The following is a 40,817-nucleotide window of genomic DNA, read 5'->3' as shown; positions in this document are numbered from 1 at the left end:
ATGTAGTATATATGGCAAAGTGAACACTTTTCTTTGCCCGTATATGGGATGTATAATATATAATAAGGATAACAAAGGAGGAGAAACCCTTGCTAGAGATTAAGACAAACGAATCAGAAGCGGCGGCAAAAATAATTGTTGTTGGAGTCGGCGGAGGCGGTAATAACGCGGTAAACCGAATGATCGACGAGCAGATTGCCGGCGTTGAATTTATTGCTATTAATACAGATAAACAGGCACTTCAGTTATGTAAAGCTCCGACCCTGATGCAGATCGGGGACAAGATCACCAAAGGACTGGGCGCAGGCGCAAGGCCTGAGATCGGAGAAAAAGCAGCAGAAGAGAGCGCGGAAGAGATCTCCGCAGCGCTGAAGGGCGCGGACATGGTATTCGTCACCTGCGGTATGGGCGGCGGAACCGGTACAGGAGCCACTCCGGTAGTGGCGCGGATCGCAAAGGAACAGGGAGCCCTGACCGTTGGCGTTGTGACAAAGCCGTTCAGCTTTGAGTCCAAGATCCGTATGAGCAATGCCCTTGCAGGAATTGAAAAATTAAAAGAAAGCGTTGACACCTTGATTGTTATCCCGAATAATAAGCTTTTGGAAGTTGTAGACAGACGCACCACCATGCCCGAGGCGCTTAAGAAGGCCGACGAGGTTCTTCAGCAGGGTATCCAGGGTATCACAGACCTGATCAATGTACCGTCTCTGATCAACCTGGACTTTGCGGACGTACAGACCGTTATGACCGACAAGGGAATCGCCCACATCGGTATCGGACAGGGACGCGGCGACGACAAGGCGCTGGAGGCAGTCAAGCAGGCTGTGGCAAGTCCGCTGCTTGAGACAACCATCGCAGGCGCTTCTCATGTGATCATCAACGTATCCGGAGACATCACTCTGATGGATGCTTCCGATGCGGCAGAATATGTACAGGAACTGGCAGGAGAGCAGGCAAGCATTATCTTCGGTGCGATGTACGACGATTCCAGAGCAGACGAAGCGACCATTACGGTTATCGCTACAGGACTCCACAATGTGGACGGCAGCGCTTCCAAGCTGAAGTCCAGACTGGAGAATCCGCGTGCGGCAGTTCCGCAGCATACACCGTCTCATACGGCGCAGCATACACAGAGTTTTGAGAGAAGCCACGCAGCTTCCGGCAGCGCCGGAACCGCTTCTGCGCATACAGGTTCCGCAAGACTGGATCTTGGCATGGCTCCGTCTAAGAACGGGGGAACCACAGCCGGTACAAGAAAGCCGGCCGGAGGAACTGTTCCTACGCTGGAAACACCGAAGACGCCGACCAGCAAGGTAAAAGAGCAGTCCATCAAGATCCCGGATTTCTTTAAGAGATAGACGGTAATATCTGAATTTCTGATCAGGCGTACTTTTCTGGTACGCCTGATTTTCTTTTTTCATAATTCTATTTTATTCTATTTATCATTTATTATCCAAGATTCTGAATTTTTATATTTCCCAGATCATTGCTTTTTTCTTGTATTTCTATCTAAAGCATGAAATTCATGTCGAAAAAAAGTGGAATCCTTCTCCACAGTCTGACAAATTCCACGATATCCAATCCGTATAATAGAACTTGCCCCTGGAGGACGGCGCTTTTCATCCGGACCAGGAAAGAAGGTGAACCATGTACTATGAATTATACATAGATGTATTTTTCCTGGAAAATTTTATGATGGACGCCCTTCTTTTGATGCTGACCGGCCGGATGATCCGATGTCAGGCAGGAAAGGGAAGGATCTTTTTCGGGGCTGCCCTGGGGGCGTTTCTGACCTGCGCGGCGGTTCTGATCCCGGTTCCGTATCTCCTGATCAGATTGATCCTGTTCTACGGGGGGATCAATCTTCTGATGCTGAAGGTCTGTTTTCAGACGGGATGGGACCGGACGCTTCTCTTTGCCTGGATCTTCCTCTATGTCAGTGGTTTCCTGCTGGGAGGAGCCCTGGGAATGGTCCGGCCGTATACGGGAAACCTGGGGCTGTTTTTCTTTCTGGCGTTTTTCTTTTATCTGATCTTGTCGAAGATCTGGGATCTTCTGGAAGCCCGTCTGCAGACGGAAGAATACCGGTGCCGGGTGATCCTCCGGGTAAAGGAAAAAAAGCTGGAAACAGAGGCTCTCATAGATAGCGGCAACCGTCTGCGGGAGCCGGGAAGCGGGTGCCCGGTCCACATCATCGGCAGAAAAGCCGCTAGGGTCCTGTGGCAGGATGTGCCGCTTCGGAGTCTGCACTATATTTCTTATCATTCGGTGGGAAAAGAAGGCGGAGTGATGCCGCTTCTTGAGGCGGACCGGATGGAGATCCACAAAAAGAAAGGGAACAAGACACAGGACATCATCATAGAACGTCCGGTGGTAGCCGTCTGTGACGAGGAAAAGGTCACAGAAGAGTATGACATGATTTTAAATTTAAATATCTGAATGGGAGGACTTAGAACATGCTGATGAATGCAACTGTACCACGTCGACTGAACTTAAGAATTGTGCCGGATTTCCGTACTTTTTTCTTTCCGGACCGCAGGGAAGTACACTATATCGGAGGGGCGGATATCCTCCCGGCGCCGCTGGAGCAGGAAGAGGAGGCGGCCGCGGTCTGTGATCTGGGGACCGACCGGCAGGAGCAGGCGAGAAAACTTCTGATCGAACACAATCTCAGGCTGGTGGTGTATATTGCCAAGAAGTTTGACAATACCGGAGTGGGGGTGGAAGACCTGATCTCCATCGGGACGATCGGGCTTATCAAGGCTATTAATACCTTTAATCCGCAGAAAAATATCAAGCTTGCCACCTACGCCTCCAGGTGTATCGAAAACGAGATCCTGATGTATCTGCGGAGAAATAATAAGACCAGACTGGAAGTGTCCATCGATGAGCCGCTGAACGTGGACTGGGACGGGAATGAACTGCTATTGTCCGACATTCTTGGCACAGAGGAGGATACCATATACAAAGATCTGGAGACAGAGGCGGAAAGAGGGCTTCTGCTCCGGGCCATCGGCCGGCTCTCCGGAAGAGAGCGGACGATCATAAAGATGCGTTTTGGACTTGGCACTCCGGACGGGGAGGAGAAGACGCAAAAAGAGGTGGCGGATCTTCTGGGGATCTCCCAGTCCTACATATCCAGACTGGAGAAAAAGATCATGCAGAGACTGAAAAAAGAGATGGTAAAATATTCATAGCCCGGCCCCGTAAATCATGTTACAATGAAATAAAAAAGGGGTGTGCATATGAGACTTACCTGTATCGGCGCAGCCCACGAGGTGACGGGCAGTTGTCATCTTCTGGAAGCCTGCGGAAAAAACATTTTGATCGACTGCGGAATGGAGCAGGGGCCGGATCTGTACGAGAACCAGGAACTGTCGGTTTCTCCGGGCGACATTGATTTTGTCCTGCTGACTCACGCCCATATCGACCATTCCGGCAATCTTCCTCTTCTCTGCAAAAAGGGATTTAAAGGAGAGATTGTTACCACCTTTGCAACGGCAGACCTGTGCGGCATCATGCTTCGTGACAGCGCGCACATCCAGGTATTTGAGGCGCAGTGGCGCAACCGTAAGGCGAGAAGAAGCGGGGACGCCCTCTATGAGCCGATCTACGACATGGAGGACGCGGATGCGGCTATCAAACTTCTGGCGCCCTGTGATTATAACCAGAAGATCACGCTCTGCGAGGGAATCGAGATACGGTTCCAGGATATCGGCCATCTTCTGGGTTCCGCCAGTATTGAGGTGTGGATCACAGAGGACGGCGTCACCAAAAAGATCGTATTTTCCGGCGACGTAGGCAATACAGACCAGCCTATCATCAAAGACCCCACGCCGGTAAAAGAGGCGGATTATGTGGTCATTGAATCCACCTATGGAGACAGGACCCACGGGGACGAACGGCCGGATTATGTCAGTGAATTTACCAGGATCCTGCGGGAGACTTTTGCAAGAGGAGGCAATGTGGTGATCCCCTCCTTTGCCGTAGGACGTACCCAGGAGATCCTGTATTTTATCCGGGAGATCAAGGAGAAGGACCTGCTTCCGGAATATCCGGGATTCGAGGTCTATGTGGACAGTCCGCTGGCCATTGAGGCCACCAATGTGTTTAATAAAAATGTAAAATCCTGCTTTGATGAAGAGGCGCTTGCCCTGATCGAGCAGGGCATCAATCCGCTGGTATTTCCGGGCCTTAAGACCACCATTACCAGCGAAGAGTCCAAGCTGATCAATTTTGACGAGAAGCCCAAGGTGATCCTGTCGGCCTCCGGCATGTGTGAGGCGGGCCGGATCCGCCATCATCTGAAGCACAATCTGTGGCGCCCGGAGTGTACCGTATGCTTTGTGGGCTATCAGGCGGTCGGGACCCTGGGACGCAGACTGATCGAAGGCGCGGAGAGCGTGAAGCTGTTCGGGGATAATATTACGGTAAACGCCAGGATCGAGGTGCTCCAGGGCATTAGCGGACATGCGGATATGAACGGCCTTCTGGCCTGGCTGAAAGGATTCGAGACGCCGCTTGAGAGAGTGATCGTTGTTCATGGAGAAGATACGGTGACCGATTCTTTTGCAAGTCTGGTAGAAGATACGATCGGATGTCCGGCGTTCGCGCCGTACTCCGGAGGATGTGTGGATCTTGCCACGAACCAGATCCTGACCGAAGGCATGAGGATTCCGAAGAAATCTGCGGAAAAACCGGCAAGGAGCAGGGCGCAGGCAGCCTTCAACCGTGTGGTGGCCGCAGCGAAACGGCTGCTTGAGGTGGTTTATAAAAACGAAGGCCTTGCCAATAAGGAACTGGCCAAATTTGAAAGCCAGATCCAGAACCTGGCAGACAAGTGGGACCGGTAGACCGGATGGAATCCTGGAAAGCTGTCAAGGACTAAAAGTTTTTTTATTTCCGCAGGAACAAGAATAACCGCGCGCCATATGGAGAATCATCTTACTAGGTAACATACATTTATCTGGCAGGAGGTTCTGAAAAGATATGGCACAGGGAAAAGTAGAGATCTGCGGGGTGGATACGGCAAAGCTTCCGGTCCTGGGAGAGAAGGAGAAAGAAGAGCTGTTCCGCCGCATTAAGGCGGGCGACAGACAGGCAAAAGAAGAATACATCCGGGGAAATCTAAGGCTGGTCTTAAGCGTGATCAAGCGGTTTGGGAGCAGCAATGAGAATCCGGACGATCTGTTCCAGATCGGCTGCATCGGACTGATCAAAGCAGTCAACAACTTTAATACCGAGCTGGAGGTAAAATTTTCCACGTATGCGGTACCCATGATCATTGGCGAGATCCGCAGGTACATGAGGGATAACAACTCGATCCGGGTCAGCCGGTCCTTAAGAGATACGGCCTACAAGGCCATTTACGCCAGAGAAAATTATGTAAAGCGTCACCTGAAGGAGCCGGGGATCCAGGAGATTGCAGAAGAGATCGGCATTTCCAAAGAGGATATTGTCTTTGCGCTGGACGCGATCCAGGCGCCCATGAGTCTTCAGGAGCCGGTCTACAATGACGGCGGTGACGCTCTCTATGTGATGGATCAGATTAGCGACAGCAGGAACCGGGAAGACAAATGGGTAGAGGATCTGTCTCTGGAGGCTGCCATGGACCATCTGACCGGCCGGGAACGGCATATCATCCGGCTGCGGTTTTTTGAGGGCAGGACCCAGATGGAGGTGGCTAAGGACGTGGGGATCTCCCAGGCGCAGGTCAGCAGGCTGGAAAAGCATGCCTTAAAAGTCATGCGCCAGTATTTGAGTGAAAAATAAACAGGAAGCAAGCAAAGAAAGAAGGAAGACCGGCCGGGAGAGACCGGTCTTTCCCTTCCTTTTCTGGGAAAACAGAATACGCTTGCATTTTCCCGGCGCCCATACTATGATATTGGCAGAGAAGGGAGACAATCATTATGAAGGCTTGTATATTTGATCTGGATGGAACTTTGACGGATACCCTGGAATCACTGGAATATTCGGTAAGGGCAACGCTTCGGGAAATGGGACTGCAGGAGATTACAAAAGAGCAGTGCCGGAGATTTGTAGGAGACGGCGCCAGGGTGCTGATGGAACGGGCGCTTTTGGCCGCGGGTGAAAAAGATTACGGAAGGCTTGAGGAGTCGCTTGGCATTTACAGGCGCATATTTGATGAGAACTGTACATATCATGTAACACCTTACCCGGGGATCGTGGAAATGTTAGAAGAACTGAAGCGGGAAAAGGTGAAGCTTGCAGTGTTGTCGAATAAGCCTCACGCCCAGGCGGTAAAGGTTGTAAAAGAGATCTTCGGGGAAGGAGTCTTTGATTACGTGTCCGGGCAGCAGGAAGGGATCGAAAGAAAACCGGATCCTGCCGGAGTAGAACACATCATGGAGACGCTGCAGGTGGACAAAAACAGCTGTCTCTATGTGGGGGATTCTGAAGTAGATGTGCAGACCGGAAAAAATGCCGGCGTCAAAACGATCATTGTATCCTGGGGATTCCGGACCAGAGAGGAACTTAACAGGGCAGGGGCCGGGACGGTGATCGACGCGCCCGGAGAGCTTTTGGAGTATACCAGACAGTAAATGAGGAGGAATGTGGATATGTATGAATATGACGAGGAATGCCTGAAAACATTTCTGAAAAACCAGGGACAGCTGTTTGATGAACCGGTAGCCGGGACACTGGAGGAGGCCGAAGCATTTCTGGAAGACTGTATGGCTGTGGTGGCGGACAGTCTTGCGGAGGTGAAAAGCTTTCTGGAAGAAGAGGGGATGGATGTGGAAGGCATGTCCCCGGAAGAGATTGAAGAGGCGGCGGAGATCTTCGCGCTGCCGGACGGACGCTATCTCATTGTGGAAGGTTAAAAGAGAAAAGAAAAAAGAAAAGCCCGGCTCTACGAAGTCCGGGCTTTTTCTAATGCGTCCTTTACCGCCTGAAGGATCAGCTGGGAGGTATAGGGACTGTCAGAAGAATATTGGATATTTTCAAGAGACTGGCTGTCATAGATCTGTTCGGCAATGTCCTCGATGGCCGGCTGGACCAGCGGGTACATGGCGGCCACGGATTCGTCCAGGTTGGAAAACCGGATGGAATTGATGTGGGAATCGTCCACTGTTACCTCCACTTCCAGGGCGGTGTTATTTAAGGTGACGTCCGAAGTATAGACTCCGGGGATATATCTGGGCTCTTGTCTGGCTTCCTTATTATCGGGCCGGAACATAAAGATCAGGAGCAGGATCAAAAGGATCGTTAGCGCTGCGAATATGACGGTATAAATGATCTCCTTCATATGCAGTACAATGATTTTCGTTTTGGAACTCATAATGACCTCCTTTATCACGCATATTATGATTGCTTTCTATAATGTATGAGAAAAGAGGAAAAATTATTCCTGTATTTTGCGTGACAAACCAGAACCCTTCCTGTAGAATGGATAAGGATATAAAGAGGAGAGTGATCAAAGATGTTTATCATAGCAGGACTGGGAAACCCGACGCTGCGTTACGAAGGGACCAGACACAATGTGGGATTTGAAGTGATAGATACGCTGGCGGACAAATATAATATAGCGGTGGAGACCAGGAAAAGCAGGGCTCTGATCGGGAAAGGGATCATCGCAGGGCAGAAGGTGATCCTGGTGAAACCCCAGACGTATATGAATCTGAGCGGCGAGAGCATCGGCGCTCTGGCTGATTATTATAAAATCGACGAGGAGAACGAACTTCTGGTCATTTATGACGACGTGAGCCTGGATGTGGGCCAGCTCCGCATCCGCAGAAAAGGAAGCGCGGGCGGACATAACGGGATCAAAAATATTATTGCCCATCTGGGTACGGACGTGTTTCCCAGGATCAAAGTGGGCGTGGGAGAAAAACCGAAGGGATATGACCTGGCAGACTATGTGCTGGGACATTTTTCCGGAGAAGACCGGGAAATCATGAGGGAAAGCTACCGGAAAGCGGCGGACGCCGTGGAAATGATCCTGGAAGGTGATCTCTCAGGAGCAATGAACACGTATAACAAGAAAGCGGCGCCTAAGGAGGCTGAACAGTAGATGCAGGCACTGATCCATCCGCTGACAGAACTTGCGGATTATGAAGAGATTGAAAAAAAGAAACAAAAGGAACCGGGGACGATCCGGATCCTGGGGTGCGTAAATTCCCAGAAGACTCATATGATGTACGGGTTTGCCGGGGAGATCCGCTATAAAGTGATCATCTGCCCCAGTGAATCCAGAGCAAGACAGGTGTATGAAGAATATCGGTTTCTGGATGGCTCCACCTATCTGTATCCGGCAAAGGACCTGCTGTTTTATCAGGCGGATCTTCGGAGCAGAGAGCTGGTGAGCAGACGGATGGAAGTGCTGGAAGCGGTGATCGAAGGGGGACCTCTTACCGTGGTGACCAGCTTTGACGCTCTGATGGATTCCCTGCTTCCCAGAGAGACGATCCAGGCGCAGACCATCAAGATCCGCTATGACAGCTCTCTGAATCTGACGGAAATGGAAAAGAAGCTGACGGATCTGGGGTACGAGCGGGCAGTCCAGATCGACGGCCCCGGACAGTTTGCCGTCCGCGGCGGCATCCTGGATGTATTTCCACTGACAGAGGAGATGCCGGTGCGGATCGAACTGTGGGGAGACGAGGTGGACTCGGTCCGCACGTTCGATGTGGAGAGCCAGAGGTCTGTTGAGAATCTGGAAGAGGTATCCATCTGTCCTGCCGCAGAGTTTCCCGGAGAAGGGGAAAGAGGCGTATCTTTCCTGGATTATTTTGATCCGGGGGAGACGCTTCTGTTTCTGGATGAGCCGGTGCGCCTGCTGGAAAAGGGACAGGGCGTGGAAGAAGAGTTTATGGAAGCCCAGAAGCAGAGGGTGGAGAGCGGTTACGAGGTAAAGGACGGGGAGGTCCGCCTGTTTCCGGCAGAGGAAGTGATCAAAAAGATCAATACTTACAGCAGTCTTGGCTTTTATGCGCTGGATATGCGCTGTAAAGGGCTTCTGACCCGGGGGTCCTATCATATCCAGGCAAAAAATGTGAATCCGTATAACAGCAGCTTTGAACTTCTGACCCGGGATTTAAAAAGGCTGAAGAAGAACGGAAGCCGGGTGGTCCTGTTGTCCGGGTCCAGGACCAGGGCAAAGCGGCTGGCGGAAGATTTAAGAGATTATAATCTGAGCAGTTATTACAGCGACGATCTTTCCAGACTGGTAGAGCCGGGAGAGATCATGACCGCCTACGGCCATGTGGCGGAAGGCTATGAGTATCCGCTGCTGAAATTCACCGTGATCTCGGAGACAGATATTTTCGGAAAGGTCAAAAAGAAAAAGAAGCGTAAGACTTACGAAGGACGTAAGATCCAGAGCTTTTCCGAATTAAAACCCGGGGATTACGTTGTTCATGAAAATCACGGACTTGGCATTTACCAGGGGATTGAAAAGATCGAGGTGGATAAGATCACCAAGGATTATATGAAGATCTCCTATGCCCAGGGCGGAAATCTCTATATTCCTGCTACCCAGCTGGACCTGATCCAGAAGTATGCAAATGCGGATGCGAAAAAGCCCAGGCTCAACCGGCTGGGCGGCCAGGAGTGGACCAGGACGAAAACACGAGTCCGCGGCGCAGTCCGGGAGATCGCAAGAGACCTGGTGGAACTCTATGCGGCAAGGCAGGAGCAGGAAGGCTACGCATACGGGAAGGACACGGTCTGGCAAAAAGAATTTGAGGAAATGTTCCCCTTTGAAGAGACGGAAGACCAGCTTTTGGCCATCGATGCCGTCAAGCATGATATGGAGAGCCGCAAGATCATGGACCGTCTGATCTGCGGGGATGTGGGATATGGAAAGACAGAAATCGCCATCCGGGCGGCATTCAAGGCCGTGCAGGAGGATAAGCAGGTGGTGTATCTGGTGCCGACCACCATCCTGGCCCAGCAGCATTACAATACATTTGTCCAGCGGATGAAGGATTTTCCGGTGCGGATCGATCTGATGTGCCGGTTCCGGACGCCTGCCCAGCAGAAGAAAACGGCGGCCGATACGAAAAAGGGACTGGTGGACATTGTGATCGGCACCCACCGGGTTCTGAGCGAGGACGTAAAGTTTAAAGACCTGGGGCTTCTGATCATTGACGAGGAGCAGAGATTCGGCGTCCAGCACAAGGAAAAGATCAAGAAGCTGAAGGAAAATGTGGACGTTCTGACCCTGACTGCAACGCCCATCCCAAGGACGCTGCATATGAGCCTGATCGGGATCCGGGATATGAGCGTGCTGGAAGAGGCGCCGGAGGAGCGGCTTCCCATCCAGACGTATGTAATGGAATACAATGATGAGATGGTCCGGGAGGCCATTGAACGGGAGTGCTCCCGCCAGGGACAGGTGTATTATGTCTACAACCGGGTGGAGGATATTGCGGAGATCACGGCTCATATCCAGAAACTGGTGCCGGATGTGACCGTTGCCTATGCCCACGGCCAGATGCGGGAGCATCAGCTGGAACGGATCATGTATGATTTTATCAACGGGGAGATTGATGTGCTGGTGTCTACCACCATCATTGAGACGGGCCTTGACATTTCCAATGTGAATACGATGATCATCCACGACGCGGACCGGCTGGGACTGTCCCAGCTCTACCAGCTCAGAGGAAGAGTGGGACGATCCAACCGGATGGCGTATGCGTTTCTTCTCTACCGCAGGGATAAGCTGTTAAAAGAGGTGGCGGAAAAGCGGCTTGCCGCGATCCGGGAATTTACGGATCTGGGAAGCGGATTTAAGATCGCCATGCGGGATCTGGAGATCCGCGGCGCGGGAAATCTTCTGGGAGCGGAGCAGCACGGCCACATGGAAGCGGTGGGGTACGACCTGTACTGCAAGATGCTCAACGAGGCGGTGCGCCTGTTGAAGGGCGAGACAAAAGACGAAGACTTTACTACCACCATGGATCTGAACGTGGATGCCTTTATCCCGGATACCTATATCCCCAATGAATACCAGAAACTGGACGTATACAAGCGGATCGCGGCCATTGAGAGCGAAGAAGAGATGGAGGATATGACAGAAGAACTTCTGGACCGTTTCGGAGATATTCCCAAAAAGGTGGAAAAACTTCTTACTGTGGCTTCCTTAAAAGCCATGGCTCACAGTGCGTACGTAACCAGCGTGGAACAAAAGGGCGCCAGACTGGAATTTACCATGTATGACAAGGCAAGGGTGGAGCCTTCACGGATCCCGGCCCTGATTGAGTCCTTCCATGGAGATTTAAGCTTCCGCACAGACGCGGAGCACCCCTGTTTCCTTTATGAAAAGAAGGGGCGCAGCAAAAAGGAGAAAAACGAAGACGTTCTGGAAACTGTGAAAAATGTATTAATTGGGTTGAAGGGATTGATAGAAGCCTGAAAAAAGGCTATAATGAAACAGTTAATGGTGCAAAGGAGGATATACGGAGAAATGAAAGGTAAAGCAGGAATCTATGTGCTGGCAGGCGTGCTGGCGGCGGGAACGCTGACCGGATGCAGTTCTTCCGTCAGTGAGAGCGATACGGCGATCACAGTGGGAGATACCAGGATCACAGGCGATGTGGCGAATTTTTATGCCAGATACACCCAGGCACAGTATGAGACCTATTATGCAGGATATATGGGAGATGATATGTGGAACTCCGAGGCAGAGGAAGGACAGTCCTACGAGGAGTTTGTAAAAGCGCAGATCCAGGAGCAGTTAGAAGACATGGTTCTTCTGGAACAGCATATGGACGAGTATGAGGTATCCCTTTCTGACGGAGAAAAGCAGGCCATCAAAGAGGCGGCACAGAAATTCGACGAGCTCAACGCGCTGGAAGATAAGGAGAAGATCTCCGGCGGAAAAGAGACCGTGGAGCGTGTCATGACGCTGATGAGCATCCAGGAAAAGATGATGGAGGCCATCCAGGCGGGCGTGGATACGGAAGTGTCCGATGAAGAGGCAGCCCAGAAGAGCATGCAGTATGTATTCTTCTCTTCCCAGACCACAACGGAATCTGCAGACGGATCCCAGGACGGGGATTCGGAAGAAGGCGATATGGAAGAGATCGTAAAAGAGACGGCAAAAGCCCAGGCCCAGTCCTTTGCCGAGGCAGTCAAGGATCAGGCGGATTTTGCGGCTTATGCTTCCGAACAGGGGCTGGAGGCCCAGACCGCTACCTTTGACGCGGATTCTGTAAGTCCGGCGGCAGAGGTGGTAGAGGCTGCGGACAAGCTGCAGGAGGGCGAGACCACCGGTATGATCGAGACGGACGGCGGCTACTATGTGGCAAGAGTCACCAGTCTCTTTGACCAGGCGGCCACAGATGCGGAAAAGCAGAACATTGTGGCAGAGAGAAAGACAGAGCTTTACAATGACACCTGCGATGGCTGGAAAGAAGAGACGGACATCACGGTGCATGACAGTGTGTGGAAGAAGATTGATTTCCAGACCTTGAAAGTGACCTATGTCCAGGATGAGACGGAAGACTACGCAGATCAGGTGCAGACCGATGACGTGGCGGAGCAGCAGGCGGAGGAAGAATCCGAAGAATAGGGAAGGGTATCATGAAAGAATCCTATATCAGTGATCTGTATGTTTTTGAAGAAAAAGGAAAACCTGGCCGGAGAGAGGAACAGGTACAGGTAAAGAAAGGAAGGGGCATCCGGGGGGATCTTCATTTTGAAGATCCGGATGCCCCTGTCAGCATCTGTACCTGTTTTGTAAAGGAATGGATGAAGCGGCAGGAGGTTGAGGGACTCTGCTTTCAGAGATTTAAAGCAAATATCTGGATTGAGACGCAGGGCGAGCCGTCTGGTTTTCAAAAAGGAATGCAGATCAGATGCGGCGAAGCAAGCCTTAAGATCCGGCGGGGGAAGAGCCGGTGCTTTCAGGAGTGTGCAAGAGTGCAGAAAGGACTTCCCTGCCTTCTGAAGAAAGAATGCTGGTATGCAGTCAGCCTTAGTGATGGCAGAATCCGGACCGGTGATTGTGTGAATTATTAGACAAATTTGAATAATTTCAAAAAGATTGAAATAAATATGGAATAATAAGGAGATTTGTAATATAATGATAAAAAGAAACATTTAGACAAACTCCGAGTCCTGTGCTTCCGACGCATGTGTCCGATTTGCATGCGGGAAGACCGGACCAATGGGTGGCACCGGGAACGGGGCCGCCTGCCTGATTGCGAAGGGGCCATTATTGTATCGGAAGATACGATAGTGGATTTTTTTATGTAAAGGAGGTCAGTGTAGAATGGGAAAACAGTTGATGATCAAGCCCGAAAAATGTATCGGATGCAGAACCTGTGAACTGGTCTGTTCGTTCGGACATGATCAGGCGTTCAATCCGAGAAATGCCAATGTGACAGTCATGGCATACGAAGAAGCAGCCATCAATATTCCTGTTATGTGCCTGCAGTGTGAAGACCCCTGCTGTCTGGAGGTCTGTCCGGTAGGAGCGATCAGCAGGAATGAGATCGGCGCGGTTGTTATGGACCATGCGAAATGTATCGGCTGTAAGATGTGTATGAATGCCTGTCCGCTTGGCAATATCAGTTTTAACAAAGAGAAAAAACAGGTACATAAGTGCGATCTGTGCGGCGGGGAACCCAAATGCGCAAAATTCTGCCCGACCGGAGCGATCACATTTGAGGACCCGGATGAAGGAATGGACAGAAAACGTGCTGTGGCCGACCGTTTTAAAGACGTATTCGGAGAGGAGGCAAAGGCATGATGAACGGATATATGGGAACGATCATTCGCGTGGATCTTTCTAAGGGAACGATAAAAAAGGAACCGCTCAATATGGAGGCTGCAAAAGATTTTGTAGGAGCCAGAGGCCTGGGAACCAAGTATTTCTGTGATGAGGTGGATCCGAAGATCGATCCTCTGGGGCCGGATAATAATCTGATCTTTATGACAGGACCTCTGACCGGAACGGCGGCAGCCTGCAGCGGCCGGTTTGAAGTGGTGGCAAAAGCACCGCTTACCGGCACCATCGGAGCGGCAAACTCCGGAGGACATTTCGGACCGGAACTGAAGTATGCGGGATATGACGGGATCATTTTTGAAGGAGTAAGTGATCATCCGGTGTATCTTTATATCAATGATGATGAAGTGGAGTTAAGAGACGCTTCCGGACTTTGGGGCAAGACGGTTTATGAGACCACGGATGAGCTGAACCGGATCTGCGGACAGTCCTTCCGGGTATCCTGTATCGGACCGACCGGAGAAAATCTCTGCCTGTATGCCGGCGTGATGAACGACAAGCACCGTGCGGCAGGCCGGGGCGGCCTGGGCGCTGTCATGGGAAGCAAAAAGCTGAAAGCAGTCGTTGTGAAAGGAACAAAATCCATCTATGTGGCCAGACCGGAGAAGTTTATGGAGGCCATCGAGAACGCAAGGACGACTTTAAAGGCGCACCCGGTAACCGGAACAGGACTGGCAGCCTACGGAACAGAGATCCTGGTCAATATCATCAATGAGAGCGGCGGACTTCCGCTTCGCAACGGCCGTGATGGAGCAGTTTATGAAAAAGCGGACAATATTTCCGGCGAGACGCTGACAGAGAAATACCTGATCCGGAACAAGGGATGCTTCGGATGCTGTATCGGATGCGGACGCGTGGTGGATATTCCAAGTGGCCCCTTCAAGTCCAGAGGCGAGGGACCGGAATACGAGGCAGGATGGTCCTTTGGCGCGGACTGCGGTATCGACGATCTGGAAGCGGTCTGCAAGGCAAACTTTCTCTGTAATGAATATGGATTCGACCCCATTACTCTGGGAGCGACCATTGCCTGTGCCATGGAACTCTTTGAGGAAGGATATCTGACAGAAGAAGATACAGGAGGCATCCCGGTACGCTTCGGCGATGCCGCGACCATGGTGAAGCTGGCAGAGATGACAGGAAAGAACGAGGGATTCGGAAAGCAGCTTGCCATGGGTTCCTACCGGCTGGCGGAAAAATACGGACATCCGGAACTGTCCATGTCTGTAAAGAAGCAGGAGATGCCTGCCTATGACGGCCGTGCCCTGCAGGGGATCGGACTGGAATATGCCACCTCCAACCGGGGCGGATGTCATGTGCGTGGTTACATGACCTCTCCGGAGGTACTTGGACTGCCGGTTAAGATGGATCCTCTGGTAACAGAAGGAAAGGCTTCCATGCTGAAGACCTTCCAGGATCTGACGGCTCTGATCGATTCTACAGGCGTCTGCCTGTTTACCTCTTTTGCTCTTGGACTGCCGGAATTTGCGGCGCAGTACAGGGAAGCGGTGGGCAGCGATGAAAGCGACGCGGAGATCCTGCTGAAAGGCGAGAGAGTCTGGAACCTGGAGAAGAAGTTTAATATTGCAGCCGGCGTGGAAAAAGATACCCTTCCGCCAAGACTTTTAAGAGAGCAGCTGCCGGACGGTCCGGCGCAGGGAAAGGTCAATGAACTGCACACCATGCTTCAGGAATACTATCAGCTGAGAGGATGGGATACAGAAGGCATCCCCACACCGGAAAAAGACAGGGAACTTGGATTATAAAGGATTACAGGATGCAGGCGGCATTTGCCGCCTGCAGGGAGTAAGAAAATGACTGTTAAATTTTTTGCCTATCTCAGGGAATATACAAATTGCAAGATCGTGGACTTTCCGTATCAGGAGGATATCCGGAAACTGACACAGGCTTTGAGTGAGACTTACGGGAACAGACTGCGGGAAAAGCTGCTGACCCCCGACGGAACGGATCTGGGTGAAGAGATCATTATCCTGGTAAACGGAAGGCATGTGGAGCATCTTGGAGGGATCGACACGAAGCTGCTTCCGACGGATACCGTATCTATATTCCCTGTGGTGGCTGGCGGTTAAGGATAAGGTGGTGAATCAGGATGGAAGTATCCGAGAAGCGGATTGAAGAAATCATACATTCTTACCAGCCGGACCGGCGGTATGCACTTGCCATCATGCAGGATATGCAGCGGGAATTCCAGTATGTGCCAAGAGAGGGAATGGAAGCGCTGGCAGAAGAACTTCAGTGCCCGGTGTCTTCCCTTTATGCCATGGCAACCTTTTATAAGGCATTAAGTCTGGTGCCCAAGGGAAAACATATTATTAAATGCTGCGACGGCACGGCCTGCCATATCAGGGGTGCGTCGACTCTGATCGACGGGATCCGAAGAGAACTCAAGATCGGTCCGGGGGAGACCACGCAGGACGGCATGTTTTCCCTGGAGACGGTCAACTGCCTGGGCTCCTGTGCTCTGGCCCCGGTTCTGGTTGTGGACGACGTCTATTATGGAAAGGTTACCCTGGAAAAATTAAAGGAAATTATTCAGGGAGTGAAGGAAGGCGGTGCTGAGTAATATGAAGAAACAGATATTGATCTGCTGCGGCACCGGGTGCCGGGCAAACGGCAGTATGAACGTGGTAGAAGCCTTCCGCAGTGAAATAGAAAAAAACAGCGCAGACGCCGATGTGATCCCGCAGATCAAGACAACGGGATGTAACGGCTTCTGTGAAAATGGTCCGATCGTGAAGATCATGCCGGATAATCTGGTCTACTATAAAGTAAAACCAAAAGATGTGCCGGAAATTCTGGAGAAGAGTGTGCTGGAAGATCAGGAGATCCCAAGGCTCATGTATAAAGATAATGAGGGGAACCGGGTTCGTTCCCAGGAGGAAAATCCTTTCTACGCACATCAGCAGAAACTGGCTCTCCGTCATATTGGAAAGATCGATCCGGAGAATATTGAAGACTACCTGGAACTGGGCGGTTATGAGGCGCTTAAGAAAGCCCTGCAGATGACGCCGGACGAAGTGATCACGGAAGTGGAAGCGTCCGGACTGCGGGGACGGGGCGGGGCCGGATTCCCTGCCGGAAGGAAGTGGCGCACAGCAGCTTCCTATGATAACTTCCCCAAGTATGTGGCCTGCAACGGCGACGAGGGAGACCCGGGCGCATTCATGGACCGGTCGATCCTGGAAGGCGATCCCCATGCGGTGATCGAGGGCCTTGCCATCGCAGCCATTGCCATCGGGGCGGAAGAAGGATTCTTCTATATCCGGGATGAATATGACCTGGCAGTGAAGCATGTGAAAAAGGCGCTGGAAGACGCAGAAGCGCGGGGGATCATCGGGGAATCTGTCATGGGTTCGTCAAAGAGACTGCATCTGTCTGTGGTCCGTGGAGGAGGAGCCTTTGTCTGTGGAGAATCCACGGCTCTTATGGCATCTATCGAGGGAAGGGTAGGAGAACCCCGGGCAAAGTATATCCGTTCTGTCCAGAAAGGACTCTGGGACCAGCCTACCGTTCTGAATAATGTAGAAACACTGGCGAATATTCCGCTGATCATCCGGGACGGAGGAAAGAAATTTGCCGAAATCGGTACAGAGACGAGTACAGGGACCAAGGTATTTGCCCTGGTAGGAAAGGTAAAAAGAACCGGCCTTGTGGAAGTGCCCATGGGAACATCGCTCCGGCATCTGATCTTTGATATCGGCGGCGGGATCATCGGGGACCGGCCTTTTAAGGCGGTCCAGACAGGCGGTCCTTCCGGCGGCTGTATTCCGGAGAGCATGCTGGATCTGAAGGTGGATTTTGATTCTCTGGCAAAGTACGGCGCCATGATGGGATCCGGCGGTATGATCGTTATGGATGACAGAAGCTGTATGGTGGAAGTGGCCAGGTATTATACGAATTTCCTCTGTGAGGAGAGCTGCGGCAAGTGTACGCCCTGCAGGGAAGGCCTGCGGCGGATGCTGGAGATCCTGACAGATATCTGTGAAGGCAGAGGAAGAGAAGGAGACATTGAACTGCTGGAGCGGATCGGCCACGCCGTGCAGGACGCATCGTTATGCAGTCTTGGCAAGAGCGCGCCTAACCCGATCCTTACGACGATCAAGTATTTCCGGGATGAGTATGAAGCCCATATCCGGGAAAAGAGATGTCCGGCAGGCGTCTGCAAGAATCTGACCCGGTTTGAGATCGATGAGGCGAAGTGTATCGGCTGTGATATGTGTGCAAAGGGATGTCCGGCCGGAGCTATCAGTGGAGAAAAGAAGATGCCGCACAGGATCGATCCTTCAAAATGTATTTCCTGCGGAAGCTGCAGAGAGGCCTGCAGGTTTGACGCGGTAAAAGCAGTGGGAAGGGGGCAGGAAGCATGATAGAGATTACCATTAACGGAAAAAAATGCACCTGCGAAAAAGGCGAGTTCCTGCTGGATGTGGCAAGACGGAATGGTTTTTATATCCCGACGCTGTGCCATCATCCTGCAATCTCCGGACAGGCCTGCTGCAGGGTGTGTCTGGTGGAAGTTGTGGAAAAGGGCAGGAGTAAGATCGTAGTATCCTGCGTGTATCCGGTGGAGCGGCCGTGTGAAGTCTATACCGACAGCGAGCGTGTCAAAGAAGACCGGGCCGTGGTGCTTATGCTCCTGAAGGAGAGAGCGCCGGAAAGCGACGTGATCGATGCGCTGTGTAAAGCTTACGGCGCGGCGGACGGAAGCCGGTTTGCGGCAATCGACGGGGAGAAATGCATCATGTGCGGTCTCTGTGCAGGGGCCTGTGCAAAGCTGGGGACGGGAGCTATCTCCACCGTGCTTCGGGGTACGGCAAAGAAGATCTCCACGCCCTATGACGAACCCTCCAAAGACTGTGTGGGCTGCTTAAGCTGCGCCTATATCTGCCCGACAAAAGCCATTACTTTTAAGGATGACGGGCAGACAAGAGAGGTGTGGGGACGGACCTTTGAGATCGTCCACTGCCGCGAGTGCGGCGCGCCCGTAGGCACCAGGGAAGAGATTGCACTTGCCGCCAGAAGGGCGGGAGAAGAGCCGGAGGAACTCTGTCCTACATGCAGAAAGAAAAAAATGACAGATATCATGGCACATACCTATGGAATCGTGTAGAATAGAGGTAGTGTTTCGATCACGTTTTATTTAAGGAAGAAAGGATGCCGACTCATGAAAGACCAATACGGAAGACAGATCAATTACATGAGAGTGTCGGTTACCGACCGCTGTAATCTGCGCTGCATTTACTGTATGCCGGAAGAAGGAGTGGACCAGGTGTCCCACCAGGATATTCTCACATATGCAGAAATCACAAGGATCGTAAATGCAGCTGCTGCAGCGGGGATTACCAGGATCAAACTGACAGGGGGAGAGCCCCTTGTCAGAAAGAATCTGGCAGGGCTTGCAGGAGATATAAAAGCCCTGCCAGGGATAGAGGAAGTAACCGTTACTACAAACGGCGTTCTGTTAAAAGAGCAGCTGGAGGATCTTGTGGCAGCCGGGGTCAGCGCGGTCAATATCAGTCTGGATACGCTGGATCCCGGGATGTATGCGCAGATTGCAAGAAGAGATGCGCTTGCGTCGGCAGTGGAGGGCCTGGAGGCGGCGATCGCCTGTCCGGGTCTGAAGGTGAAGGTTAATTGTGTGTTGCTGCCCGGGATCAATGAGAGCCAGTGGATAAAGATCGCAGAACTTGCAAAGGACCGCCCTGTGGACGTCCGGTTTATTGAGATGATGCCGGTGGGGCTTGGGAAAAATTTCCAGACTGGTTTTGAAGAAGAGGTTCTGGAAAGATTAAGATCCGCTTTTGGCCGGGAGCAGACAGCCAGCGGGCATTTTGGAAACGGGCCTGCGAAATACGTCCAGTTTGAAGGGTTTGCAGGAAAGATCGGGTTTATCAGCGCCCTTTCTCATAAATTCTGTTCAGAGTGCAACCGGATCCGTCTGACAGCGGAGGGGTTCTTAAAACCCTGCCTTCAGTATGCGGCAGGGGAGGATTTAAGGGAACTTGTACGCGCGGAGATTTCGGAAGAAGAACTGATACAGGCGGTAGAAAGAGCGATTTATTACAAGCCGGCCTGCCATCATTTTGAAGAAAAGGATTCTCTGGATTTTGAACAGAAAGATATGTTTGAGATCGGAGGATAACTACAGGAAGGAAGGGGGAAAAAGAAGAAGGCATTTGCAGGCGGCATACAATTTCATACAGATTGCAGGAATTCGAGCCTGTCTGCCTAAAACTGAACACGTCATGGCAGCAGGCCAAAGGGGATCTTTTGAAAAGAAGATGCCTTCCGGTTTTGAAAAGAATATCCGCAAATGGAACAGGTTCATTTTGTGTGGTCTTCTTTTTCAGAGGCCATTTTCTTTTGGGAAAATGGCAAAACAAAAAAACAGCTGACTGAAAAGGAGGAGATTTTTATGAAGAAGTTAACAGCAGCTTTTTTGGTAACAGTGATGTGTCTTGGACTGACAGCCTGTGCTGGACAGTCTGAAGAGTCTGCGGAAAGCGAAGATACCGATGCCAAGACAGAAGAAACGGCGCCGGAAGACAAGGGAACGCTTATGATGGCAACGACTACCAGTACAGAGGATACCGGCCTTCTGGATTATCTTCAGCCTCTTTTCAAAGAGGATACCGGATGGGATCTGGAATGGACGGCAGTCGGTACCGGCGAAGCGCTTGCCATGGGTGAGAGCGGAGACGTAGATGTGGTGCTGGTACATGCCAAATCCAGTGAAGAAGAATTTGTGGCAGAGGGATACGGAGTCGAGAGATTTCCGGTTATGTACAATGACTTTATCGTGGTAGGACCTTCTTCACCGATTGAGAAGACGGATGATATCAATGCAGTCTTTACGCAGATCATAAACGATCAGCTTCCGTTTGTGTCCAGAGGTGATGACTCCGGTACGGATAAGAAGGAAAAAGGAATCTGGGAAGAACTGGGACTTGACCCGGCAACAGATCCGAATTATGTAGAATCCGGACAGGGTATGGGCGCTACCATTACCATGGCGGACGAGCAGCAGGCATACTGCCTGACCGACCGCGGCACATGGCTGAAGCAGAGCCAGGATGCAACCCTTGACTATCAGCTTGACATTGTATGTGAAGGAAATGACAGTCTGCTGAATCAATATGGCGTGATCGCTGTTAATCCGGAAAAATATCCGGAAGTGAACAATGAAGGTGCGAATGACTTTATCGAGTGGATCTGTTCTGATGAAGTGCAGGAACTGATCGGTGAATACGGGGTAGAAGAGTACGGACAGGCTCTGTTTACACCCAATGCAGGAACAGACGCGTAACAGGAGGTAGTGAAGATGGCAGACTGGCTGAAAAACGTACTGTCGGATCCGAATATATTGAGTGCTGTGAGAGTGACGTTTACGATGGCAGTCTGCTCCACTGCGATTGCTTCTGTACTGGGGATCACGTTCGGGATCCTGCTGGAGCGGTTCCGCTTTCCGGGGAAAAAGATCGTGATCCGCATCAACCGGACACTGATGGGCTCTCCGCCTGTAGTGGTCGGATTGATCGTTTATCTTTTGCTGATGCGTAGAGGACCGCTTGGTCCTCTGTCGCTGTTGTTTACGATCCAGGGGATGGTGATCGCCCAGACGCTGATCATCACCCCCATTATCTGCGGCATGATCTATTCTTATCTCCGAAGATCTGCTCCTTCTATCCGGGAATTTGCCGTAACCATGGGAGCGGACAGATGGCAGACCATCCGGCTTATCATAAGAGAACTACGGAAAGAAATTTATTTCTGCATGGTGACAGGGTTTGGACGCTCCATCAGTGAAGTGGGCGCGGTCATGCTTGTAGGAGGAAATATCCGGGGACGTACCCGTACCATGACGACAACGATTTCTCTTTTGAAAAGTCAGGGGATATTTACAGAAGGCGTAGCGCTTGGCATCCTGCTTCTTTTGATGGCGTTTGTCCTTCAGTGGATCTGTGATATGCTGCAGAGGGAGGAACAGGAAGATGAAAATTACTGATCTGGAAAAAAGAATAGGAACATTCAGACTTCAGATCGATCACCTGGATATAGAACCGGGGCGGATCCACGGGATCATCGGCCCCAACGGCTGTGGAAAGACGGTTCTTCTTAAGACGATCGCGGGAATTTATAAGCCGGATCAGGGAAGGATCGATTATGAAGGGGTGACTTCCCGGGAGATCACGATGATGTCCCAGCGCCCTTATCTGATGGACACAACCGTATATAAAAATCTGATCTATCCACTGCAGATTCGAAAGATCCGGCCTGAAGAAGGGCGGGTAGACGAATTGTTAGAAAAAGCAGGGCTTCTGGCACAGAAAAAACAGTATGCCAGATCCTTATCCAGTGGAGAAAGACAGAAGCTTTCTTTCCTGCGGGCTGTGATTTTCCGCCCCAGGATTATTTTGATTGATGAGACATTTTCCAATCTGGATCCGGAGAGCGAGGCTCTCTTTACGGAGATGATCCGGGAGATCCAGAAGAAAGATCCAATCACATGGGTCATTGTAAGTCATCAGATGGAGGCGGTCCACCAGTTGTGTGAGGTCGTCCATCATATGGAAAAAGGAAGAGTGGTGGAAAAATGAAACTGCTTCAGGTAGACACTGTGGCCAGAGCCAGAGAAAAATTAAAGAAGGCTGTGCAGGGTCAGGGAGTAAAGAGGCGGAGAGTTCCGCTTGAAGAGGCCCTCGGCGGGATCCTTGCGGAAGATGTGTACGCAAAAGAGCCGGTACCTGGATTTGACAGATCTACGGTAGATGGATATGCAGTGCGAAGCGCAGATACGGCAGGCGCCTCAGACAGTGTCCCTGTTTTCCTTCGGATCACAGGGGAGATAGAGATGGGACGTGTGCCGGAACACGGGATCTGTCCGGGAGAATGTATGTACATTCCGACCGGCGGCATGATCCCGGAAGGGGCGGACGCGGTTGTTATGATAGAATACTGCGAGTTGTTTTCTGAAACAGAGACTGCGGTCTGTCATTCGGTTCCGGCAGGAGGAAATATTGTGCACGCAGGGGATGATGTACAGGAAGGCGAAAAAGTCCTGACAAAGGGAACCCGTTTAAGACCGCAGGAGATCGGCCTTCTGGCGGCTGTCGGAGAGGAAAGCGTAACGATAGTAAAACCCTGGAGCGTGACCATTATTGCAACCGGTGATGAACTGATCACGCCGGGAGACAGGATGGAACCGGGGAAGGTGCGCAATATCAATAATTACGGTCTGGAGGCGATTGCCAGACAGATGGGGTTTGACGTGAGCGGCTGCTTTCTTTTAAAAGACGAAAGAGGGCTTTTGGAGGAAACGGTACGCAGTGCGATGCGACAAAGTGACATTGTGGCTGTTTCCGGAGGAAGTTCCAAAGGGAAAAAAGACGAGACAGCATCTGTGATCGGGACACTTGCAAGCGAAGGGATCCTGACGCAGGGCCTGGCATTGAAGCCAGGAAAGCCTACGATCCTGGGATATGATGTGCCGACCGGAACGATCCTTTTGGGCCTGCCCGGGCACCCGTCCGCAGCAATGATCGTATTTCAGCTTCTGATCGGCTGGCTGTGGGAAGATATAAGCGGCGGGAAAAAGTCCTGGCCTGTGCCGGCAGAACTTACCGTTAATGTTCCTGCGGCGCCTGGAAGAGCCGTCTGTCAGACGGTACAGCTTCTTCGCGGAGAGGACGGCAGGACAAAAGCAGTACCGGTGTTTGGAAGATCCGGACTGATCAGTATTTTGACGAAAGCAGACGGATATATTGTGATCCCGGAGAATCAGGAAGGCCTGAAAAAGGGAGAAATGGTGGAAGTGTTCCTGATCTGAGGAGGTGAAGAGATGGAGAAGCGAAATCTATATCTGCATACAACGCCTGTAGAGGAGGCAAAAGAACGGTATTACAGGGCAGTGAAAGAATGTATTTCCATTCGAACGGAAGAAATCCCCGTTGACAGGAGCCTTGGAAGAGTTACGGCGGAAGCGGTTTATGCAAGGCTCTGTTCTCCGCTGTTTAATGCGTCTGCGATGGACGGGATCGCGGTAGAAGCAAAGAAGACAAGAGGAGCCAGCGAAGAACATCCGCTGGTCTTAAGGCGGGGAGAAGATTTTCAGGTGGTAGATACCGGGGATCCGATCAGAGAGCCTTATGACGCGGTGATCATGGCGGAGGATCTGCTGGAAATAGATGAAGATACGGTGCAGATCATGGCTGCTGTCGCGCCCTGGAATCACATCCGGCCGATCGGAGAAGATATTGTGGCCGGAGAGATGCTGCTGCCCGGTCATCATAGGATCCGTCCGGTGGATATCGGCGTGCTTCTTGGCGGAGGAATCTTGCAAGTCAGGGTTCATGCCTCTCCTAGTGTCGGGATCATTCCCACAGGCACAGAGATGATCCCGCCGGGACAGGAACCGGAAGACGGTCAGATCATAGATTCTAATTCCGGGATGTTTGCGGCGCTGGTACAGCAGTATGGAGGAGAGCCGGACCGTTTCCCGATCATTCATGATGATTATGAAAAGATCAGGGAAACGGTAAAAGAGGCGGTATCCAGGGATGATCTGGTGATCGTGAACGCCGGATCCAGCGCGGGTACGGAGGATTATACGGTGCATGTACTGCGGGAACTGGGGGAGGTTCTGATCCACGGGGTTGCCATTAAGCCTGGAAAGCCGGTGATTCTGGCGATTGTGGATCACAAACCGGTTATCGGACTTCCCGGGTATCCGGTGTCTGCATATATTGATTTTGAGACTTTTGTAAAGCCGGTCATAGAGCTTTTTACAGGCAGCAGTCTTAAGGCGCGTCCGCTGGAGCAGGCAGTCATATCCAAACGCCTTGTTTCTTCTCTGAAGCATAAAGAATATGTACGGGTAAAGGTAGGAGAGGTGAACGGACGCCTGGTGGCGTCACCCCTTGCCAGAGGAGCGGCCGCGGCCACCAGCCTGGTAAAGGCGGACGGTGTATGTATCATCGATCAGAATCTGGAAGGCTATGAGGCCGGGGAACAGGTGCAGGTGGAACTGTGGCGGCCGAAGGATGAGATCCGCCATACGATCGTATCCGTGGGAAGTCACGATCTGATCATGGATTTTCTGGCAGATCTTTTGCCGGATCTGTTTCCGGGCGTACATCTTTCCAGTACGCATGTTGGCAGCATGGCCGGACTGATGGCGCTGAAGCGGGGAGAAGCCCACATCGCGCCTACGCATCTTCTGGATGAAGAAACCGGCGTTTATAACATTGCCTATCTGAAGCGGATCTTTCCGGACCGGGAGATGGCGTTGATCAAGGGTGTGAGCCGGATCCAGGGGCTGATGGTAAAAAAGGGCAATCCCAAAGGAATCCGTGGTGTGGAAGATCTGCCTGGATGCAGGTATGCCAACCGGCAGCGCGGCGCGGGCACCCGGGTGCTTCTGGATCATCTTCTGAAACAGGCTGGCATCCGTCCGGAGCAGATTGAAGGATATGAACTGGAGGCGGCAACCCATATGGCTGCGGCAGCCCTTGTGAAGGACGGGGGAGTGGACGCTGCGATGGGAATCTATGCGGCGGCAAAAGCCATGGACCTTTCTTTTATAGAAGTGGGAGAAGAGGAATATGATTTTGCCATTGAAAGGAAAAATCTGGAACTTCCCTTCATCCAGGATTTTATCCAGGCACTCCAGTCAGAGCAGTTTAAGTCCCGGGTGAAGGAAGCAGGCGGATATGGCACAGAGAATGCCGGAAAAATCATCCTGATATAAAGACGGGGAGAATGTGTATGAGATATGACAGGCAGATCCTGATGCCGGAGATCGGGATCGAGGGACAGAAAAAACTGGAACGTGCTGTGGTAACTGTGATCGGCTGCGGCGGCCTGGGCTCGCCGGTTCTTACCTATCTTGCACAGGCCGGTGTGGGGACGATACGCCTGGTGGACGGAGATATTGTTTCTGATACAAATCTGAACCGGCAATTTCTTTACCGGGAAGAAGACATCGGGAAGAAAAAGGCGGATCTGGCGGCGGAAAAGTTAAGGAGAATGAACCGGGGGATCCGCGTGGAGGCATTTGCCTGCTCTCTGACAGGAGAAAATGCCGGCCAGATCCTGAAAGGATCGGATGTTGTGGTGGACTGTGTGGACAGCCTTGCAGTCAGATGTATTGTCGGGAGATACTGCCTTGCAGAGGATATTTTCCTTGTGGAAGGAGCTGTGCAGGGATTCTACGGGTATGTGATGGACATTTCCCGGGAAACGGCCTGTCTGGAATGTCTCGGGTATCATCTGGGAAAAAGTCCAGTACCTGTGCCGGCGCTTGGCGCCGCAGCCGGGGTGATCGGATGCCTGCAGGCGGTAGAGGCGGTGAAAAAGATCCTTGGAAGGAAGGAACTTCTTCTGGGGACAATGCTGCAGTACGACGGGTTAAACGGTGAATTTGATAAAATTGAGGTGGAAAAAGATCCAGAGTGCAGGGCGCATCTGTCCTGTCTGGAAGAATAGAGCAGGAGGATAGAGGATACGATGGGAAAGGTACTTGGAATCTGTGTCAGCGAGAAGAGAGGCACACAGAAAAAAGAGGTAAACGAAGCGATTTTAAAAGAGAACTGGGGGATCGAGGGCGACGCCCATGCCGGAGACTGGCACCGCCAGGTGAGCCTTCTGTCCTTTGAAAAGATCGAGGCATTTCGTGAAAAAGGAGCGGATGTGGACTTTGGAGCCTTTGGAGAGAACCTGATCGTGGAGGGATACGATCTTCGCAGGCTTCCGGTGGGAACCCGGTTCCGGATCGGCGAGGCGGTACTGGAACTGACGCAGATCGGCAAAGAATGCCACAGCCACTGTGAGATCTATAAGAAAATGGGAGACTGTATCATGCCAAGAGAAGGCGTGTTTACGGAGGTGGTAAAAGGCGGGCGGATCCGTAAGGGAGACGCGGTAGAGATGGAGGCGCCGTCCCCGGACCGCCCCTACACAGCCGCGGTCATCACCTTAAGTGACAAGGGCGTAAAAGGAGAGCGGGAGGACAAAAGCGGCCCGAAGATCTGTGAACTGGCAGAAGCGGCCGGATATCAGATTCGGGAGACACTGCTTCTTGCAGACGGCATTGAGCCGTTAAAGAGCCAGCTGATCCGTCTGGCGGACCAGCGGCAGATGGATGTGATCTTCACCACCGGCGGCACCGGATTCTCCGAACGGGATCTGACGCCGGAAGCCACGATCCAGGCCTGCGACCGGATGGCAAACGGCATCGCGGACGCCATCCGTAATTATTCTATGACGATCACGCCCCGGGCCATGTTCAGCCGGGCGGTCTCCGGAATCCGGGGAAAGACCCTGATCATCAACCTGCCGGGAAGCCCAAAGGCAGTGGCGGAAGCGCTGGAGTTTCTTCTGCCCCAGCTGGATCACGGGCTGGATATCCTGCGGGGAACCGGCGGCGAATGCGCAAGATAAATGTGAACAAAATGTGAACTGGGACGTAGACCTTTGTAAAAGGTCTACGTCCCAGTTCACATTTTGTTTACAATTTCAGGTTTTTAAAGAGATCGCCCAGGCTGGTGCCGATGTTCTCGGATTTGGGAATTTCTACCTTTTCTACAGGAGCTTCTTCCCGTTCTTCCAGGGCTTTCATGCTCAGGCTGATCTTGCCGTCTTTGATGCCGATGATCTTTACCTTCACCTCGTCGCCTACATTCAGCACGTCTTTGGGGGATTTTACCCGTTTCTGGCTGATCTGGGATACGTGGACCAGACCGGACAGGCCGTCTTCCAGACGGACGAACGCGCCGTAGTTCTGAAGGCTTTCTACTTTACCTGTGAGGACAGTGCCTGTCTTCAGGCCTGCGATCTTTTCCTCCATGGCTTTCTTTTCTTTTTCCTTTAAGATCTCTCTGGCAGATAAGATCAGGCGTTCCTCTGCCTGGTTTACCTCGATGACCCGGACCTCAATGTCTTTTAAAAGGTAGGTCTCCAGATCTTCGATGTAGGATAAGGAAAGCTTGGAAGCGGGGATGAAGCCTCTCAGGCCTTCCACCATGGCGATCGCTCCGCCGTTTACGATCCCTTCTACCTTTACCGGGAGAACGGTTTTGTTCTCCATGTATGACTGCACAACATTCCACGGATTCGCATTGTCAAAATGTTCCTCCAGGTCAGCCATTGTTGTTTCTTCCTGTAATAATTCTTCGCTCATAATCGTGTTCCTTTCTTCATTAACTATCATGTATATGCACGTTTCTCTTAGTATAGCACAATTTGGCGCAGATGTTCAAAGAAAAATCATTTCTTTATCCAAATTTGTGGTTGACGAATAACGAAAAAGATGGCAAGCTTTACTTTAGAGTAAGCCCTTTCCATGCGGAAAGGCGAGTGAGGTGTAGAATCTTATGAGCAAAAAATCAGGAAAAGTATATGTGGTGGGGCACAAGAATCCGGATACGGATTCCATCTGTTCTGCCATTGCCTATGCATATTTGAAAAAACAGGTGACAGGAGAGGAGTATGTGGCCAGAAGAGCCGGTCTGATCAATGAAGAGACCGCCTATGTGCTGAACCGGTTTGGCGTGGATGCGCCGCCGCTTCTGCAGAATGTAAAGCTGCAGGTAAAGGATATCGATATCCATAAGATCGACGGCGTGGATCCTCAGTTTTCCATCAAGGACACCTGGGAAAAAATGAAAGAAAATAACGTAAAAACGATCCCTGTTCTGAAGGACGAGGAACTGGTGGGTGTGATCTCTACCGGAGATATCGCCACATCCTATATGGACGTTTATGACAACCGGGTGTTGTCCGCGGCCAAGACCCAGTACAGAAATATCATCAAGACGCTGGACGGAACGCTGGTAACGGGAAATGAGCACGGAAAATTCACCAAGGGAAAAGTGACCATCGGAGCTTCCAACCCGGATCTGATGGAGCGGTTCATCGAAAAGGACGATCTGGTGATCCTGGGCAACCGCTACGAGTCCCAGGCCTGCGCAGTGGACATTGACGCCAGCTGTCTGGTGATCTGCCAGAATGCAGAGGTGCCGGACGAACTGATCAAAAAAGCGGAGGAGCAGAGCATTGTGATCATCCGCACGCCCCATGATACCTTTACGGCAGCCAGGCTGATCAACCAGAGCATTCCTGTGAAATATTTCATGACGAAAATGCCGCTGACCACCTTCCAGCTTACGGATTACGTGGACGACATCAAGGACGTGATGACCAAGAAAAAGTTCCGTGATTTCCCGATCCTGGACCGGCACGGACGTTTCCGCGGATTTATTTCCAGACGGCGGTTCCTGGATGTGAGCAAGAAAAAGGTGATCCTGGTGGACCACAATGAAAAATCCCAGGCCGTGGACGGCATCGAAGAGGCGGAGATCGTGGAGATCGTGGACCATCACAGACTGGGAAATATCGAGACTGTGGGACCGGTCTTTTTCCGGAATCAGCCGGTGGGCTGTACCGCCACGATCATATATCAGATGTACCAGGAAGCAGGAGTGAAGATCAGTAAGACCATCGCGGGTCTTCTGTGTTCGGCGATCATCTCTGATACCCTTTTGTTCCGGTCGCCGACCTGTACGCCGGTAGACGAGAAGACGGCGAAAAAGCTGGCAAGGATCGCGGAGATCGATCTGGAGCAGCTGGCGGGAGAGATGTTCCGCGCAGGCAGCAACCTGCAGGGAAAGAGCGCGGAAGAGATTTGCTTCCAGGATTTCAAACAGTTTACGGTGAATGACGTAGTGTTTGGCGTGGGCCAGATCAACTCCATGAACAAAGAGGAACTGGCGGAGATCCGGGAGAAGCTTACGCCCCATCTTCCCAAGGTGCTGAAAGCCCACAATCTGCAGATGATCTATTTCATGCTGACGGATATCCTGGACGAATCCACGGAACTTCTGTGCTGCGGAGCCGGCGCAAGAGAGCGGGTGCTGGAGGCCTTTGACTTAAGAGAAGATACCGACCCCATCATATTGAAGGGCGTCGTTTCCAGAAAGAAGCAGCTGATCCCCACACTGGTCAGCTTCATGCAGCAATAAAGAGGGGAGAGGAAGCAAAACTATGGGAAAACAGATATGGAAACCAGGAAATATGCTCTATCCCCTTCCGGCTGTGCTGGTCAGCGCGGCGGATCAGGAGGGAGAATCCGGTATCCTGACGGTGGCCTGGACCGGAACGGTCTGTACCAATCCGGCCATGCTGTACATTTCCGTCCGCCCGGAACGGCACACCTATCCGATGATCCGAAAGACCGGCGAGTTCGTGGTTAATCTGACCACGGAGAAGCTGGCGCGGGCGGCAGACTGGTGCGGAGTCAGATCCGGAAAAGACATTGACAAATGGAAGGCCATGCATCTGACAAAAGGAAAGGCCAGCAAGCTTGCCTATGCGCCTCTCATTGAGGAGAGCCCGGTGAACATCGAGTGTCAGGTGACGGAAGTGAAAGAGCTGGGAAGCCACCACATGTTTCTGGCCCGTGTCCTGGCCGTGCAGGTGGACGAGGCTTATATGAAGAAAAACGGAAAATTCGAACTGAATGAAACCGGACTGATCGCATATTCCCATGGAGAGTATTTCAGTCTGGGAAAGGATCTGGGACGGTTCGGATGGAGTGTGAAGAAAAAATAACAGGTGATGGAAAACTGCGGAACTCCCGCAGTTTTTCCCTTGCATAGACGAGGAGACGAATAGGATGACGCAGGATACGGCATATGAATTTGCCCGGGAAGAACTTCTGATCGGCCCGGAAAGAATAGAAAAACTACGGAAGTCCACGGTGATGGTGCTGGGTGCAGGCGGCGTGGGTTCCCATTGTATAGAGGCTCTGGCAAGAGGCGGCGTGGGACGGCTGATCCTGGTGGATGCAGACCGGGTAGCGCCCAGCAATATCAACCGCCAGTCCATCGCATACCACAGCACAGTGGGAAGGTATAAGACCCAGGTGATGAAGGAGAGGATCCGGGATATCTGCCCGGAAACAGAAGTGCTTACCTATGAGATCTTTGTGCTGCCGGACAATCTGGAAGAGATTTTTACCGTACGCCCGGATTATATCGTGGACGCCATTGACACTGTGACGGCAAAGATCGGCGTCATAGAAAAGGCAAAGGAAATGGGGGTCCCGGTGATCAGCTGCATGGGGACCGGCAATAAGCTGCATCCGGAACTGTTTGAGATCACAGACATCCATAAGACCAGCGTCTGCCCTTTATGCAAGGTGATGCGAAAGGAACTGAAGAACCGGGGGATCCGCGGGGTAAAGGTGCTGTATTCGAAGGAACAGCCCGTCCCGGTGTCCGGGAGAACGCCGGGCAGCATCTCCTTTGTGCCGCCTGTGGCAGGACTTCTGATCGCAGGAGAAGTGATCCGGGATCTGACCGGATGGGAAGAAAGGTAGGAAACGATGGATTTATTTGACTATATGCGGGAACAGAATATGGAGAAAGAATCACCGCTCGCCTCCAGACTCCGGCCGGTTACCCTGGACGAAGTGGTGGGGCAGCAGCATATCATAGGAAAGGATAAGCTTTTATACCGGGCGATCCAGGCGGATAAATTAAGTTCCGTGATCTTTTACGGGCCTCCAGGCACGGGAAAGACGACACTTGCCAAAGTCATTGCCCATACCACCAGTGCGGAATTTACGCAGATCAACGCTACGGTGGCGGGGAAAAAAGATATGGAAGAAGTGGTGAAAAAGGCGCAGGACCTGCAGGGCATGTACCAGAAGAAAACCATTCTGTTTATTGACGAGATCCACCGGTTTAACAAAAGCCAGCAGGATTATCTGCTTCCCTTCGTGGAGGACGGCACCATCATTTTGATCGGCGCCACCACAGAGAATCCGTATTTTGAGGTGAACGGGGCGCTGTTGTCCAGGTCTGTGGTCTTTGAACTAAAGCCCCTGAAGCCGGAGGATATTAAGACCCTGATCCTCCGGGCGGTCCATGACCGGGAAAAGGGGATGGGAAGCTATGACGCAGTCATTGAAGAAGACGCCCTGGACTTTCTTGCGGATATCTCCGGAGGGGACGCAAGAAGCGCCCTGAACGCGGTGGAACTGGGAATCCTGACTACCAGGCGAAGCGATGACGGCAAGATCCATCTGACCCTTCCTGTGGCTTCTGAATGCATCCAGAAGCGGGTGGTCAGGTATGATAAATCCGGAGACAACCACTATGACACGATCTCTGCTTTTATCAAGAGCATGCGGGGGTCGGATCCGGACGCTGCAGTCTATTACCTGGCAAAAATGCTGTATGCAGGAGAAGATATCAAGTTCATTGCCAGACGGATCATGATCTGTGCTTCCGAGGATGTGGGAAATGCTGATCCCATGGCGCTGACGCTGGCGGTATCGGCCGCCCAGGCGGTGGAGAGGATCGGGATGCCGGAGGCTCAGATCATCTTATCCCAGGCAGTGACCTATGTGGCGTCGGCTCCGAAGAGTAATTCAGCCACCAATGCCATCTTTTCTGCCATGGAAAGTGTAAGAAACCAGAAGACCACTGTGCCGGCGCATCTTCAGGACGCGCATTACAAGGGAGCAGGAAAACTCGGGCACGGCACAGGATATCTGTACGCCCATGATTATCCGGATCATTACGTAGAGCAGCAGTACCTGCCGGACGAAATCGCAGGCGCCCGGTTTTATGAGCCCGGGGAAAACGGTCATGAAAAAGAGATCCGGGAGTGGCTGGAATATCTCCGGAGTCGTTCTGCGCAGAGATAAGAGAATGGGAGAAAGAAAATGGCGAAGAAAAAGAGACAAATGGCGGAGTACCGCTATTATAAAATGCCTGGAAACGCTGTGTTTTTTGCCCTTCAGGGAGAAAGATGGCGGCAGAAGTACGAGCGGGAGATCGATTTCCTTCATTTTCATAATTTCCTGGAGATCGGTTTCTGCTACAGCGGCAGCGGCGTGATGACGCTGGGCGAACAGGACTATGAATATCACGGAGGCGATTTTACGGTCATTCCGTCGAATTATCTGCATACCACGAACAGTACGCCCGGTACGCTCAGCAGCTGGGAATACCTCTTTATCGACGTGGACGGGCTTATGAAAAAGTTGACAGACGCGCCGCCGGGATATGTGGAGCAGCTGATAAGAAGGATCAACAGCCGGGCGGTGTTTGCCGGCAGCATGGAATATCCGAGGGCCGCGCAGCTGATCCGCATGGTGCTGGATGTGACGCGGGAAAAGGAGGCCTTTTCCCAGGAAGAGGCAGAAGGCCTCATCCTTGCCCTGCTTGTGGAAATGGCAAGAAGCGGGGAGACAGACTGGAAGGAGGCGGAAGGCATCGGCGCGGAAGGGCGGGTGCATTCTGATAAGCTGATCTTTCAGATCATGGATTATATCAGCGGACATTACAGCGAGAATCTGAAGATGAGCGATATCGCCGAATTTGCCCATATCAGCGAGACGCATCTGCGGCGGATCTTTTCCAGCCACCTCAATATGAGTCCGCTGGAGTACCTGAACAGAGTCCGGATCCATGCAGCCTGCGAGTATCTGAAAAAGACAGATGACTCCATTGCGCTGATCCAGGCCCGGTGCGGTTTTACGGTGAGCTCTACTTTTAACCGGAATTTCCGGCGGGTGACAGGGGTTTCGCCTGCGGAATGGAGAAACCGGCCGGAGAATTACGAACGGCAGATCCTGAAATTCCGGATCCACTCAGAGAAAGGATGGTAACAAGATGTATCAGACAAAGATCACAAAACAGGTGAAAAGAAAGAAAAAAGCAGGCACAGGACTTCTGAAGGGGATGATGATCTTTTTTGGCGTGCTGTTTGTGCTGATGGGGATCGCACTGTCCAGAGGATTTATGCTGTCCGGATTTCTTCTGGTCCTGTTGTATTTTATCTTTGATACCTTCAGTAAAAAAGAATATGAATACGTCCTGGAAGGAACCACCCTTTCCATCAGCGTGATCTGGGGCGGCCATTACCGGCGGGAACACCACGCGCTGGACTTAAGAAATATGGAAGTTACAGCGCCCAACTGGCATGAAAGCGTGGCAAAATACCGCGCCAAAGGCGGGACGGAGAAGGTACATAAGTATGACTATACTTCTTATGATGATAACGTGCCCTATTACACGATGATCATCGTGGAGGGGAGAAGGAAGATCAAACTGTTGCTGGATCTGGATGAAGAGATGCTCGATGCGATCAGAAGAATCTGTCCAGGGAAGGTGATCTTTGCATAATTTACCATATATTTCGCGAAATATACGGAAAAAGGTTGTTAGATTAGGATAAAAAAGTAAAGGACTTACCTCGTTTTCAGTGCACAATGTACAATGATGATCGAAAATGCACAGCATACGTATGAATATGCAAACACATCAAGATTTAGTCTTAGTATAATAATTTCATGAGATGTTTCGGAGAGAAATACCGGACATCAGATAGGAGGTAAGTTTTATGAAAAGAAAGATTCTTTCAGTATTGCTTGCGGGCGCAATGACATTTTCACTGGCAGCCTGTGGCGGAAGCGGAGACAGCGGCAGCGGTGACGACGCTGCGGCAGAAGGCGGAGCAGGGGAAGGCGAAAACACCCTTACCGTTATGGCATGGGACCCGGCTTTCAATATTCCGGCTCTTGAGGCAGCGGCAGCTGACTACAAAGAGAATGTGAATGAAGACTTCGAGCTTGAGATTCTTGAGCAGGCAGCTTCTGAAGATGTGGAAAGAGCAGTGACAACTGCTGCATCCGCAGGCGATTACAGCAACCTTCCGGACATGGTACTGTTCCAGGATCACTACATCCAGAGATATGTATCTGATTATCCGGATGCATGGACCGCTCTTGGCGACATCGACATCAACTGGGATGACTTCGCTGCAGAGAAACTGGATTACTCCACCATCGACGGCGAGCATTATGGTGTGCCGGTAGACAACGGTACTGTTGTATGCGCATACCGTACAGACCTTCTGGAAGAAGCAGGATACACCATCGACGACCTGACAGGCTGCACATGGGACAAGTTCATGGAGATCGGCAAGGCTGTATATGACAAGACAGGCAAAGCTCTTCTGTGTATGAACGCTGACGGTAACGACCTTCCGTACATGATGATGCAGGCAGAGGGCGTTTCCCAGTTCAAAGACGGCAAACCGTACATCACAGAGAACGAGACACTGGTAGAGATCGTTGAAAAACTGGTTCAGATGGCAAAAGACGGCACACTTCTGATGCCGAACAGCTGGTCTGACTACACAGACAAAGCAATCCAGGGCGACCAGGTTGCAGGTGTTATGAATGGTAACTGGATCATCCCGACTATCGAGAAGGTAGAAGCAAACAGCGGTAAATGGGAGATCACATCCATGCCGACACTTGAGGGCGGCGAAGGTTACGCAAGTAACGGCGGTTCCTCTCTGTATATTACATCCAACTGCCACAATGTAGATCTTGCAAAAGATTTCCTTGCTTACACATTTGGCGGAAGCACAGAGACCTATGACAACGCGTTAAGAGATGGTGGCGTGATTTCTACTTATGCTCCTGCCGGCGAGACAGAAGTATATCAGGAAGGCGTTGAGTACTTCAACAACCAGCCGATCTACGCAGACATCGTTGAGATGGGTACAAACGTACAGATCGTAGAGCAGAGCGATTATCACTATTCCGCACGTAACTACGTGGGAACAGCGATCGTAAATATCATCAACGGCGCAGATACCATGGAGGCTCTCCAGGAAGCAGAAGATCAGTTGAACTTTGAGATGGGCAATTAATTCTTGCAGTCTAAAAGAATACTGAGATGATAAAGTATCAGGCAGAGGCGTGGGTTTGACCATGCCTTTGCCCCTTATAAGAGAGAAAAGGAGGGGCCAAAGAAGTGAAAGAGAAAAAGAAAATGTCGCTGCTTGCCAAACAGTCAGCGGCCGGCTGGGTGTTCCTGACCCCGGCTACGATCCTGATCGCTATCATGGCTTTCTGGCCGATGGTGCAGGCGTTTATTATGTCACTGCAGACCGGATCCAGCGCGAATCTTCAGTGGAACGATCCGATCTTCAACAACTACACAAGAATGTTTTCTGACAAAGTGTTCATGACTTCCGTCGGAAACACATTTCTGTATCTGATCATTCAGGTGCCGATCATGCTGGTGCTTGCGATCCTGCTGGCACAGCTTCTGAACAACCAGCATCTGAGATTTAAGGGCTTTTTCCGTACCTGTGTATTCCTTCCCTGCGCAACGGCCCTTGTATCCTACGCATTGATCTTCAAATCCCTGTTTGCGACAGACGGACTGATCAATGCCATTCTGGTAAATTTAGGAATTCTGGAACAGAATTACAATTTCCTTGGTCATCCGACCAGCGCGAAGGCCGTGATCATCCTGGCGCTGATCTGGAGATGGACCGGCTACAACATGGTGTTTTATCTGGCAGGTCTGCAGAATATCGAATATTCTGTATATGAGGCTGCAAAGATTGACGGAGCCAACGGATGGCAGACATTCTGGCGGATCACTGTTCCGCTTCTGCGGCCGACGATCGTTATGACATTTATCATGTCCATCAACGGTACGCTGCAGTTGTTCGATGAGTCTGTCAACCTGACAAACGGAGGACCGTCCAACTCGACGATCACCATGTCTCATTACATTTACAACAATACATTCGGAACCGGCGGAGTTTCCAACTTCGGATATGCGACAGCAATGTGCTTCTTCGTATTTATCCTCGTTGCGATCCTTGCATTTATCAATATGAAAGTAGGTGATACACGTGACTGAGAAAAAAAATATAAGTATGATCCAGCGTCGTTTGATTCCTACGTACATATTTCTGATCATTGTATCATTCTTTTCGGTTTTTCCGTTTTACTGGATGATCTCCGCGGCAACCAACACATCCTTCGATGTTGCCCAGGGTAAGATCACGATCGGAGGCCATCTGATCGAAAACTTTAACAACCTGATCGCAAACTATGATCTGTGGCGGGCGATGGGTAATTCCTTTGTTTATGCGATCGTGCAGGTGGTTCTTGCGATCCTGATCTGTTCACTGGCAGGTTTTGGATTTGAGCTGTACCATGACAAAGGAAAAGACCTGGTATTCTCCATCCTGCTGCTTGCCATGATGATCCCGCAGGTTGCAACGATGATCCCTCTGTTCAGACTGCTGTCTTCCGCACACCTTCTGAACAGTGTATGGGGCTTCATCCTTCCGTCTATCTCCACACCGTTCCTGATCATGATGTTCCGTCAGAACTCCAGGAACTTCCCGGTTGATACGATGGAAGCGGCGCGTATCGACGGCCTGAATGAGATCCAGATCTTCTTCCGCATGTATATGCCGATGATGAAATCCACCTATGCTGCGGCAGCTGTTATTACTTTCATGAACGCATGGAACTCCTACCTGTGGCCGAAGGTAATCATGACGCAGCCGGAAGCGCAGACCATGCCGATGCTGATCGCGAACATGTCTTCCGGATATACGACAGATTATGGTATGCTGATGGTAGGCGTACTGTTCTGTTCCGTACCGACAATGATCGTGTTCTTCGTTCTGCAGAAGCAGTTTGCAGAAGGTATTACCGGCGCGGTAAAATAAAATATCTGTGGAAAATGATAAGAAGATGGCTGATGACAGCCATCTTCTTTTTTGCACTTCCGGTGATTACGGGAAGAGTATGGATACGCGTATCAGTTCAGGCGGCGGAATTCCGCCGGAGTGAGACCTGTACAGCGGCGGAACGTGGCTGCAAAGTGACTGGCATCGGAAAAACCGATGCGATGGGCGATGGCCTGCACCTCTGTCCGGGGCTCTGTGACCAGAAGTTCTTTTGCCTTGCTGATCCGGAATAAGATCAGATATTCAATGGTGGAGCAGTTCAGATATTTGCGGAACAGCCGGGACAGATACTGCGGGGTGACAAATACCTGGCGGCTTAAGGAGGCAGCGGTCAGTGGCTGGGCATAGTTTTTTTCGATTTCTTTTATCACAGGCGCCACATACCGCTGGTAGACCGGCGTATCCGTAAGATTGTAAGTGTGCGCCGCGTCTGCCAGGGAAAGGAGCAGCCGGTAGCAGTTGACGGACAGAGCCTCTTTATTGTCCTGCCCGGCAGAGTAGAGGCTTACGCATCGGGTGATCAGTTCTGCGATCTTCTGGCCCTGTTCCGGTTCCACCTTGACGGCGGGCCGGCTGCCGACGATTGTCTGGATGCTGCTTTCCAGCGTGCCGGTAAAAGAGGCAAAGCAGGTGCGCCAGCGGTCGCTTTCCTTCTGGTAGCTGTGGCGGATAAAGGGGGAAAGAAGGAGACCCTCACCCTCGTGAAGGAGAAAAGTCCCCACAGAGGTCTCCACCCGCCCGCAGCCGGTTTCTGTCTGCAGATAGTGGTAGCAGGGATAGCCTTTGGGGCGGGATACGGGGGGCTGGTCCCAGTGGTTTCCAATGGAATCAAAGGTGAAGGGAATATTTACCGGGGTGCTGCGGAATATAACGGTCATCAGATCGTCCTCCTGTTTCGAAATATTATATTATTAAGTTTAACATATCATACATGAGGCTGTCTATTTTTATTATAATAACTACAACGCCAGAAAACGAAAACACCGAAGGAGGGTATGTTTTTATGAAAATATTTGATTACGGCAAAGTGAAAGATCCTCAGTATTTCCAGGATGGAAACTGGGTCAGCCCCTGTTCCGATCATTTATATTATGCGTCGGAGGGCGAGTGCATGGACGGCTGTTCGTCATTTACAGAGAGCCTGAACGGCCTGTGGAAATTTCATTATGCAAAGAACTATGAATCTGTGATCCCGGGATTTGAAAAAGAGGATTACAGCTGCGAGGGGTGGGACAATATCCGCGTGCCCGCCCATATCCAGATGGAGGGCTTTGATTCTCCGCAGTACACCAATACTCAGTATCCCTGGGAGGGCCGGGAGGATATCAGACCCGGAGAGATTCCGGAGTATTTTAATCCTGTGGCAAGCTATGTAAAATATTTTACCGTTCCGGAGCGCATGAAAGGGAAACGGCTCTTTATCTCTTTCCAGGGAGCAGAGAGCGCGCTTGCGCTGTGGATGAACGGGACTTATGTGGGATACCGGGCGGACAGCTTTACGCCTTCTGATTTTGAACTGACTCCTTATGTAAAGGAAGGAAAAAACAAGCTGGCTGTGCAGGTCTTTAAGTGGACCGGCGGAAGCTGGTGCGAGGATCAGGATTTTTACCGCTTCTCCGGATTATACCGGGATGTGTTCCTTTATACGGTTCCGGAGGTTCATATCCGGGATCTGAAGATCCGGGCTTTGCCGGACGAGACGCTGAAGCAGGCGGTTCTGGAAGCATCCTGCCAGACCTGGGGAGAGGGAAGCGCGGTCTTTACTCTGTCCTACAAGGGAAAACTCTGTCTGGAAGATACAAAAGATCTTACAGGGGAAGACACCTTTACATGGGAAGTTAACAGACCTCATCTCTGGAGCGCAGAAGATCCCGCTCTTTATGATCTTACGATCCGGGTATATGGGAAAGACGGAGAACTTAAGGAGATCATTCCGCAGAAAGTCGGTTTCCGCCGGTTTGAGATGAAAGAGAATCTTATGATGCTGAACGGAAAGAGGATCGTGTTTAAGGGGGTAAACCGGCATGAATTCAGTTCCGTCACAGGAAGAAATGTATCCGAAGAAGAACTGCGCAAAGACTTGACTGTGATGAAGCAGAACAATATCAACGCGGTTCGGACCTGCCATTATCCGAACTCTTCGATCGTGTACCGTCTCTGCGATGAGTACGGCCTGTATGTGATCGATGAGACCAATCTGGAAAGCCACGGATCCTGGGACACAGCAGGGGCTACCGGGGATTATGATTATATTGTGCCTTATGATAAGCCGGAATGGCTGGATATCATTCTGGACCGCGCCAATTCCATGTATCAGAGGGACAAGAACCACCCCTGCGTACTGATCTGGTCCTGCGGAAATGAATCTTACGGCGGAAAGGATATCTACGAGATGTCTGAATTTTTCCGTAAAGTAGATCCGGACAGACTGGTCCACTACGAAGGTGTGTTCTGGGACCGCCGCTACAATGACTCCAGCGACATGGAGAGCCAGATGTATCCTTCTGTAGAGAAGATCAAAGAATTCCTGCAAAAAGACAGAAGCAAGCCGTTCATCTGCTGTGAGTACACCCATGCGATGGGAAATTCCTGCGGAGCGATGCATAAGTATACGGACCTGTCCGATGAAGAGCCCTTATATCAGGGCGGATTTATCTGGGACTATATTGACCAGACCCTGTATAAAAAGGACAGATACGGCAAAGAGTTCCAGGCATACGGCGGAGACTTTGGCGAGCGCCCCACAGACTACAGCTTCAGCGCCAACGGCATCGTGTACGGAGGAGACAGAGAGCCGTCTCCGAAGATGCAGGAGGTGAAATTTAATTATCAGAATATCACTGCGGAAGTTTCCGAAAACAGCGTAAAAGTGATCAATAAGAATCTCTTTGTGAATACCGACCGTTTCCAGTGCGTCGTTACGCTTCAGAAAAACGGTGTAAAGATCAAAGAAGCGGTTCTGGAAACTCATACGGAGCCTCTTAGTGAAGATGTTTATCCGCTGCCTTTTGAAAAGGCGGAGTGTGCCGGGGAATATACGGTTACCGTATCCTTCCGGTTAAAGGAAGGCACCATCTGGGCGCCGGCCGGACATGAGACGGCGTTTGGACAGTACGTGTACCAGGTGGAGGGAGAGAAGAAATGCCACTGCGGTGAACTGAAAGTGATCCGGAGCAAACACAACATCGGCGTCCGGGGAGATCATTTTGAAGTGATGTTCTCTGCATTGAACGGCGGCCTTGTTTCCTACCGGTGGGGCGGACGTGAGATGATCCGGGAGATCCCGAAGCCGAACTTCTGGCGCGCGCCTGTTGACAATGACTACGGCAGCCTGATGCCGCAGCGGTACTGCCAGTGGAAGACTGCCGGCATGTACGCGGATCATCATGAGTATGTAGAAGGCGGATTCCCGCGTCTTCTGGAGCCGGCTGTAGAAGTCGGGAAGAATTCGGTTACGGTTGTT

At 51.4% G+C, this 40,817-nt stretch carries 38 protein-coding genes and 1 riboswitch (1 of these 39 only partly in view); of the genes, 35 read left to right on the top strand and 3 right to left on the bottom strand.

All coding sequences use genetic code 11. The features are described from left to right. The first annotated feature begins 89 nt into the window (after positions 1 to 89). The 7 genes from ftsZ to H6A13_RS02245 all read left to right on the top strand — a co-directional run bounded on the left by ftsZ (position 90) and on the right by H6A13_RS02245 (position 6,845). Positions 90 to 1,358, top strand: a complete 1,269-nt coding sequence (gene ftsZ, locus H6A13_RS02275; protein ID WP_204907999.1) for a cell division protein FtsZ — start codon at positions 90 to 92, stop codon at positions 1,356 to 1,358. A gap of 289 nt (positions 1,359 to 1,647) precedes the next feature. Continuing rightward, on the top strand, positions 1,648 to 2,439 hold the full coding sequence (locus H6A13_RS02270; RefSeq protein ID WP_204907998.1) for a sigma-E processing peptidase SpoIIGA: 792 nt from the start codon (positions 1,648 to 1,650) through the stop codon (positions 2,437 to 2,439). Between the two features lie 17 nt (positions 2,440 to 2,456). Continuing rightward, positions 2,457 to 3,197: an RNA polymerase sporulation sigma factor SigE gene (gene sigE, locus H6A13_RS02265; RefSeq protein ID WP_204907997.1), complete on the top strand. Its 741-nt coding sequence runs from the start codon at positions 2,457 to 2,459 to the stop codon at positions 3,195 to 3,197. Between the two features lie 48 nt (positions 3,198 to 3,245). Continuing rightward, positions 3,246 to 4,853: an MBL fold metallo-hydrolase gene (locus H6A13_RS02260; RefSeq protein WP_204907996.1), complete on the top strand. Its 1,608-nt coding sequence runs from the start codon at positions 3,246 to 3,248 to the stop codon at positions 4,851 to 4,853. A 136-nt stretch (positions 4,854 to 4,989) separates the two neighbouring features. After that, complete coding sequence (gene sigG, locus H6A13_RS02255) at positions 4,990 to 5,772, top strand: RNA polymerase sporulation sigma factor SigG (protein ID WP_204907995.1); 783 nt, start codon at positions 4,990 to 4,992, stop codon at positions 5,770 to 5,772. Between the two features lie 137 nt (positions 5,773 to 5,909). Continuing rightward, positions 5,910 to 6,563, top strand: a complete 654-nt coding sequence (locus tag H6A13_RS02250; protein WP_204907994.1) for an HAD family hydrolase — start codon at positions 5,910 to 5,912, stop codon at positions 6,561 to 6,563. Between the two features lie 18 nt (positions 6,564 to 6,581). Continuing rightward, positions 6,582 to 6,845: a glyoxalase gene (locus H6A13_RS02245; protein ID WP_204907993.1), complete on the top strand. Its 264-nt coding sequence runs from the start codon at positions 6,582 to 6,584 to the stop codon at positions 6,843 to 6,845. 29 nt (positions 6,846 to 6,874) lie between these two features. On the opposite strand, the gene H6A13_RS02240 is transcribed toward H6A13_RS02245, so the two are convergent. After that, positions 6,875 to 7,303, bottom strand: a complete 429-nt coding sequence (locus H6A13_RS02240; protein ID WP_204907992.1) for an FMN-binding protein — start codon at positions 7,301 to 7,303, stop codon at positions 6,875 to 6,877. A 141-nt stretch (positions 7,304 to 7,444) separates the two neighbouring features. Here H6A13_RS02240 and pth point away from each other — a divergent pair, with 141 nt between their 5' ends. The 18 genes from pth to H6A13_RS02150 all read left to right on the top strand — a co-directional run bounded on the left by pth (position 7,445) and on the right by H6A13_RS02150 (position 27,211). Continuing rightward, positions 7,445 to 8,035 carry an aminoacyl-tRNA hydrolase gene (gene pth / locus H6A13_RS02235; RefSeq protein WP_204907991.1) on the top strand — a complete coding sequence of 197 codons (591 nt, stop codon included), beginning with the start codon at positions 7,445 to 7,447 and terminating at the stop codon, positions 8,033 to 8,035. Next, on the top strand, positions 8,036 to 11,380 hold the full coding sequence (gene mfd / locus H6A13_RS02230; protein WP_204907990.1) for a transcription-repair coupling factor: 3,345 nt from the start codon (positions 8,036 to 8,038) through the stop codon (positions 11,378 to 11,380). 51 nt (positions 11,381 to 11,431) lie between these two features. After that, positions 11,432 to 12,538 carry a peptidylprolyl isomerase gene (locus tag H6A13_RS02225; RefSeq protein ID WP_204907989.1) on the top strand — a complete coding sequence of 369 codons (1,107 nt, stop codon included), beginning with the start codon at positions 11,432 to 11,434 and terminating at the stop codon, positions 12,536 to 12,538. An 11-nt stretch (positions 12,539 to 12,549) separates the two neighbouring features. Continuing rightward, the gene (locus H6A13_RS02220) at positions 12,550 to 12,987 is read left to right on the top strand and encodes an MOSC domain-containing protein (RefSeq protein ID WP_204907988.1); all 438 of its coding nucleotides are present in this window, start codon (positions 12,550 to 12,552) and stop codon (positions 12,985 to 12,987) included. A gap of 253 nt (positions 12,988 to 13,240) precedes the next feature. Continuing rightward, positions 13,241 to 13,720: a 4Fe-4S dicluster domain-containing protein gene (locus H6A13_RS02215; protein ID WP_204907987.1), complete on the top strand. Its 480-nt coding sequence runs from the start codon at positions 13,241 to 13,243 to the stop codon at positions 13,718 to 13,720. Next, a complete protein-coding gene (locus H6A13_RS02210) occupies positions 13,717 to 15,519 on the top strand; it encodes an aldehyde ferredoxin oxidoreductase family protein (RefSeq protein WP_331597037.1) in 1,803 nt (600 codons plus the stop codon). Before H6A13_RS02215 ends, H6A13_RS02210 begins: the two co-directional genes overlap by 4 nt. Before the next feature lie 48 nt (positions 15,520 to 15,567). Beyond that, entirely contained in the window at positions 15,568 to 15,843 is a 276-nt protein-coding gene (locus tag H6A13_RS02205) for a MoaD family protein (RefSeq protein WP_204907986.1), read from the top strand. Positions 15,844 to 15,863: 20 nt separating this feature from the next. Continuing rightward, complete coding sequence (nuoE, locus tag H6A13_RS02200; RefSeq protein WP_204907985.1) at positions 15,864 to 16,337, top strand: NADH-quinone oxidoreductase subunit NuoE; 474 nt, start codon at positions 15,864 to 15,866, stop codon at positions 16,335 to 16,337. 1 nt (position 16,338) lies between these two features. After that, the gene (locus H6A13_RS02195) at positions 16,339 to 18,141 is read left to right on the top strand and encodes an NADH-ubiquinone oxidoreductase-F iron-sulfur binding region domain-containing protein (RefSeq protein ID WP_204907984.1); all 1,803 of its coding nucleotides are present in this window, start codon (positions 16,339 to 16,341) and stop codon (positions 18,139 to 18,141) included. After that, entirely contained in the window at positions 18,138 to 18,884 is a 747-nt protein-coding gene (locus H6A13_RS02190; protein WP_204907983.1) for a 2Fe-2S iron-sulfur cluster-binding protein, read from the top strand. Before H6A13_RS02195 ends, H6A13_RS02190 begins: the two co-directional genes overlap by 4 nt. 54 nt (positions 18,885 to 18,938) lie before the next feature. Next, positions 18,939 to 19,916, top strand: coding sequence for a GTP 3',8-cyclase MoaA (gene moaA / locus H6A13_RS02185; protein ID WP_204907982.1), 978 nt, complete (start codon positions 18,939 to 18,941; stop codon positions 19,914 to 19,916). A gap of 58 nt (positions 19,917 to 19,974) precedes the next feature. Then, a riboswitch (molybdenum cofactor riboswitch) is annotated at positions 19,975 to 20,095 on the top strand. Positions 20,096 to 20,189: 94 nt separating this feature from the next. After that, a complete protein-coding gene (locus H6A13_RS02180; protein WP_204907981.1) occupies positions 20,190 to 21,080 on the top strand; it encodes an ABC transporter substrate-binding protein in 891 nt (296 codons plus the stop codon). A 15-nt stretch (positions 21,081 to 21,095) separates the two neighbouring features. Beyond that, positions 21,096 to 21,779, top strand: a complete 684-nt coding sequence (locus tag H6A13_RS02175; RefSeq protein ID WP_204907980.1) for an ABC transporter permease — start codon at positions 21,096 to 21,098, stop codon at positions 21,777 to 21,779. After that, the gene (locus tag H6A13_RS02170; RefSeq protein WP_204907979.1) at positions 21,766 to 22,371 is read left to right on the top strand and encodes an ATP-binding cassette domain-containing protein; all 606 of its coding nucleotides are present in this window, start codon (positions 21,766 to 21,768) and stop codon (positions 22,369 to 22,371) included. The genes H6A13_RS02175 and H6A13_RS02170 overlap by 14 nt, the downstream gene beginning before the upstream one ends. Beyond that, positions 22,368 to 23,600 carry a molybdopterin molybdotransferase MoeA gene (locus H6A13_RS02165; protein WP_204907978.1) on the top strand — a complete coding sequence of 411 codons (1,233 nt, stop codon included), beginning with the start codon at positions 22,368 to 22,370 and terminating at the stop codon, positions 23,598 to 23,600. Before H6A13_RS02170 ends, H6A13_RS02165 begins: the two co-directional genes overlap by 4 nt. 12 nt (positions 23,601 to 23,612) lie before the next feature. After that, positions 23,613 to 25,520: a molybdopterin biosynthesis protein gene (locus tag H6A13_RS02160; RefSeq protein WP_204907977.1), complete on the top strand. Its 1,908-nt coding sequence runs from the start codon at positions 23,613 to 23,615 to the stop codon at positions 25,518 to 25,520. Positions 25,521 to 25,537: 17 nt separating this feature from the next. Continuing rightward, positions 25,538 to 26,257, top strand: a complete 720-nt coding sequence (locus tag H6A13_RS02155) for a HesA/MoeB/ThiF family protein (protein WP_204907976.1) — start codon at positions 25,538 to 25,540, stop codon at positions 26,255 to 26,257. Positions 26,258 to 26,278: 21 nt separating this feature from the next. Then, positions 26,279 to 27,211: an MOSC domain-containing protein gene (locus H6A13_RS02150; protein ID WP_204907975.1), complete on the top strand. Its 933-nt coding sequence runs from the start codon at positions 26,279 to 26,281 to the stop codon at positions 27,209 to 27,211. A 67-nt stretch (positions 27,212 to 27,278) separates the two neighbouring features. Here H6A13_RS02150 and H6A13_RS02145 read toward each other — a convergent pair whose 3' ends face one another. Then, positions 27,279 to 27,950, bottom strand: a complete 672-nt coding sequence (locus H6A13_RS02145) for a S1 RNA-binding domain-containing protein (protein WP_204907974.1) — start codon at positions 27,948 to 27,950, stop codon at positions 27,279 to 27,281. 193 nt (positions 27,951 to 28,143) lie between these two features. On the opposite strand from H6A13_RS02145, the gene H6A13_RS02140 reads away from it, so the two are divergent. The 9 genes from H6A13_RS02140 (at position 28,144) to H6A13_RS02100 (ending at position 37,333) form a co-directional block, all read left to right on the top strand. Beyond that, on the top strand, positions 28,144 to 29,790 hold the full coding sequence (locus tag H6A13_RS02140) for a putative manganese-dependent inorganic diphosphatase (RefSeq protein ID WP_204907973.1): 1,647 nt from the start codon (positions 28,144 to 28,146) through the stop codon (positions 29,788 to 29,790). A gap of 22 nt (positions 29,791 to 29,812) precedes the next feature. Beyond that, on the top strand, positions 29,813 to 30,379 hold the full coding sequence (locus tag H6A13_RS02135) for a flavin reductase family protein (protein WP_204907972.1): 567 nt from the start codon (positions 29,813 to 29,815) through the stop codon (positions 30,377 to 30,379). Between the two features lie 64 nt (positions 30,380 to 30,443). Beyond that, positions 30,444 to 31,148: a tRNA threonylcarbamoyladenosine dehydratase gene (locus tag H6A13_RS02130; RefSeq protein ID WP_204907971.1), complete on the top strand. Its 705-nt coding sequence runs from the start codon at positions 30,444 to 30,446 to the stop codon at positions 31,146 to 31,148. A gap of 6 nt (positions 31,149 to 31,154) precedes the next feature. After that, positions 31,155 to 32,483 (top strand): replication-associated recombination protein A, encoded by a 1,329-nt coding sequence (locus H6A13_RS02125; protein ID WP_204907970.1) that lies wholly within the window; start codon positions 31,155 to 31,157, stop codon positions 32,481 to 32,483. A gap of 18 nt (positions 32,484 to 32,501) precedes the next feature. After that, positions 32,502 to 33,449 carry an AraC family transcriptional regulator gene (locus H6A13_RS02120; protein WP_204907969.1) on the top strand — a complete coding sequence of 316 codons (948 nt, stop codon included), beginning with the start codon at positions 32,502 to 32,504 and terminating at the stop codon, positions 33,447 to 33,449. Between the two features lie 4 nt (positions 33,450 to 33,453). Next, positions 33,454 to 33,966 (top strand): hypothetical protein, encoded by a 513-nt coding sequence (locus H6A13_RS02115; RefSeq protein ID WP_204907968.1) that lies wholly within the window; start codon positions 33,454 to 33,456, stop codon positions 33,964 to 33,966. A gap of 217 nt (positions 33,967 to 34,183) precedes the next feature. After that, complete coding sequence (locus H6A13_RS02110) at positions 34,184 to 35,503, top strand: ABC transporter substrate-binding protein (protein ID WP_204907967.1); 1,320 nt, start codon at positions 34,184 to 34,186, stop codon at positions 35,501 to 35,503. A 104-nt stretch (positions 35,504 to 35,607) separates the two neighbouring features. Continuing rightward, positions 35,608 to 36,510, top strand: coding sequence for a carbohydrate ABC transporter permease (locus H6A13_RS02105; protein WP_476703424.1), 903 nt, complete (start codon positions 35,608 to 35,610; stop codon positions 36,508 to 36,510). Continuing rightward, entirely contained in the window at positions 36,503 to 37,333 is an 831-nt protein-coding gene (locus tag H6A13_RS02100) for a carbohydrate ABC transporter permease (protein ID WP_420827212.1), read from the top strand. Before H6A13_RS02105 ends, H6A13_RS02100 begins: the two co-directional genes overlap by 8 nt. A gap of 92 nt (positions 37,334 to 37,425) precedes the next feature. Here the strand turns inward: H6A13_RS02100 and H6A13_RS02095 are convergent, their stop codons facing one another. Then, on the bottom strand, positions 37,426 to 38,232 hold the full coding sequence (locus H6A13_RS02095; protein ID WP_204907966.1) for a helix-turn-helix domain-containing protein: 807 nt from the start codon (positions 38,230 to 38,232) through the stop codon (positions 37,426 to 37,428). Between the two features lie 125 nt (positions 38,233 to 38,357). Between H6A13_RS02095 and lacZ the strand changes: the two genes are divergently transcribed. Beyond that, on the top strand, positions 38,358 to 40,817 hold the 5' portion of the coding sequence (gene lacZ / locus H6A13_RS02090) for a beta-galactosidase, LacZ type (protein ID WP_204907965.1). Its footprint extends 591 nt past the window's final position; 2,460 of the gene's 3,051 nt are visible here — the first part of the coding sequence; the start codon lies at positions 38,358 to 38,360; its stop codon lies off the right edge, out of view.

Source organism: Mordavella massiliensis, assembly GCF_016902415.1.
Classification (GTDB): Bacteria; Bacillota; Clostridia; order Lachnospirales; family Lachnospiraceae; genus Merdimonas; species Merdimonas faecigallinarum.
This window is presented reverse-complemented; position numbering and strand designations above follow the sequence as displayed.

Excerpts from the sequence above, each read along its gene's own strand:
- H6A13_RS02170 (WP_204907979.1), top strand. The coding sequence starts at position 21,766 with ATGAAAATTACTGATCTGGAAAAAAGAATAGGAACATTCAGACTTCAG.
- moaA (WP_204907982.1), top strand. The coding sequence starts at position 18,939 with ATGAAAGACCAATACGGAAGACAGATCAATTACATGAGAGTGTCGGTT.
- H6A13_RS02205 (WP_204907986.1), top strand. The coding sequence starts at position 15,568 with ATGACTGTTAAATTTTTTGCCTATCTCAGGGAATATACAAATTGCAAG.
- mfd (WP_204907990.1), top strand. The coding sequence starts at position 8,036 with ATGCAGGCACTGATCCATCCGCTGACAGAACTTGCGGATTATGAAGAG.
- H6A13_RS02130 (WP_204907971.1), top strand. The coding sequence starts at position 30,444 with ATGACGCAGGATACGGCATATGAATTTGCCCGGGAAGAACTTCTGATC.
- H6A13_RS02260 (WP_204907996.1), top strand. The coding sequence starts at position 3,246 with ATGAGACTTACCTGTATCGGCGCAGCCCACGAGGTGACGGGCAGTTGT.
- H6A13_RS02125 (WP_204907970.1), top strand. The coding sequence starts at position 31,155 with ATGGATTTATTTGACTATATGCGGGAACAGAATATGGAGAAAGAATCA.
- H6A13_RS02225 (WP_204907989.1), top strand. The coding sequence starts at position 11,432 with ATGAAAGGTAAAGCAGGAATCTATGTGCTGGCAGGCGTGCTGGCGGCG.
- H6A13_RS02175 (WP_204907980.1), top strand. The coding sequence starts at position 21,096 with ATGGCAGACTGGCTGAAAAACGTACTGTCGGATCCGAATATATTGAGT.
- H6A13_RS02190 (WP_204907983.1), top strand. The coding sequence starts at position 18,138 with ATGATAGAGATTACCATTAACGGAAAAAAATGCACCTGCGAAAAAGGC.
- H6A13_RS02165 (WP_204907978.1), top strand. The coding sequence starts at position 22,368 with ATGAAACTGCTTCAGGTAGACACTGTGGCCAGAGCCAGAGAAAAATTA.
- H6A13_RS02180 (WP_204907981.1), top strand. The coding sequence starts at position 20,190 with ATGAAGAAGTTAACAGCAGCTTTTTTGGTAACAGTGATGTGTCTTGGA.
- H6A13_RS02250 (WP_204907994.1), top strand. The coding sequence starts at position 5,910 with ATGAAGGCTTGTATATTTGATCTGGATGGAACTTTGACGGATACCCTG.
- H6A13_RS02160 (WP_204907977.1), top strand. The coding sequence starts at position 23,613 with ATGGAGAAGCGAAATCTATATCTGCATACAACGCCTGTAGAGGAGGCA.
- H6A13_RS02215 (WP_204907987.1), top strand. The coding sequence starts at position 13,241 with ATGGGAAAACAGTTGATGATCAAGCCCGAAAAATGTATCGGATGCAGA.
- H6A13_RS02095 (WP_204907966.1), bottom strand. The coding sequence starts at position 38,232 with ATGACCGTTATATTCCGCAGCACCCCGGTAAATATTCCCTTCACCTTT.
- sigE (WP_204907997.1), top strand. The coding sequence starts at position 2,457 with ATGCTGATGAATGCAACTGTACCACGTCGACTGAACTTAAGAATTGTG.
- H6A13_RS02150 (WP_204907975.1), top strand. The coding sequence starts at position 26,279 with ATGGGAAAGGTACTTGGAATCTGTGTCAGCGAGAAGAGAGGCACACAG.
- H6A13_RS02210 (WP_331597037.1), top strand. The coding sequence starts at position 13,717 with ATGATGAACGGATATATGGGAACGATCATTCGCGTGGATCTTTCTAAG.
- H6A13_RS02120 (WP_204907969.1), top strand. The coding sequence starts at position 32,502 with ATGGCGAAGAAAAAGAGACAAATGGCGGAGTACCGCTATTATAAAATG.
- H6A13_RS02245 (WP_204907993.1), top strand. The coding sequence starts at position 6,582 with ATGTATGAATATGACGAGGAATGCCTGAAAACATTTCTGAAAAACCAG.
- H6A13_RS02240 (WP_204907992.1), bottom strand. The coding sequence starts at position 7,303 with ATGAGTTCCAAAACGAAAATCATTGTACTGCATATGAAGGAGATCATT.
- H6A13_RS02115 (WP_204907968.1), top strand. The coding sequence starts at position 33,454 with ATGTATCAGACAAAGATCACAAAACAGGTGAAAAGAAAGAAAAAAGCA.
- H6A13_RS02145 (WP_204907974.1), bottom strand. The coding sequence starts at position 27,950 with ATGAGCGAAGAATTATTACAGGAAGAAACAACAATGGCTGACCTGGAG.
- H6A13_RS02220 (WP_204907988.1), top strand. The coding sequence starts at position 12,550 with ATGAAAGAATCCTATATCAGTGATCTGTATGTTTTTGAAGAAAAAGGA.
- H6A13_RS02135 (WP_204907972.1), top strand. The coding sequence starts at position 29,813 with ATGGGAAAACAGATATGGAAACCAGGAAATATGCTCTATCCCCTTCCG.
- nuoE (WP_204907985.1), top strand. The coding sequence starts at position 15,864 with ATGGAAGTATCCGAGAAGCGGATTGAAGAAATCATACATTCTTACCAG.
- H6A13_RS02155 (WP_204907976.1), top strand. The coding sequence starts at position 25,538 with ATGAGATATGACAGGCAGATCCTGATGCCGGAGATCGGGATCGAGGGA.
- H6A13_RS02270 (WP_204907998.1), top strand. The coding sequence starts at position 1,648 with ATGTACTATGAATTATACATAGATGTATTTTTCCTGGAAAATTTTATG.
- H6A13_RS02140 (WP_204907973.1), top strand. The coding sequence starts at position 28,144 with ATGAGCAAAAAATCAGGAAAAGTATATGTGGTGGGGCACAAGAATCCG.
- sigG (WP_204907995.1), top strand. The coding sequence starts at position 4,990 with ATGGCACAGGGAAAAGTAGAGATCTGCGGGGTGGATACGGCAAAGCTT.
- H6A13_RS02110 (WP_204907967.1), top strand. The coding sequence starts at position 34,184 with ATGAAAAGAAAGATTCTTTCAGTATTGCTTGCGGGCGCAATGACATTT.
- pth (WP_204907991.1), top strand. The coding sequence starts at position 7,445 with ATGTTTATCATAGCAGGACTGGGAAACCCGACGCTGCGTTACGAAGGG.
- H6A13_RS02195 (WP_204907984.1), top strand. The coding sequence starts at position 16,339 with ATGAAGAAACAGATATTGATCTGCTGCGGCACCGGGTGCCGGGCAAAC.